37 protein-coding genes and 1 pseudogene (1 of these 38 running past the window's edge) are annotated in these 57,671 nt (G+C 71.5%); 14 read left to right on the forward strand and 24 right to left on the reverse strand.

Annotated features, from left to right (window positions below; all coding sequences use genetic code 11):
- Positions 1-472: 472 nt before the first annotated feature.
- A complete protein-coding gene (locus ACIF9R_RS12965) occupies positions 473-1,165 on the forward strand; it encodes a phosphotransferase family protein (protein WP_234318560.1) in 693 nt (230 codons plus the stop codon).
- A 17-nt stretch (positions 1,166-1,182) separates the two neighbouring features.
- Here the strand turns inward: ACIF9R_RS12965 and ACIF9R_RS12970 are convergent, their stop codons facing one another.
- The 9 genes from ACIF9R_RS12970 to ACIF9R_RS13010 all read right to left on the reverse strand — a co-directional run bounded on the left by ACIF9R_RS12970 (position 1,183) and on the right by ACIF9R_RS13010 (position 22,378).
- Positions 1,183-2,007, reverse strand: coding sequence for a hypothetical protein (locus tag ACIF9R_RS12970; RefSeq protein WP_399978246.1), 825 nt, complete (start codon positions 2,005-2,007; stop codon positions 1,183-1,185).
- A 30-nt stretch (positions 2,008-2,037) separates the two neighbouring features.
- Positions 2,038-3,711: an urease subunit alpha gene (locus tag ACIF9R_RS12975; RefSeq protein ID WP_399978248.1), complete on the reverse strand. Its 1,674-nt coding sequence runs from the start codon at positions 3,709-3,711 to the stop codon at positions 2,038-2,040.
- Positions 3,708-4,418, reverse strand: a complete 711-nt coding sequence (ureA, locus tag ACIF9R_RS12980) for an urease subunit gamma (protein WP_360728717.1) — start codon at positions 4,416-4,418, stop codon at positions 3,708-3,710. The genes ACIF9R_RS12975 and ureA overlap by 4 nt, the downstream gene beginning before the upstream one ends.
- 31 nt (positions 4,419-4,449) lie before the next feature.
- On the reverse strand, positions 4,450-6,036 hold the full coding sequence (locus tag ACIF9R_RS12985) for a hypothetical protein (RefSeq protein ID WP_360728719.1): 1,587 nt from the start codon (positions 6,034-6,036) through the stop codon (positions 4,450-4,452).
- Positions 6,037-6,101: 65 nt separating this feature from the next.
- A complete protein-coding gene (locus ACIF9R_RS12990; RefSeq protein WP_399978251.1) occupies positions 6,102-7,031 on the reverse strand; it encodes a phosphotransferase enzyme family protein in 930 nt (309 codons plus the stop codon).
- Entirely contained in the window at positions 7,028-8,449 is a 1,422-nt protein-coding gene (locus ACIF9R_RS12995) for a condensation domain-containing protein (protein WP_399978254.1), read from the reverse strand. Before ACIF9R_RS12995 ends, ACIF9R_RS12990 begins: the two co-directional genes overlap by 4 nt.
- Complete coding sequence (locus ACIF9R_RS13000; RefSeq protein WP_399978257.1) at positions 8,446-13,947, reverse strand: amino acid adenylation domain-containing protein; 5,502 nt, start codon at positions 13,945-13,947, stop codon at positions 8,446-8,448. Before ACIF9R_RS13000 ends, ACIF9R_RS12995 begins: the two co-directional genes overlap by 4 nt.
- Positions 13,948-13,952: 5 nt before the next feature.
- Entirely contained in the window at positions 13,953-18,143 is a 4,191-nt protein-coding gene (locus ACIF9R_RS13005; protein WP_399978260.1) for an amino acid adenylation domain-containing protein, read from the reverse strand.
- A complete protein-coding gene (locus ACIF9R_RS13010) occupies positions 18,140-22,378 on the reverse strand; it encodes an FkbM family methyltransferase (RefSeq protein WP_399978262.1) in 4,239 nt (1,412 codons plus the stop codon). The genes ACIF9R_RS13005 and ACIF9R_RS13010 overlap by 4 nt, the downstream gene beginning before the upstream one ends.
- Before the next feature lie 775 nt (positions 22,379-23,153).
- On the opposite strand from ACIF9R_RS13010, the gene ACIF9R_RS13015 reads away from it, so the two are divergent.
- A complete protein-coding gene (locus tag ACIF9R_RS13015) occupies positions 23,154-24,494 on the forward strand; it encodes a transcriptional regulator (RefSeq protein WP_399978265.1) in 1,341 nt (446 codons plus the stop codon).
- A gap of 140 nt (positions 24,495-24,634) precedes the next feature.
- Here ACIF9R_RS13015 and ACIF9R_RS13020 read toward each other — a convergent pair whose 3' ends face one another.
- From ACIF9R_RS13020 to ACIF9R_RS13035, 4 genes are all read right to left on the reverse strand, one after another.
- Entirely contained in the window at positions 24,635-26,482 is a 1,848-nt protein-coding gene (locus ACIF9R_RS13020; RefSeq protein ID WP_399978268.1) for a hypothetical protein, read from the reverse strand.
- Positions 26,382-28,277 carry a hypothetical protein gene (locus ACIF9R_RS13025; protein WP_399978269.1) on the reverse strand — a complete coding sequence of 632 codons (1,896 nt, stop codon included), beginning with the start codon at positions 28,275-28,277 and terminating at the stop codon, positions 26,382-26,384. Before ACIF9R_RS13025 ends, ACIF9R_RS13020 begins: the two co-directional genes overlap by 101 nt.
- 1,432 nt (positions 28,278-29,709) lie before the next feature.
- Positions 29,710-30,522, reverse strand: coding sequence for a phosphotransferase family protein (locus tag ACIF9R_RS13030; RefSeq protein WP_399978272.1), 813 nt, complete (start codon positions 30,520-30,522; stop codon positions 29,710-29,712).
- Positions 30,523-30,654: 132 nt separating this feature from the next.
- Positions 30,655-31,644 carry a hypothetical protein gene (locus ACIF9R_RS13035; protein WP_399978275.1) on the reverse strand — a complete coding sequence of 330 codons (990 nt, stop codon included), beginning with the start codon at positions 31,642-31,644 and terminating at the stop codon, positions 30,655-30,657.
- A gap of 612 nt (positions 31,645-32,256) precedes the next feature.
- Here ACIF9R_RS13035 and ACIF9R_RS13040 point away from each other — a divergent pair.
- The gene (locus ACIF9R_RS13040; RefSeq protein WP_399978277.1) at positions 32,257-32,526 is read left to right on the forward strand and encodes a DNA-binding protein; all 270 of its coding nucleotides are present in this window, start codon (positions 32,257-32,259) and stop codon (positions 32,524-32,526) included.
- Positions 32,527-32,720: 194 nt separating this feature from the next.
- On the opposite strand, the pseudogene ACIF9R_RS13045 reads toward ACIF9R_RS13040, so the two are convergent.
- Positions 32,721-33,794 (reverse strand): annotated as a pseudogene (locus tag ACIF9R_RS13045) (transposase).
- Positions 33,795-34,985: 1,191 nt separating this feature from the next.
- Here ACIF9R_RS13045 and ACIF9R_RS13050 point away from each other — a divergent pair.
- On the forward strand, positions 34,986-35,867 hold the full coding sequence (locus tag ACIF9R_RS13050; protein ID WP_399978280.1) for a hypothetical protein: 882 nt from the start codon (positions 34,986-34,988) through the stop codon (positions 35,865-35,867).
- Positions 35,868-35,900: 33 nt separating this feature from the next.
- Here the strand turns inward: ACIF9R_RS13050 and ACIF9R_RS13055 are convergent, their stop codons facing one another.
- Positions 35,901-37,751: an FAD-dependent oxidoreductase gene (locus tag ACIF9R_RS13055; RefSeq protein WP_399978283.1), complete on the reverse strand. Its 1,851-nt coding sequence runs from the start codon at positions 37,749-37,751 to the stop codon at positions 35,901-35,903.
- A gap of 233 nt (positions 37,752-37,984) precedes the next feature.
- Between ACIF9R_RS13055 and ACIF9R_RS13060 the strand changes: the two genes are divergently transcribed.
- The 7 genes from ACIF9R_RS13060 to ACIF9R_RS13090 all read left to right on the forward strand — a co-directional run bounded on the left by ACIF9R_RS13060 (position 37,985) and on the right by ACIF9R_RS13090 (position 43,298).
- Positions 37,985-39,109: a SchA/CurD-like domain-containing protein gene (locus ACIF9R_RS13060; RefSeq protein WP_399978285.1), complete on the forward strand. Its 1,125-nt coding sequence runs from the start codon at positions 37,985-37,987 to the stop codon at positions 39,107-39,109.
- Between the two features lie 70 nt (positions 39,110-39,179).
- On the forward strand, positions 39,180-39,647 hold the full coding sequence (locus ACIF9R_RS13065) for a cupin domain-containing protein (protein ID WP_399978288.1): 468 nt from the start codon (positions 39,180-39,182) through the stop codon (positions 39,645-39,647).
- Entirely contained in the window at positions 39,644-40,912 is a 1,269-nt protein-coding gene (locus ACIF9R_RS13070; RefSeq protein ID WP_399978291.1) for a beta-ketoacyl-[acyl-carrier-protein] synthase family protein, read from the forward strand. The genes ACIF9R_RS13065 and ACIF9R_RS13070 overlap by 4 nt, the downstream gene beginning before the upstream one ends.
- Complete coding sequence (locus ACIF9R_RS13075; protein WP_399978294.1) at positions 40,909-42,153, forward strand: ketosynthase chain-length factor; 1,245 nt, start codon at positions 40,909-40,911, stop codon at positions 42,151-42,153. Before ACIF9R_RS13070 ends, ACIF9R_RS13075 begins: the two co-directional genes overlap by 4 nt.
- 27 nt (positions 42,154-42,180) lie before the next feature.
- Positions 42,181-42,441 (forward strand): acyl carrier protein, encoded by a 261-nt coding sequence (locus tag ACIF9R_RS13080; protein ID WP_399978297.1) that lies wholly within the window; start codon positions 42,181-42,183, stop codon positions 42,439-42,441.
- A gap of 3 nt (positions 42,442-42,444) precedes the next feature.
- Entirely contained in the window at positions 42,445-42,927 is a 483-nt protein-coding gene (locus tag ACIF9R_RS13085) for an SRPBCC family protein (protein WP_399978299.1), read from the forward strand.
- Between the two features lie 35 nt (positions 42,928-42,962).
- Positions 42,963-43,298 (forward strand): TcmI family type II polyketide cyclase, encoded by a 336-nt coding sequence (locus tag ACIF9R_RS13090; RefSeq protein WP_399978301.1) that lies wholly within the window; start codon positions 42,963-42,965, stop codon positions 43,296-43,298.
- Between the two features lie 83 nt (positions 43,299-43,381).
- Here ACIF9R_RS13090 and ACIF9R_RS13095 read toward each other — a convergent pair whose 3' ends face one another.
- The 4 genes from ACIF9R_RS13095 to ACIF9R_RS13110 form a co-directional block, all read right to left on the reverse strand.
- On the reverse strand, positions 43,382-44,410 hold the full coding sequence (locus ACIF9R_RS13095; RefSeq protein ID WP_399978304.1) for a methyltransferase: 1,029 nt from the start codon (positions 44,408-44,410) through the stop codon (positions 43,382-43,384).
- 48 nt (positions 44,411-44,458) lie between these two features.
- Positions 44,459-45,529 carry a nitrous oxide reductase family maturation protein NosD gene (locus ACIF9R_RS13100; RefSeq protein ID WP_399978307.1) on the reverse strand — a complete coding sequence of 357 codons (1,071 nt, stop codon included), beginning with the start codon at positions 45,527-45,529 and terminating at the stop codon, positions 44,459-44,461.
- Between the two features lie 63 nt (positions 45,530-45,592).
- Positions 45,593-45,895 carry a DUF779 domain-containing protein gene (locus tag ACIF9R_RS13105; protein ID WP_399978310.1) on the reverse strand — a complete coding sequence of 101 codons (303 nt, stop codon included), beginning with the start codon at positions 45,893-45,895 and terminating at the stop codon, positions 45,593-45,595.
- 84 nt (positions 45,896-45,979) lie between these two features.
- Positions 45,980-46,690, reverse strand: coding sequence for a FadR/GntR family transcriptional regulator (locus ACIF9R_RS13110; RefSeq protein WP_399978556.1), 711 nt, complete (start codon positions 46,688-46,690; stop codon positions 45,980-45,982).
- 151 nt (positions 46,691-46,841) lie between these two features.
- Between ACIF9R_RS13110 and ACIF9R_RS13115 the strand changes: the two genes are divergently transcribed.
- Positions 46,842-48,578, forward strand: a complete 1,737-nt coding sequence (locus ACIF9R_RS13115; RefSeq protein WP_399978312.1) for an IlvD/Edd family dehydratase — start codon at positions 46,842-46,844, stop codon at positions 48,576-48,578.
- Positions 48,579-48,611: 33 nt separating this feature from the next.
- Positions 48,612-49,799, forward strand: coding sequence for a fumarylacetoacetate hydrolase family protein (locus ACIF9R_RS13120; RefSeq protein ID WP_399978315.1), 1,188 nt, complete (start codon positions 48,612-48,614; stop codon positions 49,797-49,799).
- Positions 49,800-50,073: 274 nt separating this feature from the next.
- Here ACIF9R_RS13120 and ACIF9R_RS13125 read toward each other — a convergent pair whose 3' ends face one another.
- The 4 genes from ACIF9R_RS13125 to ACIF9R_RS13140 form a co-directional block, all read right to left on the reverse strand.
- A complete protein-coding gene (locus ACIF9R_RS13125; protein WP_399978318.1) occupies positions 50,074-52,452 on the reverse strand; it encodes a glycoside hydrolase family 3 N-terminal domain-containing protein in 2,379 nt (792 codons plus the stop codon).
- Positions 52,453-52,708: 256 nt separating this feature from the next.
- Positions 52,709-53,605 (reverse strand): carbohydrate ABC transporter permease, encoded by an 897-nt coding sequence (locus ACIF9R_RS13130; RefSeq protein ID WP_399978321.1) that lies wholly within the window; start codon positions 53,603-53,605, stop codon positions 52,709-52,711.
- Between the two features lies 1 nt (position 53,606).
- The gene (locus ACIF9R_RS13135; protein ID WP_399978324.1) at positions 53,607-54,515 is read right to left on the reverse strand and encodes a carbohydrate ABC transporter permease; all 909 of its coding nucleotides are present in this window, start codon (positions 54,513-54,515) and stop codon (positions 53,607-53,609) included.
- Positions 54,512-55,822, reverse strand: coding sequence for an extracellular solute-binding protein (locus ACIF9R_RS13140; protein ID WP_399978327.1), 1,311 nt, complete (start codon positions 55,820-55,822; stop codon positions 54,512-54,514). Before ACIF9R_RS13140 ends, ACIF9R_RS13135 begins: the two co-directional genes overlap by 4 nt.
- Before the next feature lie 404 nt (positions 55,823-56,226).
- Here ACIF9R_RS13140 and ACIF9R_RS13145 point away from each other — a divergent pair, with 404 nt between their 5' ends.
- Positions 56,227-57,255 carry a LacI family DNA-binding transcriptional regulator gene (locus ACIF9R_RS13145; RefSeq protein WP_399978329.1) on the forward strand — a complete coding sequence of 343 codons (1,029 nt, stop codon included), beginning with the start codon at positions 56,227-56,229 and terminating at the stop codon, positions 57,253-57,255.
- Between the two features lie 65 nt (positions 57,256-57,320).
- Here ACIF9R_RS13145 and adh read toward each other — a convergent pair whose 3' ends face one another.
- On the reverse strand, positions 57,321-57,671 hold the 3' portion of the coding sequence (gene adh / locus ACIF9R_RS13150; RefSeq protein WP_399978332.1) for an aldehyde dehydrogenase. Its footprint extends 1,167 nt past the window's final position; 351 of the gene's 1,518 nt are visible here — the last part of the coding sequence; the start codon falls outside the window, past its right edge — the gene reads right to left on this strand; the stop codon is at positions 57,321-57,323.

Genomic DNA, 57,671 nt, shown 5'->3' on the forward strand with positions numbered 1-57,671 from the left:
GGCCCCCCCGGCGCCCCCCCCCCCCCCCCCCCCCCCCACCCCCCCCCCCCCCCCCGCCGGGGGGGGCGGCCCCGGGGGGGGGGGGGCGGGGGCCCCCCCCCCCGCGTCGACGCCTCGTCATCCGTTCGGGTGACGTTCGCTACGCGGCCCACGGCGTGAACGCCGTCTCGCCCACATCCGCTCTCAGCATCGCCGCAGGCCACACCGGTGCGCTTTGATCAATTGCGACGCCGGATGCATTGAATTCGATCTTGAGAATGCCGGACTCTACACGCGACAAGGCGAGTTGGGCACCCCGGGACCGCTGCGCAGCGTGGCTCGTATAACATCGCTTGGGTCGCAAGGCGAGCCCTGGTGTCCTAGCGTAGATATGTGCTGCTTGTAAACCCATGGGCCGATTCGGGATCTAGGTATGGGAGCGGCTTGAATGACTGATGCGCCTGGTGGTGCGGTCCCGCTTTCCGGTGGAAGGATGACCGACGGCGTCGTTAAGGTCGATGATTCCGTGCGCAGGCCGGTATCGGATTCCTCGGAATTCGTCGCCACCCTTCTGAAGGTTTTCGAACAGCAAGGATTCGACGGCGCTCCGAAATATCTCGGACAGGCCGACGGGATGGACATTCTTAGTTTTCTCCCCGGCGAGGTCCCGGCGCGTTTCCAGGTGTGGGAGGACGGTCAGGTGGCGGCGGCCGGAGCGCTGCTGAGGGCCATGCACGACGCCACTCGTGGTAGCGAGCTGGCCGGCCGCTCGCCCGTGGTGTGTCATCACGATGCCGCCCCGAACAATGCCGTTTTCGTCGATGGGCTGCCCACCGCGTGGATCGATTTCGACACCGCGGCGCCCGGCTCACCCCTGGAAGACCTCGGCTATGCCGCGTGGACGTGGTGCATCGCGTCCAAGTGCACCGTCCCGGTGGAGCGGCAGGCGGAGCAGGTGAAGATCCTCGCCGACGCCTACGGCCTCCAGGGCCCGGAACGCGGTGCGGTGGTCGACGCCATCCTCGAGCGGCAGGCGCGCAACGCCCGGTTCTGGGCGGAGCTGATGGCCTCCCCCGACACCGCGCCCGCCGAGCCCGAAGTGCTGGCCTCCCGGATCGAGTGGAGCCGCCGCGAGTTCGCGTTCACCGCATCGAACCGGTCGGTGTTCGAGGACGCCCTGGCCTGAGCCGGCCCTGTCGCGCTTCAGACGGTGGGCGGGGCCAGGACCGGTGCCGGGGGCAGCCCGAACATCGAGCCGCTGGTCCGTGCCAGTGCCGCGACGTCCACGGCTTCGCCCCCTGCCGTGACGTAGGGGGCGATGTTCCGGTCCAGCCTGGGGTTGACCAGGAAGAGTGTGGTGATGCGCCGCTCCAGCTGGTGGTTGCGGACCTGGTGGTAGAGCGGCGGGATGTGGCCGGCGGTCATCGCGGTGAGCACGCTGCCGGGCATGACGAGCAGGCGGCCGTCTCCGACGGTCGCCTGCTTCATCTCTCCGTCGGTCTCGATCTCCAGCCCGGGGCCGTCGGAGGTGGCGAGGGTGAACAGGTGGCCGTCCTCGTGGCGGTCCTGAAGGAGGTCTCGCTCGGGCTCGCGGAGGTACCAGTTGATCTCCAGGTAGGACGAGGTGCGGAACTGCAGGTCGTCGCGGTAGCCGTAGTGGGCCGCCAGGCCGGCCAGCACCTGGTCGGCAGCGTCGGCGGCGACCCGCCAGTACCCGGCCAGGGCCTTGAGGAACGGTGCGACGGTGTCGGCCTCGTGCCCGGGGACCTTGGCCGGGTCGTTCGCCCAGTAGGTGAACGAGCTGTTCATGTCGGGCCGTTCAGGGCTGACGGAGTACTGGCGCCCGTAGGGCCGGTAGCCGAAGTTGAAGTCGCTGCTGCCGTGCCGGAGCTTGGTCTCCTCGTCCTGGGTGAAGAACCGCGCTGCGTGGGTGCGCAGCTTCGCGAGGACCTCGGCGTCTTCGGCGGGCAGGGGGATCGTCACGTGGCCGCGGTCGAGGAGGTCGCGGGCCGGGCTGGTGAGGGACATACGGGCGCTCCTGGGTGTCTCGGGCCTGGGTTACAGGAAGTAGAGCTGGCTGAGAGCGGTGGCCTGGGCGGGCGGGGAGTTGATGGGATCGCCGTCGAGGGTGACCCGTCCGGTGCCCGGGTGGACGCGGACGTCACTGAGTCGGTCGTTGCGGTTCATGTCGGCCAGGCCGATCGTGCGGGTGTCGCGGACGGCGACCCGGCGGCGCTGGGTCGGCAGGGTGTCGGTGCCGCTGTCGTGCGCGGACCGGCTGACGAAGGCGACAGACAGGTCGGCTGCGGTCGCACCGTACGCGCCGACCTGCGGTCCCAGGACGAGGGGCTGGCTCGTCTCGGTGGAGGCGTTGGGGTCGCCGATGACGCCCCAGGCGGGGTAGCCGGCCTTGAGGACGAGCTGCGGCTTGGCACCGAAGTAGGCGGGGTTCCACAGCACGATGTCCGCGAGGCGGCCGGGGGTGAGCGCGCCGACCTCGTGGGCCATGCCGTGGGCGATGGCCGGGTTGATGGTGAGCTTAGCGGTATAGCGCAGGACGCGTTCGTTGTCGTCACCGCCCGGCTCGGGGTCCAAGGCGCGCATCTTGGCGGCGATGGCGAAGGTGCGGCGGACGGTCTCCCCGATGCGGCCCATGGCCTGGGAGTCGGAGGAGGTGATGGGGATGACCCCGAGGTCATGGAGGACGTCCTCGGCGCCGAGCGTGCCGGTGCGGATCCGGTCGTGGGCCATCCGCCGGCAGTCGGGGTCGTCCGGGTCGAGCCGGTGGACGGTGGCGATCATGTTCAGGTGCTCGGCGGCGGTGTCGCGGGTGTAGGGCAGGCTCGGGTTGGTGGAGGACCCGATGATGTTCGCCAGGCCGGCCATCTGCAGGACGTTCGGGGCGTGGCCGCCGCCGCAGCCCTCGACGTGGAAGGCGTGCAGGGTGCGGCCGCTGATGACCGCGAGGGTGTCCTGGACGAACATGGCCTCGTTGAGGGTGTCGCTGTGCAGCGCGACCTGGACGTCGTGGTCGTCGGCGACGGTCAGGGCGGTGTCCAGGGCGCGGGCGTGGGCGCCCATGTCCTCGTGGACCTTGAACCCGGAGGCGCCGCCCTGCTCCAGGGCGCGCAGCAGCGGGTCCGGGTGGGAGGAGGAGCCACGGGCCAGCATGGCGATGTTGACCGGGAAGGCGTCGAAGGCACGCAGAGCGTGGCGCAGTTCGGCGGGGCTGGTGACGCCGCAGCCCCAGGTCGGGCCGAAATTCTGGGAGACGATCGTGGTGACCCCGGAGGCGAGGGCGGCGCCCATGATGCCCGGGGAGCAGAGGTGGACGTGGGTGTCGACGATGCCGGGGGTGGCGATGAGGCCTTCGCCGGGGATGACGGTGGTGCCGGTGCCCGCGAGGACGTCGATGCCCTCCAGGGTGTCGGGGTTGCCGGCGCGGCCGACAGCGGCGATGCGTCCGTCCTTGATGCCGATCGAGGCCTTGCGGATGCCGAGGACGGGGTCGACGAGCAGGACGTTGCTGACGATCAGATCGCAGGTCCGGTCGGTGAGGCGGGCCTGGTAGTGGATGCCGTCGCGGCCGGTCTTGGCGTAGCCGGTCAGAAACTCGTCGCCCGAGCGTTGGGCGTCGGCTTCGACGCGCAGGGTCAGGCCGGTGTCGGCCAGGCGGACGCGGTCACCGGTGGTGGGGCCGTGCTGCTGCGCGTAGGTGAGGTGGCTGCTCACAGGTCGCCTTCCTGGTCGGTGGTGGGGCCGGTATCGAGGTATCCGGCGACGTGGGCGCGGGTGAGCGCGGACTCGCGGGCGCCGGGGGCGTCCAGCGGGCCGTCGACCAGGCCGGCGAAGCCGATGACGACGCGGTCGCCGCCGATCGGGGTCAGCGCGACCTCCTGGCTGGTGCCCGGTTCGAAGCGGGTGCTGGCGCCGACGGGCAGGGCGAGGTGACGGCCGTAGGCGGCGCGGCGGTCGAAGGCCAGGGCGCGGTTGGCCTCGAAGAAGTGGAAGTGCGAGGTGACGGTGACCGGCACGTCGGCGGTGTTGGTGACCTCGACCCGCATGATGTCGGCCAGCCCGGGCGGCGGCTGGTCGGCGGGAAGGACGGCGCCGGGGGCATCGGCCGGGTTGGCGGGCGGCCCGAGGGGGTGGGTGATGACGATGAGCTTGGAGCCGTCGGGGAAGACGGCCTCGACCTGGATCTCGGTCAGGATGCCCGGCACTTCGGGCAGCACGTCCGCGGCGGTGAGGGCCGCGCGCCCGGCGGCGACCGAGTCCTCGAGCCGGCCGCCGTCCCGGGCGGCCTCGCACGCGGCGTGGGCGATGAGCGCGGTCGCCTCGGGCACGTTGAGTCTCACGCCGCGCTGGTGGCGCTCGCGGGCCAGCAGGGTGGCCGTGTACAGCAGCAGCCGGCCCTGCTCGGCGGGGGTCAGGTGCACGACGTCTCCTTCCCGGCGGGGGCGGTCGGGTTTATTCGCCGATGACCACGCCGCAGGCCTTGGCGTGGGATCGGATCGTGGCACGGGCCTGGGCGAGGTCGTCGAAGGTAATCTCGGGCATCAACGCGAGGGTGTAGTCCCGCATTGCGTCCTCCGGCATCACCACGTCCTGGTGCGCCCAGCGGGCCGAGACCGCAGCGAGGGTGGCGTCGTCGGCAACCGTGAGGCCGAGCTTCGCGGCGGCCTGCCGAGCGGCGTCGGGGGTGGTGAGGTAGGTGTAGTCGCGGGCGCCGGGCTGCGGGGAGAGCACCTCCGCGTCGATCGCCGAGAACACGCCGTGCTTGCCGCCTTCGGTGATCAGGGCCAGGATCCGCTCGAGGTTCTCGATCAGCAGGGCCCGGGTCATGCCGATGTGGCCGACGACGAAACCGGCGCGGATCAGCATGCCGTGGTCGCGGGCGACCGTGATCGCCTGCGCGTTGAGTTCGTACAGCTTCTCGGCCTCCGCGAGGACGTTGCGGCGGCGGCCGCCGACCGGCTTGTTCATCGCGGCGAGGGATGTCGCGGCGCCGGCGTCCATGCCGATCATGATCTGGCACACTCCGAGGGAGGTGAGCAGCGCGGTCTTGCGGGGGTCGGCGATGCCGTCGGCGCGGCCGTACCCGACCAGGAGGGGCCGCTCGTTCTCGTTGAGGGCGGACCACCAGGCGGGGGTGTCCGCGGCCATGCCGGTCAGCAGTTGGGCGAACGTCAGGGGCAGTTCGTCGGCGGTCAGGTAGTGGTAGTCGTAGCCGGCGTTCCAGGCGGCCTCGATGGCGGCCCACGCCTGGGCAGGGGTGAGCTGGTTGCGCCACAGCTGCCCGGGGTGGATCGAGCAGAAGGAGCAGGCGTCGTCGGCGGCGAACTTCACGCAGCCGCGGCCGATGTCGACCGGCATGCCGGCCGTGACGGTGCGTCCGAGCAGTTCGTGGATCCGCGGGGCGATCCGGTGGCCGAACTGCCTGGTGTACAGCGGCGTCTGGGGGAAGACCCGGTCCACCAGGGTGTAGTCGTAGCCGGAGAACACCGGCTCGGCCCGCGTAGGGGTGGTGTGGACGAGGCCGTCGGCGCGGTACACCAGACCGGGGAACGCCGTCGGGTCGATCGGCGCCGCGGCCCGCAGGGCGCCGATCAGGTCGGTGAAGGGCCCCACGACCTCGTTGCCGACGAAGCCGTAGTCCAGGCTGGGGGACGCGTTCATGCACACCGTGGGCAGGGAGCTGAAGTGGTCGTTGCCCGCGACGGTGGTGATCCGGGCGTCGGTGTCCTTGGCGTGCCGGGCGATCAGGACACCGGCCTCGTAGTTCGCGGTCAGCATGCCCAGGCAGACCGCCAGAATCCGGTCGGCGTGGGCGGTGATGCACTCCAGGACGTCGTCCAGCGGCGTGATCGTGCCGTCGACGTAGACCGGCTCCAGGGCGGGGTTCGTCGCCAGCGAGGAGACGAGGGACAGTGCGCCCAGGCACAGGAAGTCCGACCAGTCGGAGTGCTCCTCGGGGCGGGTGACGGTCAGCAGCCGGCCGGTGATGACGGTGTTGGAGTTCGGCGGGACGACGACCAGGACAAGATCACGGGGCATGGCGGTCTGCTCTCTGCAGGGTCGGTGCGCGCCCGGCCGGGGCGCGCGGCTCACAGGTGGCCGGCCTACGGCTGAAGGTGCGGCCAGCGGTCGGACAGGGAGTTCGCGAGGTGGTGCATGGCGGCGGCTGAGCGCCCGGAGGGCAGGCGGCGGTGCTCCCGCTGCCAGCGGTGGCGGCGCAGCGCGACGAGCACGGCCGCGTACAGGGCCGCGTCGCGCACCAGGGCGCCGTTCAGCGCGGCTGCGCTGCCCTGCTGGTAGCCGCTCAGCAGGTGGCGGGCGCGTCGCGGGGAGAATCCGCGCCGGCCGCACAGGCCGAGCAGCGCCATCCCCACGTCCAGGTGGGGCAGGTCCAGCGAGCCGTCCTCCCAGTCGAGGAAGATCAGGCTCCGGCCGCCGCGGACGACGATGTTGTCCGGGAACAGGTCGCCGTGGACCGGGACGTGGGGGGCGTCGTGCTCGGTGATGTGGCCGACGGCGTGCCAGGTGGAGCGCGCCCACTGGGCGAACGGCCCGTCGGGCAGCGTGGCCAGGGTGTCGGCGTCGTCGTCGTGCAGTCGCAGATGCGGGGGCAGCGCACTGTCGAAGCCGGCCGCCGCGGTGCGGTGCACCTGCCCGAGGAGGAGCCCGGCCTTGTGGACCAGGCGGACCGGTAGCCGGGCGGGGCTGCGCCCGTCGACGAAGTCGCAGACGATGACCGGCCGGCCGCGGTGGCGGGTGACCCAGCCGCCGGCGCGCAGCGGCCGCAGCCGCGGTGCGGGGGCTCCGGTGAGCTCCAGGTGCCGCAGGAAGCGTGCGTACTCTTCGGCCTGCGTCGGCGACTTCTTGTTCAGCACGGTCACCACGACCGTGCCGGTGTCCGTCTGCGCCTTGAGGTGGACGTTCTCCATACCGCCCGGCAGAGGTCGTGCCCGGCGCAGCGTCAGGCCGTACGCGTCGAGCAGCTCGGCGGCGTCCAGCTCGGAGAGCGGCTCCCCTGCCGCGGCGGTGTTCACCAGGCCTCTGGTCGGGGCGTCGGCAGGGTGGCGGTGATGTCGGCGAGGGTGGTGCGGGGGTGGGTGACGGCGCGCAGCGCCTGGTCGAGGCCGGTGAGCGTGGCCGCGATGGCGGGGCGGGTGGCGGTGTCGGTGCGCCAGGTCAGCGTTCCGGCAAGATGGCCGGCGTGCTCGTCCAGGACCCAGCGCTGCTCGATGCTGGTCGGCGCGCGGCGTGGGCCGACCCGCTCCAGGTCGATGTCCTGGCAGTGCAGGCCGTCCAGGGTGAGCGAGGTGGTGCGCATCGTGTTGAGCGCGAGCGTCACCCGGTACAGCGGGCCTGGCCCGAGGGCGCCGGTGTCGCACAGGTCCTGGTAGAGGTCCTGGATGGGCAGGGCCTGGTGCTCGATGGCCTCGGTGACGGCGGTGTTCGCCTGCGCCACCAGATCCCCGGCGGTCATCGTCGGGTCGACGTGCAGTCGGATCACGGTGGTGTTCACGAAGTAGCCGATCAGGTGCTCGGCTCCGGGCCGAGCCCGGTTGGAGATCATCATGCCGATCCTCACGTCTCGCTCGCTGTCGGCGCGGTGCAGGACCAGGACGAGCGCGGCGAGGAACGGTCCGGCCACGCCCCCGCGCTGCGCGCTGGTGGCCGCGGTCTCGCGCAGGCTCCGGACGAGGTCGGCCGGCACGAGGACCGGGTCGACGTCCACCGGGCTCAGGCCGTCGGCCTGCGGCTCGGCCCGGTGGGCGGGCAGCGGCGGGGCCAGTCGGCGGCGCCAGTAGGCGAGCTGGCGCTGCTCCTCGGGGCCGCCGCGCTCGGCGCGCATCTGCCGGCTGTGGGCGGCGAAGCTGCGGGGGATGGCGGGCAGGTCTGCGTCCCGCCCGGCCCGGGCGGCGTTGTAGAGCTCGGACAGGTCGCGGTAGAGGACGCCGATGGACCAGCCGTCGCTGACGGCGTGGTGGACCTGTAGCAGGAGGACGTGCCGCTCCTGGTCCAGGCGCAGCAGGTGGACGCGGAAGAGCAGGTCGTGGCGGGGGTCGACCAGCCGGGCCGGAGCGTGGCGCAGCAGTTCCTCGGCCGTGGGGAACTGCTGCCCGGCCGCGAGGTCGAGCGTCCCGAGGCTCATCGGATCCGGGGCGCGGTCGGTGACGAGCTGGACGGGTGCGCCATCGGGCCGCCGGCGGAAGGTGGTGCGCAGCGCGGACTGCCGGGCCACGAGCGCGGTGACGGCGCGCCGGAGTGCGGCGACGTCCAGGGGACCGTCGATGCGGATGGCGCCGCTGTCGATCGGGCGCAGCCGGGTCGGCGTGCCCGGAGTGGGCCAGGAGCCGTCGGGCAGGACGAACTCGGCGTCGAACAGGCGCTCCTGGCCGGGCGAGAGCGGCGCGATGTCGGTGACGACCGAGGGCTCGCCGGCGGCGGTGGTCGCGGTCATGCGTGCTCTCCCTCGGTGGCGGGGTGGGCGGGGATGCCTCCGAGGAGGGTGTGCAGCAGTACGAGGCGTTCGCCGCCGGGCAGCAGCCATCGAATGCGGTCGAAGTCGAGGCCGTGCACCGGGGCCAGAGCGAGGCCCGCTCCGGTGGCGGTGTGGCAGAGCAGTTGGCCGATGTAGCCGGCGTTCAGCAGGGCGAGGGGTTCGGCGTCGCATCCGTACAGGGGGGCGGAGTCGGCGGGGTCGGTCGCCAGGAAGATGCTGAAGGCCGCGGTGCCCGCGAGTGGGCGGTTGGCCGGGCCGAGGTGGATGCCGGGGTCGAGGTCGATGTCCGGGACGTGCGGGGTGAGGTCATGGGCGTCGGGGTGGTAGCCGTACAGGCCGCCGGGCAGGCCCTGGACGCGGCCGGGCCGCACGTGGAGATGGGCTTGGACGGCGTACAGGCCGCCGGCTGAGGGGTAGAGGAAGGCGGGCCGGCCGCCGGCATCGGTGCGGCGCAGGCTGTCCAGCAGGTTGGCGAGCGCCTCCAGGGTGACCGGATGGGGGGCGAAGGTGCGCGGGGTGCGGCGCCGCGCCCGGATGTCCAGGTGGCCGGGCGCCCGTTCGGGCAGGGTGCGGGAGGCGGGGGCCGGGCCGTGGGCGGGCCGGGCGGCGCGGAAGGCGGCCCGCTCGGCGGGATCGGTCAGCTGCGGCCAGCCGGACCACACGCCCGGCGCGGTCGGCACCGAGTCGTCGGGAGGCGCGGAGTTGTGCTGGAGGAGGGTGCGCAGGGTTGGGGCGGCGTAGAAGGCTTTCAGGTCGGGGCGCCGGCCGGTGTGCTGTTCGACGGTGTTGGCCAGCCGGATCACGTCGACGGAGGTGATCCCGAAGGCGAGCAGGTCCTGGTCCAGGCCGGGCCGTCCGGGCACGATCGCGGCCAGCGCCGCCCGCAGCTCCTTCTCCAGGCCGGTGTCGTGGCGGGCGGGCCCGGTGGCGGGCTGCGGTGACCGGTGGCCGGGGTCTGCGGCGAGGCGCTCCAGCGCGCCGCGGTCGACTTTGCTGGTGGCGCTCAGAGGCAGCGCGGGCAGGATGGTGAGCGCGGCCGGGAGCATGTGGGCGGGCAGGCGGCGGGCGAGGTCGGCGCGCACCGCGTCCAGGGGGCGGGCGGTGACGGCGAAGGCGGCCAGGCGCCGGTTGGTGCGCTCGCCGGTGGCGACGACGGCGGCCTGCTCGACGCCGGGCACCGCACACAGCGCCGTCTCGACCTCGCGCAGCTCGACACGGTAGCCGCGGATCTTGACCTGGTCGTCGCGGCGGCCGAGGAACTCCAGGGTGCCGTCGGGGCGCAGCCGGCCCCAGTCACCGGTGCGGTAGAGCCTGCGGCCGGTGCGGCCGTCGAAGACGAACGCGGCCTCGGTCAGCTCCGGATCCCGCCAGTAGCCCAGCGCGGTGCCGTGGCCGCCGATGTACAGCTGTCCGGGGACGTGTGCGGGACACGGCAGCAGCTGGTCGTCGAGGACCTGGATGCTCTGCCCGGTCATCGCGGTGCCGTACGGGATGCTCGACCAGGCCGGGTCGAGGTCGCCGATCTCGTGGAGGATCGACCAGATCGAGCCCTCGGTGGCGCCGCCGAGGCTGACGATCCGGCACTTCGGGGCGCGCTCGCGCAGCCGCCCGGGCAGGTTCAGGGGGATCCAGTCGCCGCTGAGCAGGCACACCCGCAGGCTCTCCAGGACCGTGTCGCCGGGGGGCAGGGTGTCCAGGAGCAGGTCCATCAGCACCGGCACCGAGTTCCACACGGTGACGTGCTCGGCGCGGGCCAGGGCGGTCCAGGCGGCAGGGTCCTGGCGCTGGTCGCGGGTGGGCACCACCAGGGTGGCACCGGCCGCGAGGGTGCCGAACAGGTCCCAGACGGCGAGGTCGAACGTGGATGGGGACACCGCCAGCACCGCGTCCGTCGCACCGTTGCCGAAGCGCTCGTTGACGTCGAGAACCGTGTTGAGCGCTCCCTGGTGGGAGATCATGACGCCCTTGGGCCGACCGGTGGAGCCCGAGGTGTAGATCACGTACGCGAGGTCCCCGGCCGTGCGGCTGCGCTGCGTCCGGCCCATCGTCGTTTCGCTGGCGGGGGTGGGGTCGTCGGTGAGGAGGACGGTCAGGCCGGCGGGCAGGCGGGTGCGGGCCCGAGTCTCCTGCTCGGTGACGACGACCGTGGCACCGGTGGCGGCCAGGAGGTCGTGGAGGCGTTCGGCGGGCCAGGCGGGGTCCAGGGGAACGTAGGCGTATCCGGCGAGCAGGACGCCCAGCGTGGCGGCGGCCTGCTCGCGGCCGGGGCGGCACAGCACGGCGACGAGTTCGCCGGCGGGCCCGGCGGCGGTGACCTGGTCGGCGATCTGCCGGGCCGCGGCGGCGAGTTCGCCGTAGGTGGTGCGCTCGCCGTCGCAGACGATCGCGGTGCGCCGCGGGTGCCGGCGGGCCTGCTCGATGAACGGCTCGTGCAGGAGCCGGCCGCCGCCGAGCGGCTCGGCGAGCTCGGGTGCCGGAGCGGAAGCGCTGAGGCGGGGGCGCTCGGGGGCGCCGGGGTCGTCAATCAGGGTGCGCAGCTGAGCGGTGTGGTCGTCGAGCATCGCCTGGACCAGGCCGTCGGGCAGGCGGCCGTCGACGGTGTCGAGGTTGATCACGAGGTGGCCGTCGGCCTGGTAGGTCTGGTAGTCGACCAGGACCTGCGGGGTCTGGCCGATCCCGAACCCGATGGTGCCGGGGAACGGGGTGGCTGGCTCGGAGCCGGGCACCTCCAGGTCGAGGGTGCTGGTGAACACGACAGGCGCGGCCGCCGCGGTCCGGTCCCGGGTCTCCCGCAGGTCCCGCAGGACATCGACTCCGCTGTAGCGGGCGTGGTCGAGGTCGGCCCACAGCCGGCGCTGCAGCGCGCGCAGCCGCTGGCCGAACGTCGGCGCGCCCAGGTCGATGCCGGTCAGGACGGTGGAGGTGAAGTCGCCGACGATCTGGTTGATCTGCGGATGGACGTCGGGCCGGTTGTAGATGGTGGTGTTGAGCAGGAAGGTGCTGCTGTTGGTGAACCGTCCCAGCGTCTCGGCGAAGACGGCCATCAGCAGCGCGGACAGGGTCGCGCCGTGCGCGGCGGCCACCTCGCGCAGCGCGGCGAGGTCGTCGGCGGGCAGGCGCAGCTGCAACCGGGAGAACCGCGGCCGCGACCCTTCGGCGGTGTCCGCAGGCTCGGGCAGGAGCGGCAGCGTGGGCGGTGCGGGCAGGGCCGGGAGCTTCGCCCGCCAGTAGGCGCGGTCGCGTTCGAAGCGCGGGCCGGTGGCCAGAGCGGGCAGGTGGGCCACGTAGTCGGCGAAGGTCAGCTCGAGCACGGGCAGTTCGGCGTCCGGGTCCTCGTAGAGGGCGCGGGCCTCGCGGTAGAGGATCTGCCAGCTCAGCGCGTCGCCGATGAGGAGATCGAAGCTGAGGAACAGGCGGGTGGCCCCGCCGGGCAGTAGGGCCGCCTCGATGGTGAACAGCGGCCAGGTGCCGGTGTCGCGGCGAGCGTGGGACAGGCGCTCGCGCACCTGGGCGAGCTGCGTCTCGGGGTCGGCGTCTGCGCGCAGATCCGTGGTGTGGATCCGGTAGGGCGCCACGTCGGTGAGGATCTGCTGGCGGCCGTCGGGGGTGGTGACGGCTCGCAGCATCGGGTGCCGGTCGATCAGGGCCCGCCACACGGCGGTCAGCCGCTCCAGGTCGGCCTCGGGAAGGTCGGCCTCGGTGTAGAGGTGGGAGTCGACTCCGCCGAGGTCGAAGTCCGCGCTGCGCCCGGTCCAGTAGGCCTGCTGGATACCGGTCAGTGCGAACGGCTCCCCGGTGCCGTCGGACGGGGCGGGGGTGAGCGGCGGTAGCGGGTCGGGCGCGGTGGTCTCGGCGGTGAGGAGGTGGCGCACCCGGGTGGCCAGCGCCCTGGGGGTGCCACTGGTGAGGAGGTCGCCGAGGGTGAGATCGACGCCGAGCGCGGTCCGTAACCGGGCCGCGAGCCGTAGGGCCAGCAGCGAGTGCCCGCCCGCTGCGAGGAAGTCGTCGCCGGCGCCGACCGGCTGGCCGAGGACATCGGCGAAAGCGTCGATCAGCACCCGCACCAGCGGGTCGCTGTCGTCGGCCGTCCGGCCGGACGCCGGGAGGGCGCCCGTCTGGGGCCGGCGGGGCTGGAAGGGGGTGAGGTCGCAGATGGCCGCGGTCAGGTCGGTGACCGGAACCGTCGCCTCGTCGGCCAGCCGGTGCAGCATCGTATGCAGGGCGTGCAGCACGGTGCGGGCGTCGTCGTCACCGACGCGGGTGCGGTCGTTGACCAGGCGCAGCCGCAGTCCGTCGAAGGTCTCGACGACCAGGGCGAGCGGGTGGCGGGTGCGTCCGCCCTCGGACCGGATCCCGGCCGTCTCCAGCACCAGGCCGGGCCGGGTGCCGCGGTCGCCGGTGTGTGGGTAGTTGGCGATCGACACCACGCTGTCGTACAGGGCGCCGCCCGGCGCGAGCCCGGCCCAGGCGTACAGGTCGGCGGTGGAGCAGGCACTGTTCGCCTCCGCCTCGGCGAGCAGGTCCTGGATGGCGCTCACCCAACGGCCGGCGTCCCCTGCCGGGGCGGGCAGCCGGATCGGCACGGTCGTCGCGACGGGCCCGATCAGGTCGGTGACGCCGGGGAAGGCGACCGTGCGCCCCGAGAGGGTGACTCCGATGGCGATGTCGTCGCGGCCGCGCTGCCGGGCGGCGACCAGGCCCCAGCAGGAGATCAGCACGGCCGCCGCCGTGGTGCCGTGCGTGCGGGCGAAGCCGGCCAAGGCCCCGGCGGTGGCCGCGTTCACGTCGAGGTGGTACTGCCCGTGCCGCTCCTGGTCCGGGAGCAGCGAGTGCTCGGCGACCGCGGGCAGCGGCTGGTACCCGGCCAGGCGCTCCGCCCAGTACGCCCGCTGCCAGCCGCGGTCTTGGGCGGCGAGCCAGCGCGCGTACGCGCCGAACCCCGCCCGCGCGGCCGGGACGTCCCCGGCGTATCGCTGCAGGAGTTCGTCGACGAGCGCGAGGTGCGACCAGCCGTCCAGCACGCCGTGGTGGTGGGTCCACACCAGGTGGTGCCGCTCACCATCGAGGTGCTGCACGGCCAGGCGCAGCAGCGGCGGCCGCGTCAGGTCGAACGGCTCGGCCCGCTCGGTACGCAGCAGCTCTTCCAGGTCGGCCTGCTGGCGGTCGGTGGCGTGACGGCGGCTGTCCACGACGCCGATCGCGCTCTCGCTCCGGGTGAGGACGACTTGCTGCGGATCGGCGGCCAGGTTCCAGGCGAGGCCGGTCCGCAGGATCTCGTGGCTGGCGATCATCCCCGCCAGGGCGCGCTCCAGACGGGATACCTCCAGCGGCCCGGCCAGGGGGAGAACAGCCTGCTCGACGAAAAGGGCGTCCTCGGGGGAGGCGAGCGTGCCGAGAAGGAAGCCCTGCTGCACGGAGGTGGCGGGGTGGACTGCGGCGATCGTGCGGTCGGTCATGATCGTCATCCCTCGAACGTGGCGGTGATCCGGCTCAGGTCGGCGGCCGAGAGTCCGGCCGGCCCGGTGGCGGTCTGCGGGCGGATGGTGAACGTGGCGGCCGCGCGGCGGGCGAAGGCGTCAGCGAGGCGCTGGACGGTGGCGGCCGGGATGAACGCCTCGTCGAAGCGCCACCTGACCTCGACCGCCTCCGGCCCGGTCCACACCACGGCCTCCAGGCCGAACAGCGGGTTCGCGGCGGCGTCCGGAAGGTCGGGGCCGCAGCCGGCCGGAAGGTCGCCCAGGTAGTTCAGCGCCACCGGCGGCAGCGCCCCCGTCCAATCCCGGGGCTCCTCGATCCGGCAGTGCAGGGCGGCGGCCAGCGCCGACGGGTCGCAGAGCACATGCTGCTCGGCTCGCAGCGGCCGGAAGTCGGTGAGCCAGCCCACCGCAGTCGCCAGGTCGAGCCCGGGACGGTCACGGCCATGGAGCTCGGCGCACAGCGCGGGCGGCAGGTCCGGGCGTACCTCGGCGAGCGCACCCAGCAACCCGGCCCCCAGCACGGCGAGAACCCATCGCGGTGCGTCCTGCTGCGCATCGGCCAGGGCCCGGCGGGCGCCCGCGCCCAGCCGCGAGACGGCGGTACGGCACGCGGTCGGCCCGCCGGACCCGGGCCAGGTGGGGAAGAGCGTCGCGGGCCGTCCGTCCTCGTCCCGCAGCCACACCCCGTACCCGTCCCCGCGCCGCTGTACCAGCTGGGCCGGGCGCGCGTAGGCATGCCAAAGCTCCTGGTTCAGGCTCTGCAGGGAGACGACGTCGGCGACCAGGTGGTGGACGATCCACACGACCCTCTCCGCCTGGCCGGCGGCACGGATCAGGCACAGGCCCACCAGCCGGCCGGCGAGGTCGAACCCGTCCTCCACGCGCTCCAGGACGCCGGCCACGGCCTGCTCCCGCTCGGCGGCCGGGACGCCGTCCAAATCGAGGACGTGTACGGGCACCGGGCCGGGCTCGCCCAACCGGGCCGTCCACCGGCCGTCGGCGTGCGTGAACGACGTCCACAGCGCCTCATGCCCGGCGACGGTCGCGGCGAGTGCCCGCTCCAGGCGCCCGGTGTCGACCGGGGCGGGAGCGTTAGCGCTCCACCGCACAGTCCACCGCTCGGGTCGGGGGGCGGCGCGCGCGAGGAACCCGGCCTGGTAGGGCGTCAGCGGCACAGGCCCTGGATCCACCGCGTCCCGCACGCCGGCCGGGCGCGCGACGGCCGCGATCCGGCGCAGGGTCCGGCGCTGAAGGATGTCGTGCACGGTCAGCTCCAGGCCCGCCCGCTGCGCCCGGCCGGCCAGCAGGACCGCCTTGATGGAGTCGCCACCCTCGGCGAAGAAGTTGGCGTCCGGGCTGCTCGGCGGCGTGGAGAGGACCTCGCTCCACAGCGCGGCGACCACGGCGAGCTGCGGGTCGGCCGCGTCCAGCGCCTCCTCCCCGGTGGCGGGCGCGGGGCGTTCGGCCAGCTCCCGGCGGTCGATCTTGCCGTTGCCGCGCAGCGGCAGCCGGTCGAGGACCTCGTACCGGTCGGGGCGAGCGTAGAACGGCAGCCGGTCGGCCGCGAGCGCAGCTGCAGCCTCGGGAAGGGCGGCCGGGTCGACGCCAGGGGCGGGGACGAGGAACGCGGCGAGCACCGATGTGCCGCCGGTGGTGGTGACGGCGGCCGCTGTGATGCCGGGGTGGCCGGTCAGGACGGCTTCGATCTCGCCGGGTTCGATGCGGTAGCCGTGGATCTTGAGCTGGTCGTCGCTGCGGCCGAGCATCACCAGCTGCCCGCCGGGGCCAAGGAGGGCGAGGTCACCGGTCCGGTAGGAGCGGGTGCCGGTGTGCGGGTCGGTGGTGAAGCGGGCGGCGGTCTCGGCGAACCGGTCCAGGTAGCCGGCCGCGACACCGGGCCCGGTGACGACGAGTTCCCCGGCGGTGCCGGGCAGGGCGAGCCGGCCATCCGGCGTGCGCAGCTCGATCGTCGTGTTGTGGATCGGCGTGCCGATGGGCACCGGGCCGGCCGCCGGGTGCTCGCCCAGGCGCAGGGTGTGGGCGCAGCAGCCGACGGTGGCCTCGGTGGGTCCGTACTCGTTGGTGACGAGCAGGCCGGGTGCGTCCAGGAGGTCCAGGGTGGCGGCGGTCAGTTGCTCGCCGCCGACGACCAGGTGCCGGGCGGCCCGGGTGATCTGGGCGCCGGTCAGGAAGGTGGTGAGCAGGCGCAGGCCGCCGGGGGTGACCTTCAGCGGGCTCAGGTCGCGGGTCCGGGTGAGGGCTGTGGCCAGGTCCGTGGGCTCGTCGGAGGGCAGCAGGGTGACGGCCTGGCCTGTCAGCAGCGGCAGGAACAGGCTGGTGATGGTCATGTCGACGCTGATCGAGGAATGGGCCAGGGTGCCGCTGCCGTCCGTGGTGCCGTAGTGGCGTGAGGCCCAGCGGAGGTAGTTCATCAGGGCCGTGTGGCTGATGGGGACACCCTTGGGGCGGCCGGTCGAGCCGGAGGTGTAGATCACGTACACGTCCGTCTCCGGTCCGGCCGCGACCAGCTCCCGTCCGGCCGCCGGGGTGCCGGGTGGCAGCGCGTCGATGCGCAGGACGGGCGCGCGGCCGCCCGGCGGGAGGTCGGGGCGGTGCTGGTCCGTGACGAGCAGTCGCGGGTCGGTGTCCGCGAGCAGGTCGGTCACCCGGCCGGCAGGCAGGGCTGGGTCGATCGGCACGAACGCGGCGCCGCGGCGGGCGACGGCCAGCAGCACAGCCAGCAGTGGCACCCGGCGGCTCATGCACACGGCCACCCGGTCCCCGGCGGCCACGCCCCGCCCGGCCAGCGTCCGGGCGAACGCGGCGCTGGCGGCGTGCAGTTCGCGGTAGGTGACCTCCTGGTCGTCGTCGCGGGCGGCGCAGGCTCCCGGGGTGCGCGCCGCCTGGGCGTCGAAGGCCTCCACCAAGGTGGCGGGCGCCGCAGTACCAGCCCCGGCCTGGTCGGCGCCGTGCACGCGGCTGCCGTAGGTGAGCGGGTCCAGGATCCGCGAGGCCGCGGCCTCGGCCGGGGTGTCGATGTGGTCCGGCAGGCCGGTGCACAGGGCAGCCAGCCAGTCGGCCAAGCGTCGGCCGCTTTCCTCGGTGACGGCGGCGCGATCCGCGTCCACGGTGAGGCGGAGCCGGCTGCCGGCGTGCAGGGAGTGCAGGTCGAGGCGGATGCGGTCGGTCGCAACCTGCAGCGCTTCGACGGTGACGTCCAGGTCCGGTCCGAAGTCCAGCATGGGCGCATCCACGTGCCGGAATCCGGCGGTGAACTCGCCGCCCGGTTGCGGGTGGGTGAAGAAGTCGCCGAATCGGGCGGCGAGCACGTTCTCGTGGTGGGAACCGCGGACGGCATCCGCGAGTGTGTCGGCGGTCTGCGGGCGTACCGGCACGGGGACGCAGCGGCCCAGCAGACCGATCGTGTCCGGCAGCTGCTCCACCGGTCCGGGGGTGAACAGGCCCAGGGCCCCGTCCTCGCCGGGCGCGATCCGGTTCAGCAGCAGCCGCCACGCCGTCACCACGACGGCGTCCACGCCGACATCGAGGTCCCGGGCGAGGCGGACGAGCCGGTCTCCGGCAGCGTCGTCCAGCGGCACGGGAAGGTGCAGGCGCGGGCCGGGCGTGGCGGTGCGCATTACCAGAGCGCGGGCCAGGTTCTCCGCCGCCGTGTCCAGCCGGCGGGTCTGCCAGTGCTCGCGGCCGGCGGCGGCTCCCGGGTCGGTGAGCAGGCCGGTGAGGAAGGCGTCGACCGTCTGCGGGTCCGGGCCGCCCGCCCCGGCGGCGGCCTTGGTCCGGTAGCCGGCGGCGAGGGCCGCGGCGGCCCGCAGCAGGCCGGTGGTGTCCACCGAGCCGAGCGCCGGGCTCAGGCATAGGGTGTGGCTGCCGTCGGCGATGCGGACGAGCCGGACCAGGGGCTGCTCCCCGCTGGTGGCGATGGTGCCGAGGCGGCGGCGCAGCGCGGGGTGCTCGCGCACGGTGTGCTCGGCGGCCGCGCGGAGCCGGTCCGCGTCCAGCAGTCCGGTCAGCCGCAGTTCGAGGGTCGGGGCGGTGAAGGCGGCCTCGGGGTGGGAGGCCAGGTGGAGGTGCTGCGGTGCGGCCGGTGCGACGGTCGCACCATCGGTGGCGTCGATCTGCCACACGGTGGTGGCGGGTCGGGGACTCGTGGTGGTCACCGGGATTCGCCGTCCTCTCGCAGGTTGGCCAATCGGTCACGGACCAGGTCGTACACGGTGGCGGTACCGGGCCGCAGAAGGTCCCGCAGCCTCTGCAGGGGCAGTTCGGGCAGGGTGCAGAGCGCGGCTAGGACGAGCGGGTACGCCTCGGCCAGCCACGGCGGATCCACGGGGTGACGGGCGCGGGCGTCGAACCGCAGCAGCGCGCTGGCGCCGTCGGCGTGCTCCTGGACGTCGAGCATCAGCGGGTACGGCACCGGCCACAGGGCCGGTTCGCTGCCCGTGATGGTGCAGCCGTCGAAGCGCAGCGGGTGCGTGGCGGGTGGCTGCAGGGTGAAGAGCGTGTCGAAGACCGCCCCGGCGCCGTCGGCGACCAGCCCGTAGGGCACCTCGGCGTGGCTCAGCGCCTCAGCCACGGCGGCAACTGCCGTATCGAGGTACCCGCCTGCGGTGGCGGACCAGTCAAAGTGGACAGGGACGGGCACGAGGTTGGCGAAGAAGCCGATTGTGTCGGCGAACACCTCCTCGTTACGGCCCGCGACCGGGCAGCCTGTCACCACCGCATCCGTGCTGACCGCGACCGCGAGCAGGAGCTGCCAGGCAGCGAGGTGGACCGCGACCGGAGTGACGGACCGGCTTCGCGCCGCCGCCCGCACCGAAGCCAGAAGGTCGGAGTCCAGTGCGAAGCGAAGGTGGCGGGGCTCGGCGGGCAGACCGGAGGGCGTGCTCCAGGGGCGGGCGGACGCCCGGTCGAGCGCGGCGCGGACGGCGGCCGCGCCCTGGTCGAACGCGGCGCTCTCGCGCCGCCGAACGGCCGCGGCACTGTACTGGGCGAACGTCGCACCGACCGGAACGCCGGCCAGGGCCTTGGGGTCCGCGTACAGGGCGCCCAGGTCGCGCTGGAGAATGTCGACGGACCAGCCGTCGCCCGCGCTGTGGTGCAGCATGAGCAGCAGCTCATGGTCGTCCGGGCCCAGCCGCAGCACGGCCGCGCGCAGCATCACGTCCCGGCCGATGTCGAACCTCGCCGAGAAGAACCGGCGGGCCAGCAGGTCCGCCTGGCCGGGACGCTCGGTCTCCGGCAGGCTCGACACCTCGTGGACCTCAATGTCGACCCCCTCGCCGGCGGTCAGGCGGCGCTGCACCAGTGCCCCTCCGTCGTCGACCAGCACAGTGCGCAGGGCCGGGTGCCGGGCGACGACCACCTCCAGCGCCGAGCGCAGCCGGCCGAGATCGAGCGGGCCAGTGACCCGGTACGTCAGGGGGATGACCTGGGCGTTTCCGCACCCGCCAAGCGCCTCCGCTGCCCAGACTCGCTGCTGCCCGAGCGACGCCGGCGCGGCCTCCGCGTCCTGCGACAGCTCGATGGCCGGCTGTCGCCCCGCGCCCGCCTGCCGGGCCGCCCCGCGGACGGTCGGATGCGCCAGAAGCTCGTGGACCGCCAGCTCAACCCCGTGTCGGCGAAGGCGCGCGCAGATCACCGCGGCGGTCAGCGAGTCGCAGCCCAACATGAACAGGTCGTCGTGGGCGCCGATCGGCGCGACCTTGAGCGTCTCCTCCCACACCGCAGCGATCCGGCGCTCCGTCTCGGTCTGCGGCACGACGTAGGGGGTGGTGGACGTCGTCTCGCCGGGGCGCTGGTAGGCATCAGCGGCCCGCGCGGCGGCCTGCTGCGAGACGGGCCAGCGCACCCGCGACGGAACCCCGGTGGGCGGGCACTCACCGGCGATCGGGGCCGCGGCGACCTGTGCCGCGGTGAGGAGCCGCCAGTCCAGTGCTACGGCGGCCGAAGCATTTACCAGATCGGGAGCACCGGTGAGGCCGAACCGGGTACGGGCCGCGTCGGCGAACTCCAGCGCTGGCCGGTTGCGCGACCCGGGCGTGCCGGTGAGCGCGATGCTGTCCAGACCGAGGGCGGTGGCATGCTCGGCCAGCTCCCGTAGGACGCACCACTCGACGTTGCGTCCCAGAGCGCGGCAGCTGACGAAGAAGTCCCGGACTCGCAGCACCCGGCCGTCGGCCTCGGCCGAGACGAAGGCGACGAGCCCGTAGTCGCCGAAGCGGTCGCGCACCCGGACCGACAGCGTCACCCCGGTGCCGGCGAGTACCTGGCGGATCGTTCCGGGCGTATGGCCGCGCAGCGCCAAGTTGAACTGGGTAGTGCGGGCCGCGAGCTGCGCGATCCGCTCCACCTCATCCTCCACGGCGAGGGACACCTCCACACGAAGGTCCAGCTGCTCCAGGTACTCGGCCGTTGTCGCCGCTTGCGCTGCGGCTGTCCGGCGCCGGGCCTCCCCCGCGATCAAGGCCGTCCGCGCGTGGTCCTCCGCGGTCCCGGTGCCTTCCAAACCCAGCTGCCACGTCCCGCGCAGGGCGGCGGGGAACTCCCGCGGGTCCGCCGGCAGGTCGACGACCGTGATCCCCGGGTGCGCGATGGCCACCTCGGCGCGCTCAGCCGCACTGTCGTCGACGAAGACCAGCGACTCCACCGCGAAGCCCAGTTCCTCAGCGATCTCGCCGACGGCGACGGACTTTGGGCCCCAGCCCGCTCGCACCGCCACGAAGTCCCCCAGACCCAGCGGCATGCCCGGGTGAGCGGCGAAAACCGCCTCCAGGTCGGCAAGGTTGTTGCGCGAGCACAGGCACAGCACCCGCCCGGCCGCGAGCTGCTCCCGTAGCATCTCCTGCATCTGCCGGTAGGGGCCGTCGGCGTCCACGTTCTCGGGCCCGATCTCGCCACACACCCCGCCCCACAGCGTGTTGTCACCGTCTACGACCACAGCCTTGGCCACCGGCCGCTGCGCGGCAGTCATCCGTCGCAGCACCGCCTCTGCCCACGCCAGCACCACGCTCGGTTTCTCTGTAGCGAGGTCGGCCGACGCGAGGGGCGGCGGCTCGACCCAGCTGAGGCCGCGGGCTTCGACGGCCTGACGGGCGATCCGGGTCTCGGCGAGCATCGCACCGGGGGGAGAGGTCACGTACAGCGGCAGGCCTGATGTTTGGGCCCAGCGTTCGGCGGCCGCGATCTGGCGCTTCATCCACGGGGCCTCGGGGCGCGAGGCCCCGGGCCGCAGACCGTACAGCATGTAGATCTCCGACCCGGCGAACAGCGCGTCCTGTTCAACGACCGTCTCGAAGCCTTGGCGCTGGAGGAGGGCTCGGAGCCTGTTCACCCGTCCGTCCCGGTCGTGGACTTCGGCGACGACCTGGCCGATGAGGGGCCAGTGTTCGTCGTCGATGCCGGCGAGGACTTCTTCCTCGGCACGCTCGGCGTCGACCTTCAGCAGGTGGATACGGCTCACGGCGGTGTCGCGGATCCAGTCCGACAGGCGAATCACCGGAACTTGGAGCTCCTGCCGGTCAGCCGTACGCGCGCGGGCTGTCGGCGCGAGGGCCTCGGCGGCGGCCGCCCGTAGCCCGGCCGGGAGTCCGGGAAGTGCCTCGGCCTGGTGGCGGGCGTACTCCCCCACGATGTGCTGGTCGCCCTCGGCGTCGGCGTAGAAGCCGGACTGCAGCGACGACTGCGGGTAGAAGGTGAGCGCCCGGACGTCGGCACTCGCTCCGACGGCAGCGCAGGTCACCGTGCCGCTGACCCCGTACAGGCTCATGTTCGCCTTCAGGGCACGGGCAACGACGGGGACCGGTTCGAAGGCGTGGACCGTGACCTTGCTCGCCTGCGAAGCAACAAACAGCGCGAACATCCCGATGTTGGCCCCGACATCGACGACGAGGTCGCCGTCGCAGAGCTGCAAGCCGTGCCGCAGGTACTGGTTGCGGACAACGATCTCGCCATAGAGCTCACGCGTTTCGTTCGCGTTCACCTCCGCGATAGGGCGGCCGTCCGGCAGCGCCCTCAGTCCAGTCTCCAGCGCGTCCCCACCTTCCGGGCCGGCCTCGGGCCTCGGCTGCGGGAGGCTGCCGAGCCCTTGCTTGAGGACGACGAGATTCGCTCCCCACTCCGTCGGCCGAGGCCCGCCTTCAGTCAGCCCCGGTGCCCGGGTCTCCTCGGCTTTGACGCGGTGCACCGTCACGGGCAGTCCGACCGCATGCCCCCAGCCGCACAGCGCGGCGGTCACTTCCGCAAGGCCTGTACCACCCAGGATCTGGATCTCGAAGGCCGGCAGCCGGATCCGGTCCGCGGCCTGCTCCACGGTCAGGTCCGGTACGGCAGTCAGGGCATGCAGCACGGCTCCAACCTGGTCGGAGAGCGCCCGCAGCGTGTCTTCGTCAGCCATGCCGGGCAGAGCGCTGAGGGTCCACTCCCAGCCCTCCGGAACGACGCGAACCGAGCAGGCGAACGGGGACAGTGCCGGTGGTGGGGTTTGCCCGGCTGCCGCAAAGTGGAACGCCGGCAGGGCACTGGAGTCAATCAGCCGCTGAAGGGTCGGCAGCCCGCCAGCCTCGGCCGGCACCGGTGAGCTGTCGGTCCACCGTGCGGATAGGCGGCGGATCAAGGCTTGCGGATGCAGTTGCAGAGCCTCAACCTGCGATGGCTCCCCGGTCTTGGTGGTGCCGCTCACCACCCGTATCTCCCCGCCGCCGGAACTGATCGCCAAGACGACCGCGAACGCTGTCCGCGCGAGCAGGCCGGCCTCGAAGCCGTCCGCTGCGTCCGCCCAACCGGCGGGCAGCCGAGTGACGGATGACACTGTCACCCGATGAGGCTCCCGACCCAAGGCCGTAAGAGCCCGGCGCGAACGCGGTCGTTCGAGATCGGTTCGTTCGGTCCGTGGAGACGCCATTCTTCCCCCCCGCATCGACGTGCACTTCCCGAGCTCACGACAAATCGGCTTTTCAGGCGGCCGAAGCCCGCACCGTCTGGTTCCTGCGGACGCCCCAGTTGGCCGCTCTCAAGGAGACCGCCAGCAGGCAGAGGCAGGAAGAGTGCTGTCGTCATCTCGAGTGGTCTCGCGGTCATCCAGCGGTCATCCACCTGTCCCGGGGGTCTCCCGTGAAGGGCTTCGCCCGGGGACACTTGGACGGCCGGTCCTGCAGCGGAGGGGAGCACCGTTGAGCGAGGTCGGGGGTCTTCTCGACTACCTCGTTGCACATCACGGGGGAAAGGCCGAAGCGTTCCTGAAACGGATCGCGGCACGCCACAAGCGCCTGGGGTTCGGCAGCCTGGCGACCAACAAGCAGAAGCTCCACCGCTGGAAGACCGGTACTCGGCCGGATAGAAACACCCAACTCGCGCTTGCCGATCTCCTGGACATTCCTCGACGCGACGTTGTGGAGCTCGGCTGGCCAGCCTGGCTGCATCGCGCAGTTCCCGATGCTCTACTCGCACCGCACCGCGCGACCCCGACCGCGCTGAAGGCCCCACGAAAGGCCGGTGAAACCGTGGAACGTCGTCGGTTCATGATCACAGCCGCCGCCGGTGGCATGACCCTCACCCTTGCATCCGGCGCCCCGGCCACGGCCAGCACCGGCCGCAGAATCGGCGATGGCCTGGCCGCCCTTCACGAACAGCGCCTGATCGCCCTACGACACCTCGACGACAAGGTCGGTTCGGGCCACGTCTATAACGCCGCCGTCAACGAGTTCGACATGATCGCGGGAGCGCTGCGCACCGCGTCCTACAGCGAGGCAACTGGTCGGCGTCTGCTCGCCGCCGCAGCCGACGCGCAACGGGCAGCCGGCTGGACCGCTTACGACAGCGGGCACCCGAATCGGGCGGAAGCACACTTCGCGGACGCCGCCGAGGACGCACTCTCTTCCCGGGATCCGGAGGTCCTTGCCACGACCCTCTCCTTCTGGGCCATCAAGTTGTATTCAACCGGTGCACCTCAGGAAGCAGCTTCGTTGGTAGAAGCCGCGAAGGTTCACGGTCGCGCAACCGGATCCGCCCGGATGCTCGCGATGCTTCACGCGCGGGCTTGTCGAGCCCACGCGCGGGCGGGTGACCTGCGTGCTTCCGACCGGGAAGCGAACGCAGCCCTCGATGCCTACAGCAACGCCATCCCGCTCACCGAGGATCTGCCGTCGTTGTACTGGGTCAACCTGGGAGAGATCCATCAACTTCTGGGCAGCTCCGCGCTCAACCTCGGTCATCCCGCCCGCGCGCTGGATCACTTCCAGCAGGCTGCCACCGCTGGCTTGGCTGAGATCCAAGAGAGTTACGACGGCAGCTCCTTCCCCCGTGGGGCCGCGATCTACGAGGCACGCGCCGCCGAAGCACACCTCGAGCTCGACGCCATCGAACAGGCCGTAGCCGTGGCCCACCTCGCCGTCGAGCACATGGGCGGCGTGAACTCCGCCCGTGGCAGCACCGCCTTGGCCGATCTCCGAACGAAGCTGCGGGTACATCAGGGCGTCCCTAAAGTCAGAAGCTTTCTGGAATTCACCGCGTAGTTGGTCACCGTCTTCGCTACACCCCTGCACTCCGTGGATAGCCCTCGGCTGTCTGCACCGCAGTCCGTGGGCATGAGCTGCCCTTCACTCCCTCGTACGGCGCCCGGAACCGTCCATGTGACACCCCAGACCCGGACGCCCTAGTGGTTCCACCCGTGCTCCGGCTCGTTGTGGGTGGTCAGGAGGGTTGCGAGGTGGTCGATCGTGGTGAAGGCGACGCCCGGGTTTGTGGTGAAGGCGGCCGGGTCGATGCTCCGGGTGACAAACAGGGGGATGACTCTCCAGCCCTGTGCTGCCTCGACCCCGCAGGCGTGCGCGGCTGCCGTGGCGTGCTCGTCAATGATGCGGGCCTTGGCCAGGAGCTTGGTGCGGTAGCTGGTGAACCGGCCCAGGTTCTGGGCGACGTTGTGGATGCCGATGGCGCCGTGGGGGTTCTTTGCCTCGATCACCCACAGCCGCTTCCGGGCAGGGTCGGCGACGAGGAGGTCGACCTCGCCGGTCAGGCCCGGGATGCCGGCGGCGGCCGCCGGGCCTCGCTCGAGGCGGGAGCGGTACGACAGGCCGGCGTGGACGGCGGCCTGGGCGAGGTCGGTCTCGAGCTGGTTGTTGTACTGCTGGCGGTGGCGGTCGAGCAGAGCCTTCGCCTCGGGCGGGGTGTCGGGGCGGGGCAGGCGTCCGTCGGCGAGATAGGTGGTGTAGAGCTGTTGGGAGGTGTGGACGAGCCAGGGCGCGATGAGGATGCCGCCGTCGTTGTGGGCGATCAGCGGGTGTGTGAGGGGCCGGATGCGGCGTTCGACCTCGGTGTAGGCGTGGGCGTGGCCTCCTGCGGCGTTGCCCGGGTGGAGGACGAGCTGCTCGATGGCGGCTCGGGTCTGGGCTTCAGGTAGCTGGGACCATGCGGCTGTCTCGCGGGCAAGCTCCTCTCGGCTGGTGAGGGCGGTGCCGTCGGGGCGGGTGGGCCAGTCGGCAGCGGTGGCGAGGACCGCGGCGAGCGCGTCGAGGCCGCAGCCCCACTGGGCGGTGAGTTCGGCGTCGGCGCGGGCGAGGGTGCTGCCGACCGGCGGGTTTAACCGTGTGAAGGCGATGGGCGTGCGGGTGCCGCTGCGGGTGGTGAACAGGTCCTCGGGGGTGAGGCGTTGCGGCTCGGCCGTGCGAGCTCGGGTGAGCCACTGCTGTTCCTGGGCGTGGCGGTAGGCCGCAGTGTCGAAGCCGAGGTGTCCCTCGGCGCAGGCATCGGCGGTCTCGGTGGTGTCATCGAGGGTGAACAGGCCGCTGGGGTGGATGGTGAGTGTCGCTGAGTGAAGCCGCTTGCTGGCAGGGAGGACGACCAGGGCGGTACACAGGAGAAGTTCGGCCAGGGCGGAGAGGTCGGCGATGGCAATGAGGTCGGCGGGTTTGTCGCCGGCGGGCGGGATGATCAGGGCCTGTTGGAGCAGCAGTTGCAGGGCGGTGGTGCTGACGGCGCCGTCGGCTTGGCGGCGTCGGGCCTCTTCCTGCCAGGACTCGCCTTGGGTACGGGCAATGCCGGTGACGGCTTCGCGGCGACCGTGGGCCCGGGTGGCAAGGGCGGCGTTGAGGTGGCATGCCAGTGCGGGTACGAGGTCGGGGTGGTGGGAGCGGAGCTGGTCGGCGAGCTCGTTCTCCAGGGCGTGGAGGAGTTGTTCGGCGGGGCCTTCGCGGCGCAGGGCCTCGGGTCCGGTGAAGGTGCCGGCCGGGACGCCAGCGGCGCGTACGGCGTCGGCGGCCATACGCATGGCGCGGGCTCGGATGTGGCGGGTGATGTTCGGTAGGTGGTGGGATGGTGCGGGTTGTGGCGCGTAGGGGTCGGTGCCGTACCAGGTGAGGACCGGGACGGCGGCGTCCCACGCGGCGCTGAACTCGGCAGCGTCAGGCCGGTGCTCGGCGTCGTGGGTGGAGTGAAGACGGCCGATGGCGTGGTGCAGGGCGAGGCCGAGGATGTGGTGGCCGTCGTCGGTGAAGCGGTCCAAGAGCGGCGGGTCGAGGATGATGCCGATGCGCGCAGTTTCCTTGTCCGCGGCGATGAGCAGCGGAAGGACGCCGTTTGGCGGCTCGGTCTTCGTCTGGTTGGGTGCCTGGTGAGGCTCGACGGTTTCGGTCAGGTGCAGCAGGACCGGGCGGCGGCAGGGCAGGGGTGAAGTGCTGTGCGAGGCCGGGGTGCGCGGCGAGGGTGCCCCGAATGCCGTCGGCGAGACCGGCGAAGGCGGCAGCGTCCAGCAGCGCCCGCTCGTCGGGGTTGACGGTGGCGAGGACGACGAGCGGGGGATGGCTGCTGACGCAGGCCAGGGTCTGTTGTCCGTCGACGGTCTGGGCAAGGTCGGCCCACTGGCCGTTGCCCTCGGATGCCTCGGTGAGTCGACATGCGGTCCAGTCGATGGCGGGCGGCAGGCCGGCCGCGGCCAGAATATCGTCGACGGGAGCCCACACGGCGGCCCGGTCCCAGGAGACGTCCCGTCCGTACGGTTCGACGACTGCGACGCCTTCTTCCGGCGGCCCGGGCGGTAGGAGGGTGGCCTGGGCGCACCAGGCCTTCCAGGCGTCGAGGACGTCGTAGTAGGCGATGGCGTCGATGCCCGGATGCTGGGTGAGTTCCAGTGCCCACAGCGCAAACATCGTCAGGTCGCCGCCGGTGGCGATGAAGATCTCGGTGAGTTCCTCTACGTGGAGGTAGAGGGTGTCGGTGATCACCTCCCGGCCCAGGAACCTGGGACCCGCGTAGATGACGAGCCGCCCTGTGCCGGCGGGGCTGGTGGACAGCTCGGCGCGTGCCTTCTCGATCAGGGCGGCAAGGTCGTCGGCGAGGGTGGCGGTGATCGCGATCTCCAGGCGGTGCGACGGTGAGCTGATCCGGCACACCTCCCCCGGGTTGTCGGGCATGTGGTCCAGGCCGAGAAGGCGCGCGACGCGGGCGATCGTGCGGCGGCGAAGCCGGTGCTCGGCCTGGGGCGGCGCCGGGTGGTGGTACAGCAGGTCACCGGCCGCGGCGGTGGCCGCTTCCAGGGCGGTGGAGGCTGGCACCGGCACGGTGAGGTGGCTGCCGCCGATGAGGAGGGTGGGGCCGAGCAGAGGCAGGCCAGGGTCGTAGGTGAGGGGCAGGTCGTTCAGATCGCGGGTGAGGTAGGCGAGCGCGGCCGCTGTCCGATCCGGCCCGCCGGACCCGGTTGCGGTGAGGTAGGCGGTGCCGAGTACGGCCGCGGCCGTGATCTCCGCGTCGGTCACCTCGCACGTGATCTGCCTGGGCACTGGTTCGGCTTCGGAGATCGGTGGCCAGGCCGGGGAGAGGTTCGCGACGGTGTGGTCGGTGTGGCGCAGCGCGAGTTCGAGGATGTCGCCGATGCCGAACCCACACGTGGGGATGAGGTGGTCGTCGACGGCATCGGCGACATCGTGGAGGCTGCGCAGGGCGAGGAGCGGGTGGTCGAGTTCACCGGGGTGGACAAAGAACCGGCCACGTTCACCAATCGTGAAGTGCACGCCCTGAGCTGGGTTGTTCTGCGTGCGGTCGGTTGTGATGCCGCGGCCCGGGGCGGCTTGCAGGGCAGCGTGAAGGACGGCTGGCAGGTCGTCGGCGGCCGCAGCGCGCCCGTCCCGGTCGGGGGCGGCCAGAGCGCAGGTCCAGGCGAGCAGGAGGTGGTCGTGGAAGCGAGCGCATCCCGGGGAGTCGAGCGCCGCCCGCAACAGGGCGAGCACTGAGACGCTGGAGTAGGGCTTCAGGGCCGCGTCCAAGACGCTGAGGTGTTCTTGGCGGCGGTCATTGTCGGGCATCGTTCACCTCTCCGTGCACAGGTGCCGGGTACAGCCTGCCAGCGCCGGATGGGCCGTGCGCGGTTCTTCCCCGGACTAGGGATTGCTGGTGCGGGGTTCCAGTTCCACGCCCGGTCGGCGGGCCTGGCAACGCTCGCCGCTGAACACCTGGGGCCGTCATCCACCGAGGAGCGGAATGCGCAGCTCTCGACCCGGAAACCGCTGCGGCTCTGCATCACCGCGATCAAGCACGGGGAGTGGGTCACGCGGTGTTCTTGTCACTCGATCGGGTCCGCTCCTCGGCGTTTCACGCTACGAGGTCGGGCGGCACGGCAAACTCCGGCTTGTCGTATGCCCTTGCGTACAAGGGCGTTGTGGTTGAGAGAGCTTGTCTGCTGTGGGTCGATACCGCCTGATCGATTACGCGGCGGTGTTCGAACCCGCTGATCCCCCGCGCTCGGGCCGGATGGTGTTCTTCAGACCCATGGCGTCGATGGGGTCGCCTGAGAAGGTGGCCGTGCCCGAGGGTGCCGTACTTGGAGAGCGAGAGGCGACGGTGGTGTGGGCGCGCCGTGATGGGGTCCGCTCTGTCCGGGCGCCGTACTGGTGGATGCTTCTGGACACCGCATTGCCGGTGCTCGCGCGCAACCGTCTTGACGCGGAGGGCGAGGAGAGCTGCCGGTTCTGGGGGCGGCCTCGCTGTTCGCCCTCCAGTTGCTGACGCGCGGCCGTCGGCCACAGTTCGCGCGGGGGTGTGGAGGAGTATGTGATGCCTAAGTGGTCGATAGCTGCTTCGAGTTCTGTGAGGTCGGCGGGGTCGAGTTCGGTGCGGGTGGCGTGGTGAGTGTATGCGCTGGCGTCTCCCGGGTCATGAGCGGAGCTAAGGAGCCCAGAGCCGTGCCGCCGATCAGCGTCAGGACGGTGCGTCGCTTCGTGGGTGGGATCGCCGTCTGATTCGTCGGGCGTCGCCGCAGGCGACGCGGGATGGTGAGGGCCGCGGCAGTATGCCACCCTGGGGCTCCCAGTTGCTGCGGTTTTCGTCGCCGGGCCCGTAGAACCGACCGTAAGACCCTGCCCAGCGAGGCAGGTGGCAGCGAAGCGTCCACCCCGCATTGATTCCTCCCGAGAACGAGTAGGACGGGGACCTTCGCCCAGCAACGGGCGGATCTCGGACCATCGCTGATGGTCCGGTGAACGGTCCATACCCAGATCCGCGAGAGTCAGAGCCTGAGAAAGGCCGCGCAGGAGGGTGAGCGGTGTAGGCCAGGACCACTGGCAGGAGGCTCTGGAGATCTCGCCCGTTACTGACCCGCGATCAGCAGGTCATTCTTGACCTCAATGGCTAGGTCGCCCAGTCTCCTTCTCGGGGACTCAGTGCGGTGCCGATTCGCTCTCTTATCGCGATGCTGAGGGCCATCACGGCCTCAGACACGCCGAACCGCACCTTGGCTGCTCAGTGGGTCATGCGGAAGGGAGTCCACGGGGCCTCGGCGCCTTCACGGAGACCGTGCAGCCGGAGGCGGACCTGTTCTGCGAGACCGGGGCTGCTGTCGAGGATCGGCAGGACAGCAGTGAGGACCTTGAGTTCCCGTAGTCGGCGGAGAACGGTCCAGCCAGACCAGGTACGTATGTCGGCGCCGTAGAGCTGGCACAGGAGGTCGTAGTCGGCTATGGGGCGTCGGTACCGGATGCAGGCCACCAATTCCGGGACGAGATCCCATTCGGCGGGGCCGCGGCACAAGGAGTCCAGGTCGCACAACACTGGTTCGCCATGGGGGCCGCGGAGCAGGTTTCCGATGTAGGCGTCACCGTGGATGACCCCACCCCGGTGCGGGAGTGGGTAGGTGAGATCACCGAGTTGCTCGTCGAGTTCGTGGATGCTGTCGTCGAGCCATGCCTGGTCCCCGGGAGGGAGGATTGACGAATCGGCCAGGCGTTCGCGCATCTCCCGGATGGGCTCCCATCGGGGAAGGTCGAAATCCGGTGTGGGTAGAGCATGCAACTGGCGTAGTGGGCGAGCGAGTTCGTACGCACGCGGGGTCGGGCGGCCATCTTGTGGCAGGTAGAGCCAGAAGGTAACGATGTGGTTGGTTTCGTCGATGAGTAGCGGCTTAGGGATCTCGGGCAGCAGACGGACGGCGGGGAAGTCGACGGCGTCGAGCCAGCGCGCGATCTGAACGAGACGTTCGGTCTCCGTCAGGAGTGCGGCAGACGGGGCGATACGGACGATGACCGGAACGCTGGGGATCTTGAAGAGCGCGTTCATCGTGACATGGATCAACTCGGGTTCTTCTGTCTGCGGCAGTCCGGCGTGTCGGCACGCGAGTTGGACGGTGCGATGGAGCCGGTGTTGGGCGAAGGGGCCGCGGGACGTTACCAAGGGAGCCACCTGCCCATTTCACCGTCCGGTCGCGCGGGGCAGCAAGATGCTCTCTCGGTAAGCGGTCACCTCGTCGATGGCTGCCCGGCCGACCGAGGTGTCGCTGAACCGCCCGCGCAGCAGATGAAGGACCCGGCCGCAGCGGACGTCGACGCTTGCGACGCGCAGGTGGGGTGGCAGGTCGAGCACGGGGCGCAGTGCGTCCACGGCTCCGTCGAGGAGTCCGCCTTGAAGGCGAGCCACGACCAGGTCGAGGCGGGCGCCTGCTTCGTCGCCGTAGGAGTGGGTTGTGGCGGGGTCTTGGTAGCACAGTAGTGAGGCGGTGGCTTCCTGCTCGGCGGCATCGGGCTCGCACAGCCAGACCTGGGCGCTCGCGGCGTACAAGTGCTGTTTCGCCTGGGGGAATCCGAAGACCCCGCCGATCGGGTCCGTGCCGCACCGCTCACGCAGCCGAGAGGCATGCTCGAGGGCGGCCTGCGCTCCGGACCGGTCACCGAGCTGTCCCCTGGCGCGGGCTTCGAGGCTGGCGAGATAGACGCCGGCGGTCCCCTTGGCTGGATGGCGCAGTCCCGCCGCGGCGAGCCGGGCCGCTTCCGCGGGGCGGCCGTCCCAGTAGGCGATGCTGGACTGGATTCCTTTGATCACGGCGAGCAGATCCGGATCCCCAGCCGCTTTGGCGCAGGCCCAGGCGGCGCGGGCCTGCGCCTGGGCGGCGGTGCTGCGGCCATAGTCCCTTCCGACGTTGGCCAGCATGACGCAGACGCTGCCCGCGACCAGATAAAGGTCCCGGGTGCGGGACGGGGGTTGCCGGCCGCGCAGGAGAGCTCCGGCACGGTCACGGACACGCAGCAGGTCGAAGTGCACCTCGCGCAAGGGCCTGGAGAGATAGCTGTGAGCGAGGGTGACGACTTGGTCGAGGAGTTCATCAGTGCCGGCGTCGTCGACGTTGGCGATCTCGGCGAGTTCACCTAGTGCGAGGGATTCCTCGGCTGCCTGGTTGATGAGCACGTCGTTGAGGATGCGGCTGGCGTCAGCTCACGCGGACTGAAGCCTCGCGGCTGCCGCGTCGATTCGCGCCAACGTCCGCTACCTGTTCCCGTGTGCTGCTCCTACGTCGTCCGATCTTCCCTGCGACCCACTCGTCCCGCACACCATCCGGTGCGTGGCTCTGGCGGGCGCGGGGCTGTCAGCGCGGAGCGGTGCCTCGACGCGCTTGATGATCAAGTGAGACAGGGGCATCACAAGTATGTCGTACACGATGAATTACGACAGTCCAGCCGCTATCGACCCGCGCCTGAGTGGCGGCAGACCAACAGGCAAGTAGTGACTCACATTGGACAACAATAGACTTGATTGACTAGTTGACGCACAATTCGATAGGCTTCTTGGATAAGCTTTGATAGGTGAGCCGAGAAGACGCTATTCGTGACAACTTGGCATGCACCGGGAACCGACTCGCCATCATCGCCATTCGCGTTGTCCAGGATCACTACGCATCGAGAGGAACCAGGCCAACCTCAACCCCATCGTGCTTCGGCTCATCACTGAAGAGCTCCACAACCGGCGCCACACCTGGGCCATGATCGCCAAGATCCACCGACACCGAAACCGAGGCATCCCATGACCAGCCCCCCGGCCGAGACCTCCCCCCACCTCACCGTCGCCGATCTGGCCAAGCGCTGGAAGACCACCCCGAATGGCATCCGAATCCGCCGCCATCGAGGCCGCGCCCCGAAGGGCTTCAAGAGCGGAATCCAAGTGCTCTTCCCGCTCTCCGAGGTCGAGGCGTGGGAGGCCAAGCGGATGGCTGAAGACAAGCCCTCCCACCGCGGCACAACGGTCGAGCACCGGCCGGCCGAGCCGCTCCGCGGCCGCCGTGCGAAGGCCTAGCACCGGAAGATTCCGAAGGGCCGCACCAAGTTGCCGGCCCCTACCGTTGTGAGCGCGGAGCGACGAGCGGCCTACCCCTGACGCCACCTCCGCTTTGCAGGCGCCTGAACACTCAGCAATGCGTCCGCGTCCGGCAGATCGTAGACACTGTTGGCGAATCCGGCCCGCTGGTCTCGATTCCGGCCTGTCGAGTTCTACTCGGCAAGCCGGAGGGCTGCCAGGTGCGATGTGCGAGTGAGGGCTCGTGGGATGTCGGTCCACCAGGCGTTGAGGCGGTGGAAGTTCATCGCAGTGGCGGTGAGCTGGTGCTGTAACCGGGCCTTTGCAAGGCCGGAATACCGACATCGTCGCAGGCCGAAAGCCCGGACGCCCTGGGAGATGGTGCCTTCGACACCGGCCTGCTGGATCACCTCCTGCTCCGTCTGGGGGCGGAGGGTGAGCCGGCGGCTGATGTCGGACTTCGTGCCGGCGCGAGTGTATTGCTCACGATCCTTGCAGGGACGGCAGGCAGTCATCGAAAACCGTGCCCGGACCACGGCCGCCCCGTACTGGGAGCGCTCTTCCCGCCAACTGGTGCTGGTCTTGCCGTTGGGGCAGGTCACCCGCCGGTTGTCCCAGTCGATGGTGAAGTCGGCTTGGGAGAAGGCTTCGCCGCCTGCTTGGCTTTGCCCTTGGGCAGACGGGTGTCTTCGAACCGGATCGCGTACCGGTCGAACCAGTCGGACGGTACCCATCTGGCCAGCCACTCCGGCTTGTGGGCGGCCACGCTGTTCAACGCGGCCCGCAGGGTCTCACCGAGCCGCACCAAGCCGTTGATCTGCCGCGCGGCAGCCAGCACGATCGTGGAATCCGTGCGGGCCCGGCCGCCGGCCTTGAGCAAGCCGTGCTTCGCGGCGGCCTGTAAGACCTGGTCCAAGAGCTTGATCCCGGAGTCTCCCGAGATCAGCCGGTCCCTGAACTCGGTGAGCACCGAGTGATCAAAGCCCGGATCGGCCAGCTCCAGCCCCCAACAAATACTTCCAGTCCAGCCGCCCGCGGACCGCGTCCGCGGCCTGCCGGTCGGACAGACCCTCGGCGAACTGCATGACTGACACCAACGCCAGACGGCCCGGCGACCACGCCGGCTTCCCCCTGCTCGGATACAGGTCGACGAAGTCCGCGTCCGAAAACAATTCGCCCAGCTCGTCACGGATTCGCATCGCCAGGCTGCCCTTCGGGTACGCAGCCCGCGCTACCCGGGCCGTCTCCTCAGGAACCCCGTCGACCATCCTGGCGTGCAACGACACCGACACCCTCCCCAAACGCAACGTCGACCCCTCACGACCACAACGGGGTCGCGAGGGCGGACGTCACGTTCAGCCCCAGGATTCGCCAACAGTGTCGATCGTACGGCGGAGCCAGGCGCTGCCGCGCATCCCGATCCTCCTCCTCTGTCCGAGGCAGCCGCTGCTCAACCAGCCGCTTCAGGCGAGCGTGGGCGGCAGCGGCTTCAGCGCCCTCTCCGATACGCCTCGCGAGTGCCACATGGTTGCCCGCGCCTGGTGTTCGCGGCGGCTGGTCTTGATACTGATGCCCCCGCCCGGCTTACGGAGGAGCGGGGCGGAGGGCTCGGCGAGCGCCTGGTGCGGCGGGAGCCCAGGCCCGGCCGCCACTGACCTGCAAGCGCTCGACGTGACCCCGCGGGGCTGTTCCGACCGCTACTGGGTCCGGTACAACTGGCTCACCACCAGGTACGGCTGGCAGGCCTACATCGCCGGGTGCACGTACTGCCGGGGCAGCAGGTACTGGGTCTCCCACGGCCGCCGGACCGCGCACGAGGAAACCACCACCGACGCCGGTCAGCCCCAGCCGGTGTGTGGGGCCTGCTCGGACCCGATTCTGCCGACGGAGCGGGCCGTGCCGCACCTGTGGGAAGGCCAGGCGGCAGCGTACCCCGGCTGCGACGGGAGGGCGTTACCTGTGTGCCATATGACGTAAGGGGATTACTATTTTCGCAGCTCACAGCCCTATCTGGGAGGGTGATCTGAGGGAGTTCTTAGGGGGTCCCCGCTACCGCGGGGGGTTCTCAGGGGGTTTAGGCGCGAAAGATCGCGGAACATCGAGAAACACCCAGAAACGCTTAAACTCCAGGTCGCAGCAGCCTTTGGCTCACTCGACGCAGGTCAGGCCCACTCCGGGGTGGAGTACCCGACGTACCCGGCGCCGCAGGCCTGATCGCACGGTTCGCTGCCGCGCGGGCGGAACAACGGGGCGGGGCCGACGAGATGTCCGGCCCCGCCCCGGTCTGCCCGGCCGACCGGCGGTAAGGGCCAGATCGATAACGATCACCCCGTCCGGGTTACTGGGGCATCCGCAGTTCCTAGTCTTCGCACATGTCCCTCTTCAGCAGTCGCACCAGCAGACGGCCCCGCATCTCCTTGCCCCTTGAAGACACCGAACTCACACGCGTAATAGGGAAGTTGAGCAAGCGGGAGGGAAGCGCGAAAGCGGTTGACCTGACGCTCGTCGCCACCCTGCTGGAGGAGACAGGGGACGACTGGGACCGCCGCAGCCACCGGGCATCCGTTCTGGCCGAGGCGACGGTGGACACCGGGATCGGATCCGCCTGGGTGGCCAGGGAGCCGGACCACCCCGACGCCCTGGTGTTCCACGCCTGGTCCCAGCTGGCGCGCGGACTGCGGGACGGGCAGCTGGAGGACGCCGGACAACTGGTCTCCCAGTGTCATCAGGCCGCCGAACTGCGTCCGGAGGACCCCCTGCCGTGGGTCGTCCTGATCGGTGTGTCACGGATCGAGCGGTACAGCCAGAACGACGTCAACGCCGTCTGGCGGGAGGCCACCGGACGCGACCGCTGGCACCGTGAGGCGTATCTGCAGATGCTCGCCTATCTGTCACCGGAGGAAGGCGGCTCCAGTGCGGCCGTGCTCGACTTCGTCGACGTGGTGCGCACCCGGATCCCGGCCAACGCGCCCTGTGCGGCGGTGGAGCTGACCGCGGCCGTCCGCCAGTACCAGGGACTGCTGGCGCAGGGCGGCGTACGGGCCATGACCGCAGGACAGCTGTGGGAGGGCGGGCAGATCGCGGGGGCGCTGGAGCAGGCGGCCGCCCTGTGGCCGAAGCCGGGGTTCTTCCAGCACGCTGCGGCGCCGGCCGACCTGAACGTCCTGGCGTACGCGCTGTGCGCCGCCGGACGCGCCGCCGACGCCCACCCCGTGTTCCAGGCCCTCCAGGGCATGGTCACCTCCTGGCCCTGGGACGTCGACGGCCCCGCGCTCCAGCGCTTCGAACAGCATCTGGCCAAGTCGGAACGGGGCCGCCAGGGCGGCATCGGCGGTTCGTGAGCGGCGGACCCGACGCCCCCCCCGCCGGTCACGTCAGGGACGGCTCAGGATCGTTTCGATCGCCTCGCGCAAGGTCTTCGCCGCGTCGGCCGGGCGCGCCGGATGGCGCCAGGCGACGAAGCCGTCGGGGCGGACCAGGACCGCGCCGTCCTCGGTGATGCCGTGGGCGCCGGCCCAGTCCGTGTCGGGCTCGGGGGTCAGGTCGGCGTGGGGTCCGTCGCCGATCCGGTAGGCGTCGAGCGGTACGGACAGCTGCGCGGCCACCTCGACGGCCGCGGCCTGCCAGGGGCCGTGCTCCGCACTGAGCAGCACCAGCGACCGCTCGTACAGGTCGAGGGTGGAGACGCGGGTACCGGCCCGGTCCAGCCAGAGGTGCGGGGCGCGGCTGCCGGGCTCGCCGTTCAGCACGACGCCGTCGGGGACGACCGGCATCGCGGGATCGGTGCCCAGGACGGCGCCGCGCGGATAGCGGTACGCCAGCGCCACGTTGAGGATGCCCCCCTTGCGGCCACCGGGCCCACCAGGCCCACCAGGACCACCGCCACCGGGACCACCGGGACGGCCCCCGGGACCTCCTGGGCCAGCAGCACCGGGACCACCGGGGCCACCAGGACCAGCGGCACCGGGCCCACCCGGACCACCGGGACCGCCCCCGGGACCTCCGGGACCAGCAGCACCGGGACCCCCCAGACCGCCGGGACCACCGCCGCCGGGACCGCCGGGACCGCCGGCGGGTGTGTAGCCGGGGTGGCTGTGCTCGCTCGAGCGGGAGGAGGCGCGGGCGCTGGTCGCCTCCGCGACGGGGCGCCGTTCGGCGTCGTAGGACTCCAGCAGACCGGGCGCGGCCCAGCCGCCGAGCACGGCGGCCAGCTTCCAGGCGAGGTTGTGGGCGTCCTGGATGCCGGTGTTGGAGCCGAACGCCCCGGTGGGCGACATCTCGTGGGCCGAGTCGCCGGCCAGGAACACCCGGCCCTGGCCGTACCGTTCGGCGACCCGCTCGGCGGCGTGCCAGGCGGCCCGGCCGGTGATCTCCACGTCGAGGTCCGGCACGCCGACGGCCTTGCGGATGTGCGCGACGCACCGCTCGTCGGTGAACGACTCGAGGGTCTCGCCGTGCTCGGGGTGCCAGGGGGCGTGGAACACCCAGTGCTCCCGGTTGTCGACCGGCAGCAGGGCTCCGTCCGCCTCCGGGTTGGTGAGGTAGCAGATGATGAACCTCCGGTCCCCGACGACGCCGGCGAGGTCACGGGAGGTGAACGTGAGGCTTACGTTGTGGAACAGGTCGCCCGGACCGTTCTGCCCGATGCCCAGCGCCTCGCGCACGGGACTGCGCGGGCCGTCGGCGGCGACGAGGTAGTCCGCCCGGATCCTGGTGTGCTCACCGGTCTCCCGGCTCTTGACCAGCGCGGTCACGCCCTCCGCGTCCTGCTCGAAGGACAGCATCTCCGTCCCGAAGCGCAGGTCCCCGCCGAGTTCCCGGGCTCCCTCGAGGATCACCGGCTCCAGATCGTTCTGGCTGCACAGGCACCACCCGGCGGGACTGAAACGGGCGATGCCGCCGCCCGGGTCGATCTCCTGGAGCAGCCACTCCCCCTCGTCGCCCACCAGGTTCGAGGTCTGCAGGATGCCGTGGTTGTCCGCCAGGGTCGACGCGGCCCGGCCGATGCGCTGTTCCAGCCCGGCCGTCCGGAACAGTTCCATGGTGCGCACGTTGTTCCCCCGCCCGCGGGGGTGGTGCGACGTGCCCGCGTGGCGTTCGACGAGTGTGTGCGGCACGCCGAGGCGTCCCAGGAACAGGGACATGGACAGGCCCACCAGGGAGCCGCCGACGATGAGGACCGGCGTGCGGTGATCCGCCCGGCCGGCCGTATCCGATCGATGCATTGAAACGCCTCCAGCGTCGCCCTCGACGGGGTGTGGAAAGGGACGCCCCCATTTCATGCCCGGTACCGGGCATCCCGCGTCCCGGCGGCACCCGTATGACACGCGGTTCACCCACCTGCCCCGTGTCGCTCGCGCGCACCGGAATGACGCGTCAACGATCGACACATGGCGACCCCGGCCCTGCGGACACGGCGGTCGTTCCTGACCTTCCGACCAAAGGAGAGGTGCGCCGGATGACCAAGTCGGCACGCATTTCGCAGTCGGCGTTCGACGGCTCGAGGCTGCGGGTGATCCTGCTGCTCGACCTGTACGAGGGCGCCCAGGAGCAGTTCCTCGACGCGTACGAGCACATGCGCAACACGGTCGCGTCAGTCCCCGGTCACATCAGTGACCAACTGTGCCAGTCGATCGAGAACCCCTCGCAGTGGCTCATCACCAGCGAGTGGGAGAGCGCCCTGCCGTTCCTCGACTGGGTGAACAGCGAGGAGCACATCCAGATCGTCCGGCCGATGCACAGCTGCGTCCGGGACACCCGGTCGATGCGCTACAGCGTCCTGCGCGAGACCCACCCGGAGCAGCCGCTCGCGCCCGGGGCGGCGCGGGCGAACCTCCAGAGGGCGGCCCGCGTGGGCGCCGGCCGGACCCGTCACGCCCTCACCTTCACGGTCAAGCCGGGGTCCGAGTCCAAGGTCGTGGACATCCTGGCCAACTACGACGCGCCCGAGGCGCGGATCAACGGCATCACGCGGCTGCACCGCACCTCGCTCTTCATGCACGGCAACCGCGTGGTGCGGGCCGTGGAGGTGGAGGGCGATCTGCTGGCCGCCCTGTGCCACGTGGCCGCGCAGCCCGAGGTCCAGGCCGTGGAAGAGGCCATCAACACCCATCTCGAGCAGGACCGGGACCTGTCCGACGCCGACTCCGCGCGGGTGTTCTTCACCCGGGCGGCGCTCCCGGCGATGCAGCACGTGGAGGCCGGCCGGCCGGAACCCGCCGGGCTGCGACGCCACATGCTGTACTACCCGGCCCTGGCCGGCCGCGGACTGGAAATGGCCCGGTTCCTCGCCCAGCAGGACGAGGCCGCGGCCGGCGCCCCGGACGGCCTGGTGTACGCGAGCACCGTCTTCCAGCGCGGCGACATCGTGACCCGCATGATCGACGTCACCGGTGAACTCGATCTCGACCCGCTCTCCGCCCTGGGCATCAAGGGCCCGGGCAAGGCCGCCGAGCTGGAGCGTCTCCTGGACGGTGCCGCGATCGGCGTCGAGGGCTCCCTGGACTCGGAGCGCACCCTGCACCGGCTCCTGGCCCACGCCGACATGATGCCCGTCACCGACCGTGTCTCGGCGGATTCCTGACGGCCGACCGTGGCGACGTTCCCGGCCGTGTCCGCCCGGACGCCGCCGCTCCCACCCGGAGGTATCAACCATGTCCATACAGCACCCACGCATCGTGGATCTGAGCGAGACGGAACCCAACCGCCGGCGCGGAGGGGACCTCAGGACCCTGCTCACGCCGGCCACCGTGGGCTCCACCAGTGGTTTCATGGGCCTGGCCATCATCAAGCCCGGCGAGCGGATCGGCGAGCACTACCACCCGTACTCCGAGGAGTTCGTGTACGTCGTCAGCGGTGCGCTCGAAGTGGACCTGGACGGCGAGCCGTTCGCGCTCCGCGCCGAGCAGGGGCTGATGATCCCCGTCGACATGCGGCACCGCTTCCGCAACGTCGGCGACCAGGAGGCCCGCATGGTGTTCCACCTGGGCCCGCTCGCGCCGCACCCGAGCCTCGGCCACGTCGACACGGAGGAGACCGAAAGCGCGGTCGCCGGACCGCAGTTGAAGGTCGGCGGGCCCGAGCACGGCCGGTCGGCCGAGCCGAGCGAGGCCATAAAATGACCCGGCGGGTGGCCGTCACCGGTATAGGTGTGGTCGCTCCCGGCGGCATCGGGGCGACGGCGTTCTGGGATCTCCTCGCAGCCGGCCGTACCGCGACCCGCGGCATCACCCTGTTCGACCCGGCGGGCCTGCGCTCGCGCATAGCCGCCGAATGCGACTTCGACCCCTACGAGCACGGGCTGGACGCGGAGCTGTGCCAGCGCGCCGACCGGTACGTGCAGTTCGCCGTGGTCGCCGCCGGGGAGGCGCTGCGCGACTCCGGACTCGACATCGAGGCCGGGGACCCGTGGCGCACCGCGGTCTCCCTGGGCAGCGCGGTCGGCGGCACGACCCGGCTGGAGCACGACTACGTGCGGGTCAGCGAGGGCGGCCGGCGCTGGGACGTCGACCATGAGAAGGCCGAGCCGCAGTTGCACACGGCCTTCCAGCCGAGCACGCTCGCCTCGGTCGTCGCCGAGCGGTTCGGCGCCAGGGGACCCGTGCAGACCGTCTCCACCGGCTGCACCTCCGGCCTCGACGCGGTCGGCTACGCGTTCCACACCATCGCCGAGGGCCGGGCCGACGTCTGCATCGCGGGAGCGTCGGACTCGCCGATCTCACCGATCACGATGGCGTGCTTCGACGCCATCAAGGCGACGTCGCCCAACAACGACGATCCCGAGCACGCCTCCCGGCCGTTCGACGCCCACCGCGACGGCTTTGTGATGGGCGAGGGCGCGGCGGTGCTCGTGCTCGAGGAATACGAGCACGCACGGGCCCGCGGAGCGGAGATCCTCTGCGAGCTCAGCGGCTACGCCACCTACGGCAACGCCTACCACATGACCGGTCTGACCAGTGAGGGACTGGAGATGGCCCGGGCGATCGACACCACGCTCGACCAGGCCCGTATCGACCCCACGCTGATCGACTACGTCAACGCGCACGGCTCCGGCACCCGGCAGAACGACCGGCACGAGACGGCCGCCGTGAAGCGGTCGCTGGGCGCGCACGCCCATGAGACGCCCATGAGCTCCATCAAGTCGATGGTGGGGCACTCGCTGGGCGCGATCGGCGCGATCGAGGTGGTCGCCTGCGTCCTCGCGCTGAAGCACCAGGTCGTGCCGCCGACGGCGAACTACGAGACCCCCGACCCGGAGTGCGACCTGGACTACGTGCCGCGCACCGCCCGCCCGCGGAAGCTGAACCACGTGCTCTCCGTCGGCAGCGGTTTCGGCGGCTTCCAGTCCGCGGTGCTGCTGTCCGGGACGGGTGGGAGGACACGATGAGCAATCGGCGCTCCGGGCGCGCGGCCGTCACCGGCATCGGTGTGATCGCGCCCAACGGACTGCGGACGGACGCCTACTGGAAGTCCGTCCGCGAAGGCCTCACCGTACTGGACCTGATCGGCCGCGAGGGCTGCGACCACCTGCCGCTGCGGGTGGCGGGCGAGGTCCGGTCCTTCGACCCGGCGGATCTCATCGAGGACCGGTTCCTGGTGCAGACCGACCGGTTCAGCCACTTCGCCATGGCCGCCGCCGCCCTGGCCCTCGACGAGGCCGGGCTGGGCGGTGAGCCCGCCGAGCCGTTCTCGATCGGCGTGGTCACCGCGGCCGGATCGGGCGGCGGCGAGTTCGGCCAGCGCGAGCTGCAGAAACTCTGGGGAAAGGGCTCCAAGTTCGTCGGTCCGTACCAGTCCATCGCCTGGTTCTACGCGGCGAGCACCGGGCAGATCTCCATCCGCAGCGGTCTCAAGGGGCCGTGCGGGGTGGTGGCGAACGACGAGGCGGGCGGACTGGACGCTTTGGCGCACGCGAGCCGGGCCGTACGGCGCGGCACCGACGTCATGGTCGTCGGGGCCGCGGAGGCGCCCCTCGCCCCGTACTCGATGGTCTGCCAGCTCGGCTACTCCGAGCTCAGCACCGTCGACGACCCCGACCGCGCCTACCGCCCGTTCACCGAGAAGGCCTGCGGCTTCGTGCCCGCCGAGGGGGGCGCGCTGCTCGTCGTCGAGGACGAGGCCCGGGCCCGGGAGCGCGGGGTGCCCGTGCGGGCCACCGTGGCCGGCCACGCCGCCACGTTCACCGGGGCCTCCCGCTGGGCGGAGTCCCGGGAAGGGCTCGCCCGCGCGATCCGCGGCGCCCTCGACGAGGCGCGGTGTGCCCCGGAGGAGATCGACGTCGTGTTCGCCGACGCCATGGGCGTGCCCGAGGCGGACCGCGCGGAGGCGCTGGCGATCGCCGACGCGCTCGGCGCGCACGGCACCCGGGTCCCGGTCACGGCGCCCAAGACCGGCATCGGCCGCGCCTACTGCGCGGCGCCCGTGCTGGACACGGTGTCCGCGGTGCTCGCCATGGAGCACGGCCAGGTGCCCCCGACGCCCAACGTGTTCGACATCTGCCACGACCTCGATCTGGTCATGTCGCGCGCTCGCCCCGCCGAGCTGCGCACCGCCCTGGTCCTCAGCAGGGGACTGATGGGCTCCAACGCGGCGCTGGTCGTGCGCCGCGGTGACGATTCCGCCCGGTAGATCCGGGCGGGGAAGGAGCAGTCACCCATGATCACCACCGAAGTGACCTTCGACGAGCTGTCAGCCCTGATGAAGCAGGCAGCCGGCATCACCGTCGCCCCCCGGGAACTCAAGGAGGCCGCGGAGTCCCCGTTCGACTCCTTCGGTCTGGACTCGCTCGGTCTGCTCGGCATCGTCGGCGAGCTGGAGAACCGGTACGGGCAGTCGCTGCCCCCCGACTCGGAGCGCTGCAGGACACCCCGGGAGTTCCTGAACCTCGTCAACAGCACCCTCACGGCTGGAGCCTGAAAAGTGGCCGGACACACCGAGAACAGCATCACCATCGACGCTCCCCTCGACCTGGTGTGGGAGATGACCAACGACCTGGAGAACTGGCCGCGGCTGTTCAGCGAGTACGCGTCCGTGGACGTCCTCTCCCGGGAGGGCGACACGACGACGTTCCGCCTGACCATGCACCCGGACGAGAACGGCAAGGTGTGGAGCTGGGTGTCGGAACGCACGCCGGACCGCGAGAAGCGGATGGTGCGCGCCCGCCGTGTCGAGACGGGGCCGTTCGCCCACATGGACATCCTGTGGGAGTACGCGGAGGTGCCCGGCGGAGTCGAGATGCGCTGGACGCAGGACTTCGCGATGAAGCCCGACGCCCCGGTCGACGACGACTGGATGACGGACAACATCAACCGCAACTCCCGTACGCAGATGGCCCTCATCCGGGACCGGATCGAACAGGTCGCCCGCGACAGCGAGCGCGCGTCCGTCGCGTCCTCGCGCTGAGCGCCGGTCCGGGAAGGACACGGAAGGACACCCCCATGCATCACGCCCTCATCGTCGCCCGGATGAAACCCGGCTCGGCGCCGGACATCGCCGACGTGTTCGCCGCCTCCGACCGGGGTGAACTCCCCCACCTGGTCGGCGTCAGCCGGCGCAGCCTCTTCCAGTTCGGGGACGACGTGTACCTGCACCTCATCGAGGCCGAGCGGGACCCGGCGCCCGCCATCGCCAAGCTGGCCTCGCACCCCGAGTTCCGCGGTATCAGCGAGCGGCTGGAGGCCTACGTCAGTCCGTACGACCCGGCCACGTGGCGGAGCCCGAAGGACGCCATGGCGCAGTGCTTCTACCGCTGGGAGCGCGACGCCGGTTCCTGAGCCGACACCGCCGGTACACCCCGAGGCCGCCGGTTCCGCGTCAGTCGCGGGGCCGGCGGCCTCGGGGTTGCGTCGTCCTCGGATCAGCCGGGCACGGTGCACTCGAAGGCGTGGAGATACGCGTTGACCGGGCGGATGTCGCCGATGGCGAGGCCCGCGTCGGTCAGCCGGTCGACCATGCTCTGCCGGGTGTGCTTGGCGCCGCCGACGTTGAGGAGCAGCAGCAGGTCCATGGCGGTGGTGAAGCGCATCGACGGGGTGTCGTCGACGAGGTTCTCGATGACCACGACGCGGGCTCCGGGCCGCGCCGCCGCACATACGTTCGCCAGCGCCCTGCGGGTGCTGTCGTCGTCCCACTCCAGGACGTTCTTGATGATGTACACGTCCGCCCGGACGGGTACCTTCTCGCGGCAGTCACCCGCCACGACGTCGACCCGGTCGGCGAGGGCACCGCCCGCGCGCAGTCGCGGGTCGGCGTTCTGGACGACGCCCGGCAGGTCGAGCAGCGTGCCGTGGAGGTGGGCGTGCTGCTCCAGGAGGCCGGCCAGGACGTGCCCCTGGCCGCCCCCGATGTCCACCACCGAGGAGGCGTCGTCCAGGTCGAGCAGCAGGGCCACGTCACGGGCGGACTGCTCGCTGGACGTCGTCATCGCGCGGTTGAACACATGAGCGGACTCGGGGGCCGATTCGTTGAGATACGTGAAGAACTCGCGGTCGTACACGTCCTCGAAGACGTTGCCGCCGGAGCGCACCGCCTCGTCGAGCAGCGGCCAGACGTTCCAGGTCCACGGCTCGGTACACCACAGGGCGATGTAGCGCAGGCTGTGCGGGTCGTCCTCGCGCAGCAGCCGGGACATCTCGGTGTGCGCGAAGGTTCCGTCGGGGTTCTCGGCGAAGACGCCCTGGCAGGCCAGGGCGCGCAGCAGCCGCCGCAGGGTGTGCGGCTGGGTCTTCACTGCGGCCGCCAGGTCATCGACGGTCAGCGGGCTGTCGTCCAGGGCGTCCGGCACGCCCAAACGGACGGCCGCGCGTACGGCGGCGGCACACGCCGCGCCGAATACGAGCTCCCTCAGCCGCATGGGTGGCGGGGGAGCCGGTTCAACGGTGGTCATCCGTTGCCTCGCTTCTGCTGTCGTGCGGTCGGGGGTGGGGCGGGTCGGTCAGCACATGCCGGCGGGCTCGGAGAGCGTGCAGGTGTTGCGGCTGAACGTGTTGGTCGTGGCGGTGTCCCGGTTGGCCAGGTCGGCCGGGCTGTTGCCGGTGACCAGGTTGTCGCGGATCTCGTTGCGCTCACTGGGCGTTCCGACGAGGCTCTTGAACAGCACGACGCCGCCGGACAGCGGGGAGGTGCCCTTGTTGTCCTCGACCCGGTTGAAGGCCACCCGGGTCTCCTCGACACCGGTGAGGACGATGCCCGAGCCCTGCAGGAAGGGCAGCCGGGGCGTCTTGGCGCAGTACTTGTTGTTGGCGTGGAGGTGATTGAACGTCACGTTCAGATGGCCGGCCCGCGGCGCGGACTCGTCGCCCACCACGAACACGGCGGCGCAGTTGCCGGTGGCCTCGTTGTGGGAGACGCTCAGGTTCCGCAGCCGCCGTACGGTGACGCCGACCCGGTTGCCTTCCGTCCTGTTGTGCCCGATCACCGTCCTCCGGGCGTCCCGGGCGCCCTCCTCGGTGTCGACGGTGTTGGCCACGAAGAGTCCGGCGTCGCCGTTGTTCCGGGCGAGGTTGTGACTGAGCACGCTGCTGACGGAGCGTTCCTCGGCGATGCCCCACTGGCCGTTCCTCTCCGCGGTCACATGCCGGACCCTCAGGCCCTCCGTCCCGGTGGCCCACACCCCGTTCTTGGCGAAGCCACGCACCGTCAGCGCCCTTACGGTGACGTCCTTGAGGGGCTTCTTGTCGGTGCCGGTGACACAGATGCCGTTGCCCGCCTTGGCGCAGGCGCTCTTCCCGGGGTCCGCGGCGGGCACCAGGACGGTGCGGCCGGCACCGCTGCCGCGCAGGGTGATGTCCGAGCGGGTGATGTCGACGCTCTGCTTGTAGGTACCGGCCGCGAGCAGGACGGTGTCCCCCGGTTCGGCGGCGTCGACGGCCTTCTGGATCGACTGTCCGGGCTGTACACGGTGCACGGCCGGATGATGGACCGACGGGGCGGCCGGGGCTGCACCGATCCCCGCGGCCACGACGGCGGTGGTACAGGCGAGATACGCGATGTGACGTCTGTTCATGAGCCGAAGCTATGAGCGGGTGATCGCCGCCGCCACCGCTGATCACCCAGCCGGGCGCGGTGCTCACCTGGCCGCGGAACCGGTCCGGTCACGCGGCCGGCGACGTCGCCGGGCCGCCCCCGGTCGCCCCCGCCGGCGGTCCCGAACCCCGACCGGTACGCGGGCGAGGAACGGAGTACCGCGGAACGGGGTGCCGCCTGCCACCCGGCCGGGCGCGACGTCCGAGGCACCGGCCCGGGACTCGCCGCGCGGGGAGCACATGGGCCCACTGCCGTCGCGGCGGCCGCTGGACGGGCGGAGCAGCACCGGACCGTGGGTCCGGATGAGCCGCCGCACCAACTCCCCTGCGGCCCACGTCGGTTCCACGCGCCGGATGCCGCCTCCCTCAGCGTGGGCGTCGCCGACCTCCCTGCCCTGCCCGTGGCACCGCGGGGTCGCGGCCGTGACGGGTCATACGGCGTCGCCCGGGGCGTCACCCGGCATTCCGGGTGACCGGGTGATCTCCTCCTCGGCGGCATCGATGATGGCCAGCACGGCGGCCGCTGCGGCCTCGGGATCGCGGGCCTCGACGGCTCGCACGACGGCGCGGTGACCCGGCAGCGAGGCTTCCACCGCGCCAGGTGTCCGGGTGCTGATGAGGAAGCTGTGTTCCAGTGCGATGTCGACAGCGCGGCCCAGTGAGCCGAGGAGACGGTTGCCGCTGGCGTCCAGCAGGGCCCGGTGGAAGGCGATGTCGGCCTCGACGTAGCCGCTGCGGCCGGGTTCCGCCGCCGCGGCCTCCATGGCCGCCAGGGAGTCGTACAGGACCCGTACCTCGTCGGGGCCGGCCCGGCCGGCAGCGAGCCGGGCCGCCTCGGGCTCGACGATCCGGCGCAGTTCGCCCGTGTCCCGCAGCAGGGCCGTGGCGTCCCCGGCCTGTTTCCAGCGCAGCACGTCACGGTCCAGGTGGTTCCAGTGCTCCGGGGGCAGCACGCGTGTGCCGGTGCGCGGGCGGACGTGCAGCATCCCTTTGGCCACCAGTGCCTTGACCGCCTCGCGCAGCACTCCCCGGCTGACGCCGGTCTCGGCCGCGAGCACGTCCTCGACCGGCAGCGGATCGCCCGGCTCCCACGCGCCCCCCACGATGCGCCGCCCGAGCTCGTCGACCACGCGCTGGTGCATGGTCAGGAAGTGCGCCACGATCTCTGTTCACCCCCTGGACGCCAATCATCGAATCATTTAATGATTGCGCTACAGGGTAGCGGCCCACGGGTCCTCACCCGACAACGCCCCATCGCGAAGCGGACGACGCCGGAGTCAAGGGAGGGCCTGCATGACCGACGGGCAGAAGACGAACCGCCGCAGCCAGGCATGGTTCGGCGCACGGGGCCGCAGCGGGATGCTGTACCGCTCCTGGATGCGCAACCAGGGACTCGGGCACGAGGTGTTCGACGGGCGTCCCGTCATCGGCATCGCGACCAGTGCCTCCGAACTCGCGCCGTGCAACGCCCATCTGACACACGTCGCCGAAGCCGTCAAGCGTGGCGTGTGGCAGGCGGGCGGCCTGCCGCTCCAGTTTCCCACCATGGCCACCGGCGAGACCCTGATGCGTCCCACCGCGATGCTGTACCGCAACCTCATGGCCATGGAGGTCGAGGAGCTGATCCGGGCCAATCCGCTCGACGGTGTCGTGCTGCTGTCCGGCTGCGACAAGACGACCCCCGCCATGCTCATGGGCGCCGCCAGCGTCGACCTGCCCGCCGTCATGGTCACCGGCGGGCCGATGCTGAACGGGAAGTACCGGGGCCAGGACGTGGGATCCGGCACCCATGTGTGGAAGTTCGAGGAGGACCTGAAGACCGGCCGGATGACCGAGGAGGAGTGCTTCTTCGCGGAAGGGTGCATGGCCCGTTCCCACGGGCACTGCATGACGATGGGGACCGCCTCGACGATGGCCTGCATGGCCGAGGCGCTCGGCATGCAGCTGCCGGGCTCGGCGGCCTGGCCCGCGGTCGACTCCCGGCGGATGGAGACCGCGCAGGCGGCGGGGCAGCGCATCGTACGGATGGTGGAGGAGGAACTGCGCCCCTCCCGGATCCTCACCCGGGAGGCGTTCGAGAACGCCATCCGCGTCAACGCGGCCATCGGCGGCTCCACGAACGCCCTCATCCACCTCACCGCCCTCGCCGGACGCGTCGGCGTCGAGCTGGACCTGAAGGACTTCGACGACCTGGTCCGCGCGGTGCCGACCCTGGTCAACCTGATGCCCAGTGGCACGTACCTCATGGAGGACTTCTGCTACGCGGGCGGCCTGCCCGCCGTCATGGCCGAGCTGCTCGGCGGCGAGCTGCTGCACGGCGAACAGATCACGGTCACCGGACGCACCGTCGCCGAGAACACCCGGAACGCCGAACGCGTCGGCTCCGACGTCATCACCGGCCTCGACGCGCCCTTCCAGCCGGCCGGCACCGGTATCGCCGTCCTCCGCGGCAACCTGTGCCCCGACGGCGCCGTGATCAAGCAGTCCGCCGCGTCACCGCACCTGCTCACCCACCGCGGCCCCGCGCGCGTCTTCGACTCCCCCGAGGCCTACCACGAGGTGGCCGACGACCCGGAACTCGACATCGACGAGAACACCGTGATCGTCATCCGCAACGCCGGCCCCAAGGGCTACCCCGGCATGCCCGAGGTCTCCAACGTCCCGCTGCCCGCCAAGCTGCTGAAGGCCGGCGTCACCGACATGGTCCGCGTCTGCGACGGCCGGATGAGCGGCACCGGGTACGGGACGGTGGTCCTGCACGTGGCGCCCGAGGCCGCCGTCGGCGGTCCGCTCGCCCTGGTGCGCGACGGGGACCCCGTCGTCCTCGACGTCCCCCGGCGCACCCTGCGCCTGGACGTGGACGACGCCGAACTCACGCGGCGCCGGCAGGAGTGGAGGGCACCCGCCGAGCGGTACACCGGCGGCTACACCTGGCTCTACACGCAGAACGTGGAACAGGCCGACCGGGGCGCCGACTTCGGTTTCCTGCGCGGCAGCCGTGGACACGAGGTCCCCCGCGACTCCCACTGAGCCCGTCCGGACGCATCCAGGAGAGCATGCACCGTGGAATCCGCAAGCGCGCGCCCCCGCCCGGTCCTCACCGCCGGCTCCGTCCTGCCCGAGGACGCCGGCCGGGCCGCCCTCGTCGCGCGCGTCCACGACCCCGAAGGGGACGGACCGTGCGTGGCCGCGGTCCGCGGCGACCACCTCGTCGACCTGACGGCCCTCGCACCCACCGTCTCCGCCCTCATGGAACGCGACGACGCGGCGGCCGTCGTCCGCGAGGCCGGCGGCGGACGCGCCTGGCTCCTGGACGACCTGCTGCAGGCACCCCCCGGCCGCCGTGACGTGCCGCATCTGCTCGCCCCCGTCGACCTCCAGGTGATCAAGGCGGCGGGCGTCACCTTCGCCCGCAGCCTGCTGGAACGCGTCATCGAAGAACGCACGGGCGGCGACCCGGCCCAGGCCGCGAAGGTACGGGACCGCGTCGGACAGGTGGTGGGCGGCAGGCTCGACGGGATCCGCCCCGGATCACCGGAAGCGGCCAGGGCCAAGGAACTCCTCGTCGCCGAAGGACTCTGGTCGCAGTACCTGGAGGTGGGCATCGGACCGGACCCGGAGGTGTTCACCAAGGCGCCCGTGCTGTCCGCGGTCGGCACCGGCGCCGAGGTCGGCGTACTCGGCGCCTCCGTGTGGAACAACCCCGAGCCCGAGGCCGTCCTCGTCGTCGACTCGCGCGGCCGGGTGCGCGGCGCGACGCTCGGCAACGACGTCAACCTCCGCGACATCGAGGGACGCAGCGCCCTGCTGCTGTCCCGCGCGAAGGACAATAACGCCTCCTGCGCCATCGGTCCGTTCGTCCGCGTCCTCGACGAGGACTTCGGCCTCGACGCCGTACGCGCACTCGACATCGACCTGCGGGTCGACGGGCCGGACGGCTACGTCCTGCGCGGCAGCAGCTCCCTGAGCGAGATCAGCCGCGACGTACTGGACCTCGTGTCCGCCACGCACGGCGCGCACCATCAGTACCCCGACGGCTTCGTCCTGTTCACCGGCACGCTGTTCGCCCCCACCGAGGACCGGCGGGCGCCCGGCGCCGGCTTCACCCACGAGTACGGCGACATCGTGCGGATCTCCAGCCCGCGACTCGGCGCCCTGGTCAACACCGTCGTGCCCAGCGAGCAGGCCGCGCCGTGGACGTTCGGCGTGGGAGCGCTGATGCGCAGCCTCGCCCGGCGCGGCCTGCTCTGAGGCCGCCCCGTACCCGGCCCCGCGGTGCGGGGCCGCGTCCCGCGGGGTGGTGTCAGCGATCACGCGCTTCGCCCTCCGGTACCCGGCTCACGACGATCTCCACATCGGCGCGGCACGCGAAGTGGCCCGGTCAGGCGCCGGGAGTGCCCCAGCAGGTCGACGAACCCGGAGTGACCTGCGAGTCCCGGCCCGTTGATCGGCTGCACCACCCGGCGGGACGCCATCCGGTGCGGGACGCGCGGCGCCGCCGTGACGTGCGCCGCGCGTCCCCGGTTCAGTCGGCGACCGGCTCCTGCGTGATCGTGGCGTGCAGCCGCCGCGTGTGGTCCACGTGGCGTTCCGCCCCGGTCAGCACGACCGCGGCCGTCAGCCGCGCATCCGCGCTGGAGGCGGCCAGCCGCAGTTCCAGCGCGCCCGGTTCGACGACCCGGCGGCCGTCGCGCCCGGTGAAGGAGGCGAGGTCGGCCGGGACCGTCACCGCGAGGCGCCGGGCCTCGCCCGGCTCCAGCGCGACCCGGGCGTAGCCGACGAGGCGCTGCACCGGCTGGACGACGGAGGCGACCGGGTCGTGCAGATAGAGCTGGACGACCTCCGTCCCGGACCGCCCGCCCGCGTTGCGGACGGTGAACGACAGGGCGAACTCCCCGTCCGTCGGGGCCTCCTGGGCCTCCACCGCCAGATCGGTCCACTCGAACCGCGTGTACGACAGGCCGTGGCCGAAGGCGAACGCGGGCGTCGGATCGATGCTGGACACGTCGCTCGCGTGAGCGAGCCGCGCCCCGAGGTACGTGCCCGGCTGGGAGCCGGGCCCGCGCGGCACACCGACCGGGAGGCGCCCGGAGGGATTGACGCGGCCGCTGAGCACCCCGGCGATCGCGTGCGTGCCCTCCTCGCCGGGGAAGAACGACTGCACGATGGCCGCGGACTCCTCCACCGCGCGGCCGAGGGCGTACGGCCGCCCGGCCAGCAGCACGGTCACCACGGGCGTGCCCAGGTCGAGCAGGGTGTCGAGCAGGTGCTGCTGCGCGCCGGGCAGCGCCAGCGACTCGGCGTCGCAGCCCTCCCCGCTGGTGCCCCGCCCGAAGAGCCCGGCACGGTCGCCGAGCACCACCAGGGCGACGTCGGCCTCGCCCGCCACCCGCGCCGCCTCGTCGAGCCCTGAGAGGTCCCCGTCGTCGACGCCGGTGCCGCGCGCGTACGTGATCTCGGCGTCGGGGAACTCGGCGGCGAGCGTCTCGCGCACCGTGGGCAGCCCGATGCCGTGGGGCGTGCCGGGGTGGCGGACGCCGATGTGCTGGGGGAAGGAGTAGCAGCCCAGCACGGCGACGGGATCGTCGGCGTTGGGACCGATCAGGGCGATGCGGCGCGGCCTGTCCAGCGGCAGGGTGCCGTCGTTGCTCAGCAGGACGACCGCTTCCTCGGCGAGCGTGCGGGCCAGGGCACGGTTCTCCGGCCCGTCCAGGTCGATCCGCCCGCGCAGCGCGGCCGGGTCGTCCGGGTCCGCCCCGTCGAGGGCGGCCGGTACGGGGTTCCAGTCCGGGTCGAGCAGGCCGAGCGCCACCTTCTGGGTGAGCACCCGGCGCAGGGCGCGGTCGACCAGTTCCTCCGGCACCCGGCCGTCGGCGACCGCCTCGGTCAGGGGCCCGCCGTACGTCTTGACGTTGGGCAGTTCGACGTCGATGCCCGCGCGCAGCGCCGTGCCGGCGGCACCCGCCCAGTCGGCCGCGACCCCGTGCAGGGTCTTCAGGAACGCGATGGCGAAGTAGTCGGCGACGACGGTGCCGTCGAAGCCCCACGTGTCGCGCAGCAGTCCGGTGAGCAGGTCCTCGTCGGCCGCCGAGGGCATGCCGTCGGTGTCGGTGTAGGCGTTCATCACCGACCGGGCGCCGCCCTCGAGGATCGCCATCTCGAAGGGCGGCAGCAGGACGTCGGCGCGCTCGCGCGGGCCCACGGAGGAGGGGGCGAGGTTGCGGCCGGCGCGGGAGGCGGAGTAGCCGGCGAAGTGCTTGAGGGTGGCGACGATCCCGGCGGACTCCAGACCCTGCACATACGCGGTCCCGATGGTGCCGACGAGGTACGGGTCCTCGCCGATGGTCTCCTCGACCCGCCCCCAGCGGGCGTCGCGCACCACGTCGAGGACGGGCGCGAGCCCTTGATGGACACCGACGGTCCGCATGTCGCGCCCGATGGCGGCGGCCATCCGCCGCACCGTGTCCGGGTCGAAGGCGGCGCCCCAGGACAGCGGGACGGGGTAGGCCGTCGCGCCCCAGGCGGCGAAGCCGGCCAGGCACTCGTCGTGCGCGAGGGCGGGGATGCCGAACCGGTTCGAGGCGGCGATCCGGGTCTGGGTGCGGGCGAGCGAGAGCGCGCCCACGGCCGCGTCGACCGGGACCGTGCCGAAGGGCCGGGTGAGCTGGCCCAGCCCGGCGGGCAGCAGGGCGTCGAGGTCGACGGGTTCCTCCATGTCGTGCTGGTGGGGGGCGACCTCACCGCCCTCGTCGGAGGCGCCCACCCACACGCCGTACAGCTGGGCGGTCTTCTCCTGAAGGGTCATCGCGCCGATCAGGGCGTCGACCCGCGCGGCGACGGAAGCGGTGGGGTCGTTCCAGAGGGAGACCCCGGCGGGGTTCTCCACGGCCACGTTGGCGTTCATGTTCCTCCTAGGCCCGCCGGACCCTCGACGAGGGCGCGGGGGCGGACCGGTGGTCGGGCAGGACTCGGGGCGGGGCGGATCGCGTCGGGCTCCGGCAGCGGCCCGGTCCGCCGCGCCCCGCCCCTCGGGGGGCGGGGCCGGGGGCGCGCCCGGTGCCGGCCGGGCCGGCGGACGGGGTGCCGGCGCCGGGCCGGCCGTGGAGTTCACCGGACGCCCGGGGCCCCGGGCCGGCCACCGGTCACGGCGTCCGGGTCGGTCAACGGCTGAAGCCCGCGGTCAGGCCGCTCAGCAGCTGGCGGCGGCCGAACGCGTACAGCACCAGGACGGGCAGGGTGGTCAGGACGACGGCCGCGAGGATGCCGGGGATGTTGATCCCGTACTGGCCCTGGAAGGTCCACAGGGCGAGCGGCAGGGTCCGGCGGTCGGGGCTCTGGGTGAGGACCAGCGGCAGCAGGAACCCGTTCCAGATGGTCAGTGCGTTGAAGACGCTCACGGTGATGATGGCGGGCCGGGTGAGCGGTGCCGCCAGCCGCCACAGCGTCGTCCACTCGGTGGCGCCGTCGACCCGCATCGAGTCGAACAGTTCCTTGGGCACGTCACGGATGAAGTTGGAGAGCACCAGCACGGACAGCGGGATGGCGAAGGCGATCGACGGGAGGATCAGCGCCGGCAGACTGTCGTAGAGCTCCAGCTTGATGATGATCAGGTAGACCGGGATGATCGTCGCCTGCAACGGGATGGCCAGGCCCATGAGGAACAGCCCGTTGACGGTGCGCAGGACCCGCATGCGCCAGCCGCGGACGATGGCGTAGGCCGCCATGAAGGAGACCACGACCGCCGGGACGACGGCGCCGAGGGTCACGATGACGCTGTTCACGAAGTAGAGCGGAAAGTCCGACTCGACGACCAGCCGGTAGTTCTCCAGTGTCGGGTCGGACGGCGGTGCCAGCGGGTTGCTCGCGTAGTAGCGGTTCTGGGCCTTGAAACTGGTGATCAGGGCCCAGTAGAGGGGCACGGCCACGACGGCGAGCCAGAGCCAGCCGGCCAGACCGGCGGTCCAGTTGTGCCGCCGGAGCGCCGGACGGGAGGAGTGCCGCCCCTCGCGGTGGGCGACCTTCCGCGGTCGTCGCGGCTTGGTCAGCGTGGTGGTCACGTCAGGCCCCCTCGAGTTGGCTCGCGCCGGCGTCGCGGCCGCCGAGCCGGCGCAGCAGCAGCGCGAGGGCGAGTCCCACGAGGACCAGGATGACCGCGATGACACTGGCCGGTCCCATCAGGCTGGCCTGGAAACCCCGCTTGTACATGTCCAGGGCGAGTACCCGGGTGGCGTCGCCGGGGCCGCCCTCGGTCAGGATGAAGATGAGGTCGAAGAAGGTCAGCGACCCGACCACCATCAGCGTGGACGAGGTGATGATGGTGTATTTGAGCTGGGGCAGCGTGATGCCGAAGAACTGCCGGATCCGTCCGGCCCCGTCCAACTGGGCCGCTTCGTAGAGGGACTTCGGGATCTGCTGTACGCCGCCCTGGTAGATCAGCGAGTGGAACGGGATGAACTGCCAGGAGACGACGAAGATGACGACCCCGAAGGCGAGTCCCGGCCGCCCGAGCCAGTCCTGGCTGAGCAGTGAGATGTCCAGTCCCGCACCGAGCCCGAAGTTGGGGTCCAGCAGTGATTTGTACGCGATGGCGATCGCCGCGGAGCTGAGCATCAGCGGGATGAAGTACACCACGCCCAGGATCGCCCGGTAGCGCTGGCGGCCTGCCAGGAACACGCCGAGCAGAATGCTCAGCGGGGTCTGGACGGCCCAGGACACGGCCATCACCAGGAACGTCACCCAGAGGGCGTGCGGCAGCCCGGGGTCGGTCAGCACCTCGCGCCAACTGGTCAGTCCCGTCACGCGGATGGCGCCGATCCCGTCCCAGGTGGTGAAGCTCAGCGCGAAGACACCGACGAGCGGCACCACGGCGAAGCCGAGGAAGAACACCAGCGCAGGCACCGCGAGCCACGGCAGGATGGTGCTGCGTGACTCGCGGCGCGGCGGCGCCTTGTGGGTGAGTGAGCTCATGTGCCGATGACCGCGTTGAGGTTGGAGGCGAACTGCTGGGGCGAGATGGACCGCTGGAACAGCTTGGCGATGTTGTCCAGCAGTGTCGCGGCCGCCGCCGGGCTGAGCGCCTGGTCCCAGGACTGGACGAACACCTTCGCCTTGCTGGCGATGTCGTAGGTGAACTTCAGGAAGTCGGCGTTCTCGGTGCCGGCCAGCATCTTGTCGGCGCCCAGCCGGATCGGGAGCGACCCGTTGCCGATCCACTTCTTCACCTCCTCGTCCTGGAGGACACCCGTGGCGAAGAAGTCCTTGGCGATCTTCTTCTGCTCGGCACTGGCCTTGGAGGAGATGGAGAGGTACTGGGCGGGGTTGCCGACGGTGACGCTCTGATCGCCCTTGCCGCCCTCCACGGGCGGGAAGGTCATGTAGCCGAGCCCGCCGCTGGAGACGAAGTCCTTGCCGTCCGTCTTCTGGATGCCGTACGACCAGGCCCCGTGCAGCATCATCGCGGCCCTGCCGGTGTAGAGCAGCGCCTGGTCGGCGTTGGAGTCCGCGGTGATCGAGGAGAAGCCCTTGACGAATCCCTCGGCCTCGACGAGTTCCTGAATCATGGTCAGGGCCTTGATGGCGTCGGGGTTGGACCAGGCGTCCTTCTCGCCCTCGATGATGGCCTGGAACACCTCGGACCCGCCGATGCGGTCGAACAGGAACTCCAGCCACATCATGCTCGTCCACCGGGACTGGCCGCCGAGGGAGAACGGCGCGATGCCCTTGTTGTTGAACTTGGGCACCAGCGCCATGATGTCGTCCCAGGACTGCGGCGGTTCCACGCCGACCTGCTCGAAGACCTTTCTGTTGTAGTAGAGGATGATCGGCTGCACCGTCTCGCACGGCATCGCGTAGATCTTGCCGTCGACGGTGGCGGCGCCGAACGAGGACGGGAACAGCCGGTCCTTGACCTCGGAGTGGTCGTCGAACCACGAGGTGAGGTCCTCGACCTGGCCGGCCTTCGCGTAGGTCCGAAGGGTCCCGCCGCCCCAGCCCCAGATGATGGTGGGCGCCTTCCCGGCGCCGATGGCGGTCTTGATCTTCGTCTTGTACGCGTCGTTCTGGAAGGTCGTGTCCTCGATCCGACCGTCGGGGTTGGCCTTGTTGAACGCGTCGACGGCGCCGGCCCTGACGCCTTCCTGCGGCATGCCGTTGAGGTACCAGTAGGTGGCACCGCCGCCGCTGCCGGGGCCGGACGAGCCGCCGCAGGCCGTGAGCGCCGCGGAGACCGGTATGCCGGCCGCCAGGCCCAGCAGGGTACGTCGAGAGAGCGCCATGATTTTTCTCCGCACTCGAGCGCCGTCGGCTACTCGTGAGTCATGGTGAAAGGTTTTCGAAACAGCCTTCTTCAAGCTCCGTTCGTGCAAATTAGGTTTCGGGCTGATGCCCTGTCAAGGCATGTGCAGGTGCGTTGTAGGGCCGTAACCGGGTGCGTACCATCGGGCTGGAACGGCCCACGAGAGACCTCGGCAGGGACCGAAACTGTTTCGAAAGTGGCTGGCCCGGGGAGGGAAGCGACGCGATGGTGCGGAGCGTCGGACCGGTCGGTGGCGAGGGGTCCGCCGGTACCTCCCCGGACGATCTCGGTGCCGGGTTGCCGTACGGTTGACCGGTTCCACCCGCGTTGCCGGCCCGACCGGCGGCTCACCACACCGGTGGACGTACAGCTGGGGAGGAACCGATGCGACCGAACGCCAGGCGCACCACCTTGGCGGACATCGCCCAAGCGGCCGGGGTATCCGTCGCGACCGTGTCCAAGGTGGTCAACGGTCGCGGTGACGTGGCGCCGCACACCCGCACCCGGGTGCAGGAACTGCTGCACCAGCACGACTACCTGGCGCCCGTGTTCCGCCACACCGAGGCCGTCGAGAACCCGACCATCGAGGTGCAGTTCCAGGGCGGCCTCAAGTCGTACGTGGCGGAGGCCCTGGAAGGCATCATCGACTCCGCGGCCGAGTCGGGAGCCTCGGTGGTGATCAGTAAGGCGTCCCACGCCCCGCACTGGGCCCGGGACCTGGTCTCGGCCGGGCGCCGCGCCGTCATCGCGGTCACCAGCGTGTACACCGCGGCGCACCTGAACGAACTGGCCCGGTCCGGGCTGCCGCTGGTCGTGCTGGACCCGCTGCACCTGCCGGACAGCCGGGTGCACAGCGTCGGGGCGACCAACTTCGCCGGCGGCCTGGCCGCGACCCGGCATCTGCTCTCCCTGGGCCACCGCCGTGTCGCCTATCTCGGCGGACCGGCCATGGCCGTGTGCAACCAGGCACGCATGCACGGCTACCGCGCCGCCATGGAGGCGGAAGGAGCGCGGGTACCCGACTCCTACGTCCGGCCCGGGGAATTCACGTACGAGACCGGGCTGCTCGGCGCCGCGGCGCTCCTGGACCTGCCGGAACCGCCGACCGCGGTCTTCGCGGGCAACGACGAGATCGCCGTCGGCGTCATCGAGGCCGTCCGTGCCCGGGGGCTGCGCGTTCCCGAGGACCTGAGCGTGGTCGGCTTCGACGACACCAGCCTCGCGCAGATGGCCTCACCGCCCCTGACCACCGTGCGCCAGCCCCTCCGTGAGATGGGCGGCGCCGCCCTGCGCACCGCCCTCCGGCTGGCCAACGGCAAGAAGGTCGAGTCCCACCACATCGAACTCGCCACCGAACTCGTGGTACGCGCCTCGACGGCCCCAGCCCGCGAGCAGCCGTCGGAGCGTGGCTGATCGCGGGTGAGGGGTCTCCGGGTCTCCGAAGGCCGGGGCCGGCCGGTGTTCCGCCGGCCCCGGGACTAGAAGAAGCCGAGCTTCTGCGGGCTGTAGGAACAGAGAATGTTCTTCGTCTGCTGGTAGTGGTCGAGCATCATCTTGTGGTTCTCGCGGCCGATGCCGGAGTTCTTGTATCCGCCGAACGCGGCGTGTGCCGGGTAGGCGTGGTAGCAGTTGGTCCACACCCGGCCGGCCTTGATCCCGCGGCCGAGGCGGTACGCGGTGTTGCCGTCCCGGGTCCACACGCCGGCCCCGAGACCGTACAGGGTGTCGTTGGCGATCTTCAGCGCCTCGTCGACCGAGTCGTAGGTGGTGACGGAGACGACCGGGCCGAAGATCTCCTCCTGGAAGATCCGCATGTCGTTGGTGCCGCG

It is taken from the genome of Streptomyces sp. NPDC086080, assembly GCF_044540255.1.
Taxonomy (GTDB): domain Bacteria; phylum Actinomycetota; class Actinomycetes; order Streptomycetales; family Streptomycetaceae; genus Streptomyces.

Bases quoted from the DNA above. Each gene is read 5' to 3' on its own strand.
- ACIF9R_RS12965 (WP_234318560.1), top strand. From the start codon at position 473: ATGACCGACGGCGTCGTTAAGGTCGATGATTCCGTGCGCAGGCCGGTA.
- ACIF9R_RS12970 (WP_399978246.1), bottom strand. From the start codon at position 2,007: ATGTCCCTCACCAGCCCGGCCCGCGACCTCCTCGACCGCGGCCACGTG.
- ACIF9R_RS12985 (WP_360728719.1), bottom strand. From the start codon at position 6,036: ATGCCCCGTGATCTTGTCCTGGTCGTCGTCCCGCCGAACTCCAACACC.
- ACIF9R_RS12995 (WP_399978254.1), bottom strand. From the start codon at position 8,449: ATGACCGCGACCACCGCCGCCGGCGAGCCCTCGGTCGTCACCGACATC.
- ACIF9R_RS13000 (WP_399978257.1), bottom strand. From the start codon at position 13,947: ATGACCGACCGCACGATCGCCGCAGTCCACCCCGCCACCTCCGTGCAG.
- ACIF9R_RS13010 (WP_399978262.1), bottom strand. From the start codon at position 22,378: ATGGCTGACGAAGACACGCTGCGGGCGCTCTCCGACCAGGTTGGAGCC.
- ACIF9R_RS13025 (WP_399978269.1), bottom strand. From the start codon at position 28,277: ATGCCCGACAATGACCGCCGCCAAGAACACCTCAGCGTCTTGGACGCG.
- ACIF9R_RS13030 (WP_399978272.1), bottom strand. From the start codon at position 30,522: ATGAACGCGCTCTTCAAGATCCCCAGCGTTCCGGTCATCGTCCGTATC.
- ACIF9R_RS13040 (WP_399978277.1), top strand. From the start codon at position 32,257: ATGACCAGCCCCCCGGCCGAGACCTCCCCCCACCTCACCGTCGCCGAT.
- ACIF9R_RS13055 (WP_399978283.1), bottom strand. From the start codon at position 37,751: ATGCATCGATCGGATACGGCCGGCCGGGCGGATCACCGCACGCCGGTC.
- ACIF9R_RS13060 (WP_399978285.1), top strand. From the start codon at position 37,985: ATGACCAAGTCGGCACGCATTTCGCAGTCGGCGTTCGACGGCTCGAGG.
- ACIF9R_RS13065 (WP_399978288.1), top strand. From the start codon at position 39,180: ATGTCCATACAGCACCCACGCATCGTGGATCTGAGCGAGACGGAACCC.
- ACIF9R_RS13070 (WP_399978291.1), top strand. From the start codon at position 39,644: ATGACCCGGCGGGTGGCCGTCACCGGTATAGGTGTGGTCGCTCCCGGC.
- ACIF9R_RS13075 (WP_399978294.1), top strand. From the start codon at position 40,909: ATGAGCAATCGGCGCTCCGGGCGCGCGGCCGTCACCGGCATCGGTGTG.
- ACIF9R_RS13080 (WP_399978297.1), top strand. From the start codon at position 42,181: ATGATCACCACCGAAGTGACCTTCGACGAGCTGTCAGCCCTGATGAAG.
- ACIF9R_RS13090 (WP_399978301.1), top strand. From the start codon at position 42,963: ATGCATCACGCCCTCATCGTCGCCCGGATGAAACCCGGCTCGGCGCCG.
- ACIF9R_RS13095 (WP_399978304.1), bottom strand. From the start codon at position 44,410: ATGACCACCGTTGAACCGGCTCCCCCGCCACCCATGCGGCTGAGGGAG.
- ACIF9R_RS13100 (WP_399978307.1), bottom strand. From the start codon at position 45,529: ATGAACAGACGTCACATCGCGTATCTCGCCTGTACCACCGCCGTCGTG.
- ACIF9R_RS13110 (WP_399978556.1), bottom strand. From the start codon at position 46,690: ATGCACCAGCGCGTGGTCGACGAGCTCGGGCGGCGCATCGTGGGGGGC.
- ACIF9R_RS13115 (WP_399978312.1), top strand. From the start codon at position 46,842: ATGACCGACGGGCAGAAGACGAACCGCCGCAGCCAGGCATGGTTCGGC.
- ACIF9R_RS13125 (WP_399978318.1), bottom strand. From the start codon at position 52,452: ATGAACGCCAACGTGGCCGTGGAGAACCCCGCCGGGGTCTCCCTCTGG.
- ACIF9R_RS13135 (WP_399978324.1), bottom strand. From the start codon at position 54,515: ATGAGCTCACTCACCCACAAGGCGCCGCCGCGCCGCGAGTCACGCAGC.
- ACIF9R_RS13140 (WP_399978327.1), bottom strand. From the start codon at position 55,822: ATGGCGCTCTCTCGACGTACCCTGCTGGGCCTGGCGGCCGGCATACCG.
- ACIF9R_RS13145 (WP_399978329.1), top strand. From the start codon at position 56,227: ATGCGACCGAACGCCAGGCGCACCACCTTGGCGGACATCGCCCAAGCG.